Here is a 57,671-nt window from a genome sequence, read left to right as displayed (position 1 = left end):
TTTCCTTTAGATAAGCTATCGTGTTATTTTTTCTTTGCTCCCCTTCTTCTGATGACACCTCTTGTCCCATTACTTTGTGTGTACACGCTTGAGGTCTGAAATTGGACGGTCCTGATTGCCCTTCAGGATAAACAATAACGGCCCCTTCATCGTCTAACAAAGTGCCATTCGGTAAAAAGCCAATCCCCCCTATTTTTGATAGCAAGTCCGTAAATAACAGCAACTGGTCTTCATTTATTTCTTTTTCTGATTCGATCGCAATCACTGTATTTAAAACGGATATTTGAGTCAACACTAATTCTTTTAACGGATCATCTTCAAAAGGAATGTTATTGTAATACCCCATCATCCCAGGAATATTATTAACGAAGTAGTCTGGATTCGTATCTTCAGACATGACTCTAATGATTAATTTATGTTTTTTAAACAGCGCCTTGGACTTTAAAAAATACTCGTTTTCATTTTTACCAATAGCAAAACCTTTTGCAAAAACATCTGAAATTTTAAACTCAATATCATCAATGTTGTTCTTAGATGCAAATATTGTGAAATAGTTCATTCTTCTTTCCCCTTTTATTCACCAACTATTTTTTGTACCTAGAGTGCATACTACTGATCAACAACCCTTTTTAATTTCTATCATAATTTTCGTTACATAATCCTCTTCACGATTTTTAATAACGGCGTCATAAATATATTCCTCATATACGTATTTCCCTAGTTCAAAGCCCCTTTCTCGCATGACCTTAAATAATCGCTCATATGATTCACCCAATGTAGTGGACGTCCCTACATGGTATCCAACAATAAAATCCCCTTCAATCGCTTCGAAATAAGGATGGCCTTCTCGTGGATTCGGTTGCTCTATATACAAGTAACTATAGTTATCATAATTTCCGGCTAATATTTGCTCTCTTCTTGTAATCCCTCCAATGGGATAGCCTGTGTCTAATTGCGAGCGATCTAGTTCATCAATAAAGTCTGAAACAGCCTTCGTAAACTGTTCTTCCGTCGAGTCCTCGATATTTTTGCTTAAATACAACGTTGCCTCTGGCAGATGTTCAATCGTAATGCTATCAAAATCAAGGTGTAAGGCTTCTTTTGTTAAATCGATTTTGACATCAATAATGCTTTCAATCATCTCCAGCTCCCGGCGTTTTTTCGCTACAATTTCCTTTTGCTGATACATTAAGTCTAAAAAATTTTCAGGTGATTTTTCTGCCATATATTTTTGAATATCTTTTAAAGACATGCCGACCGCCTTTAATAGCTCGATCACACTAAAAAATTCATATTGCGCAACAGAATAATAACGGTAGTCTTTACCATCTTTCATAATTGGTGATAATAAGCCAATTTGGTCGTAGTAAATTAACGTTTGTTTATTGACCTTACAAATTTTAGCAAACTCACCAGTTGTAAAATATTTTACATTTTTATTAAACATTTTTAAGTTTCCCTCCTTGACTATATAGTAACTATATACATTAGATTGTAGCTATTCACAATTAATTATGCCACTGCATAATTGAGTCCGGAGTCGGTTTGTGATTGCATAAGGATCCCTTTCCGATTTCCGTGACATCTGCTGAAAGAAATTAAAAATAGAAAGGTTTTGACATTATGTTCACGGAAATTCGTGACATTACAGCTTTAAACAAAGAGGAAGTATTAGCATTACGCATTGCTGATAATCAGCAAGATTTTATTGAAAGTACACAACAATGCTTAGCGGAGGCAAAAACAGATAAACGCTTTATCCCCGTAGGATTATATAAGGAAAATAATGCAGTCGGCTTCGCTATGTATGGCGTGTTCCCAGAAAAGGACAATTCACAACGGGTTTGGTTAGATCGCTATTTCATTGATGAGCGCTACCAACACAAAGGATTGGGAAAATACTTTATACAGCAGCTTATTCAATATTTAGTAGCTAAATACAGCTGTCAAAATATATATTTAAGCGTTTATGACAACAATACAGTAGCTATTCAGTTATATAAAAAGTTTGGCTTCGTCTTTAACGGTGAGCTAGATACTAAAGGAAAAAAGGTGATGGTAAAGGAGGTACATGCTGATGACTACCATTAATCCAATTGAAACAAGGCCACTTAGGCCCTTGTTTTTATCATATTTATTCCCGGCTATGATTGGTATGTTGCTGATGTCAGTCAATATTTTAGTGGATGGTATTTTCGTTAGTCACGGAGTGGGACCAGCCGCTTTAGCAGGAGTAAATATCGCCGTACCAATTTTCTCGATTTTACTATCCATTTCCCTTTGGATTGGTATGGGTGGAGCAACACTATTTTCAATTTCCCTCGGTGAGGGTAATAAAAAACGAGCGCATCAGCTCTTTACATTAGCATTTACAACAATGATCGTTGTCGTCATGACACTGATTCTAATCCTTTTATTAAATTTAAAGGAAATCTCCTATATATTCGGGGCAAGTGACGCTACTTTCCCTTATGTTCAAGAGTATCTACATGTTATTTTGATTTTCGGTGTGTTCTATACAATTGAAAACTTACTAAGTATTTTTATTCGAAATGATGGCAATCCAAAGCTTGCGATGATGGGCTTAGTCACTACATCTGTGTTAAACATTATTTTAAACTACATCTTTATTTTCGTACTCAATTACGGCGTAACTGGCTGTGCCCTAGCTACAGCAATCTCCACAATAATCGGTATGTCGGTGCTATGCCTACACTTCTTCCGAAAGCAATCCGAATTAAAATTTGTCCGTACATTTTTCAGCATATCTGATTTAAAGAAAATATTCGCTATTGGGCTACCAAGCTTTATCGTTGAAGCCTCCGTCGCTGTAATGGTTATTTTATACAATGTTACATTTTTACATTATTTAGGCTCAGACGGCGTTACTGCTTATGCTATGGTTAACTATATTCATACTGTACTGTTAACAGTATTCCTTGGCATCGGTATGGCCCTACAACCACTAGTTAGTTATCACCACGGTGCGAAGTTGATTGACAGATTAACAGCATTATTGAAAATAGGTATTGCCACTGCAATTATTATAGGTTTAACGACTGTCATTATTGCTACGTTATTCCCTTCTCAGCTAATTGCATTATTTGGTGATAGCACATTTGACATTCGCAATATGGCTACACAAGGCTTTGTACATTTTGCAATTGGGTATGTATTCCTTGGAGTGAACATGGTATTTGCAGAATTCTTCCAGTCAATTGAAAAAATACGTCTTGCAACAACCATCATGTTACTTCGTAGTATTCTATTATTTATCCCTGCTCTCGTACTATTGCCTAAACTCCTTGGCCCACAAGCTATTTGGTGGACATTCCCTGTCGCAGAAGGTATTACCGCATTGCTAATTTTTATATTTATGAAGAAAAAAAGGCATACCATTTTTTCAGAAGCAAGTTCCTTAAAGGCACAATAAATGAAGTTAACCCCCTTTCAATCGATAGGGGGTTAGCTTTTTAATGTTTCTCTTTCACTTTAATGAGGACAAATTCAAAAGGGACCTTGAATTGTTCCCTTTTCTTTATTATTCATGTAAATATTTGATGACAGCCATTTCTTTACCAAAGCGATCACCATAATCTTTAAATCCTAAACTTGAATATAAATAATGCGCACCTTTATTTTCTGGGTGGTAACCTACTATAACTTTTTGCGCCTTTGGTAATTTAGCTATTTTTGAAATCATTAGCTTAGTAGCCGCTTTCCCTATACCCTTACCTTGAAAATGCTTATCTATCATAATTCGATAAATCCAATAGCCATCAAGCTCTTCTTTAACAGAATTAAACATTAAAAAACCAACTACTTTCTCTTCAAAATAAATAACGTATGGTTTTAATGTTAGCTCAAACTTTGATTGCACTATTGAAATAGCGTTTGGTTCAATATAATTTCTTTGCTCTTTTGATATCTCTAATAGACAACACTCATACCAATTCTCGGCATTAACTTTTACAATCTTCACTGAATTCTTATTCATATTTTTCCCCTTCCGAAATCAGGGGAAACGCTTTATATCTTTATTAAGTTAGCGTTATCCCCCAGTATTTAAAGATAAAAAAAGTTTTATTCGTCATAATGACCGCCCCCTTTAACAAAGATTTATTTTTATATCACATCACATTTTACTATTTACTGTCACAGTTACCATAATGTGTGGTTAATGTCTGTTCCGACTGAGCGCTTTCCTGGGAACGCTGCGCGCGATACCACTAAAGCAAGGATCAAGACTAATAGCTCTTTTTTAATTCCATATATTCATCACGTAAAATACTCATAATAATTTCATCTGAATACTTACCGTTCATATATAAGGATTGCCTTAAAGTTCCTTCCTTTTTGAAGCCTACCTTTTCGTACGATTTTATTCCCCGAATATTATGGGAATATACTTGTAACTCTAAACGATTAAGCTGAAGCTCCTCGAACGAAAATTGTTGAACAAGCTGAACCGCTTCAGCCCCATATCCCTTACCGCAATCCCCTATCCTATGTAAAGCTATGCGAAATATTGCCTTTTTATCGTCTAAGTCTATTTCCATAATAGCTAAATCACCAACAACTCGGCTATTTTCTACTAAGCAAATAGCAAAATCACAGCGTGTAGAATCTTCGCTAAATCGACTCAAAGCCTCTCTAATCTGATCCTTCGTTAAAATGTTACGTGCACCTGTCATATACATAATCTCTTCATCTTGAAAACACTCGTAGATACTATCTACATCTTCTTCAGTAATTGGTCTTAAAAATACACTTTGCCCTGTAATCATAAATTAACCTCCCCCTTTAACTATATTGAACAAGATCTCTAGCGGAAAGAATATGCCTAGTTCGATTAAGAAACGTACAAGACATACAAAAAGCACTAGCAAATCAGGTGCTAGTGCTTAAACAAATTACTTTGTATATATAATTTTTTTAATCGTTTCTACAGCTAAATGATATTCCTTAGATAATTGTTCAATAGAAGCTCCATTTGTAAACGCTTCTTTTATAGACTTATTCCTATTCTCAATATATTTCTTTGAGCCTGAACGAGCACCCCACTCTAAATACGTGTTTTCTATTTTAGGAATATAAATCGTTTCACCTTGAACATATTTTTGGATTTCTATTAAAAGCTCTTTCGGTAATATAGCTGAAGCCTTCTTATAAGCCATTTATGCCAACCCCTCAATTTTATTTTGAAATGAATAAAATAAGGTAGCAAAGCTAATTTTATAAGAAATACTTCAAGGCAAATATTGAAATCTACCCCATGCAAAGTATTGCCATATCAAAATTAGGCTTTGCATGGGCTGCTTCCGTATCTAGCAACTTAACATAATTACTCACATCTATCCCCCCAAATTGTGTCATAGTTCATTTTATCATATGTATATATTTTCAATTAATAAAACAAAAAGGAATCAGACACACTGATTCCTTTTTGAACGAAACTTTATTCAATTTATTTGTCCACTTGTGCTTCCATTACTTTTTGCCGTATCCTCTGAGGACGTAACGCCCAGAATATCGAGAAGGAACATGAATAATGGAATACCAATAATTAATCCCCATACACCAAAGAAATGCTCTGAGAAGAGAATGACGATGAATGTATAGAAAATTGGAAGATTTGTCTTGGCAGACATCAGCTTTGGATTTAAGAAGTATGCCTCCATAGCATGTAGTACCATAACGATCACCAAAATATAAACAATGTACATTGGTCCACCGATACTATATGCAATTATAGTGAGAGGAATCAAGGACATGATGACCCCTGCAACTGGCACTAATCCTAATATAAAGAGCATAATCCCCAATGCAATTAAATGCGGGAAGCCCATAATGTATAAAGCAATAACAGATAAAACACAGTTGACAGCGGCAATAATGAACTGCGCCTCAATAACTTTACCGAATGAACGAATGAAGATCCTCGAGAAATAATGTAGTTCATCGTATAGATGGCTCATTTTACTATCTTTAAATTTCGCTGTAAAATCTATAATCCGCTTCTTCTCAAGTAAAATAAACAAGCTTAAAATTAGTGCGATGAATATGTGCAAAATAACTTTACCAATATTCGTAAGATTTTTTAGCGTGAGGTCTACACCCTGCTCTAAATATTTACCCAGTTCAATCTTCTCAAAGGTTGGAGCTAAATACCTTGCAATCTCGTTATCATCTGGATCGAGACTAAAACTAGCAATGAGGTCAAAGAGCTGTGTAATTTGTTGGGTTACGACAGGCAAATACTTGTAGATAATTGCAACAATACCTGCGACAAGTAAAAGATAAAGGGTAACTGTCACAGCCTTTTCGTTCATTGGTGTGTATTTTCTAATCATTTTTGTTGTCTTCGTAGTCAGTTGATTCATCAAGTACGTAATAATGAACGTGAGAAGAATAAGATTGATCATACTTCGCATCAAATATAGTGCAATAGCGATCCCAACAAGAATTATAAAACGTTTAAATCCGGGGCTTCGAAAGAAATTACTCATGTATTCACTCCTTCTACAAAACGGCTTCGCTGCCTTTACTGCCTGGGTTTCGCTATCAAATGAACATAAGCAATTAATAAATTGATGTAAAACATTTCGTATCATCCTTATGTATATGCCCCCTTCTTTGGATTATTATTCCCATCATCACTTAGAAAAAGACTTACTTGCATGCCGCTTTATAAGTCTTATAAGAAATAAATAAATCCATGGAGCGAAAAGAATTATATGTCTTATCAAATTGTAAATTAATGATCATACTTTTGTACTTTATTGAAAGCTGTATCAGCGTTATAAGCCTTAATTCTATTATTCTATTATAACCCTTTGAACACCATCATAGCTAATGTAACTACTTTTATGAAGAGAATCAATTATGCTCTGGCATAATTGCGTTCATTCCTATTAATCAAGAACAGATTTTGGTATTGCTCCTTAGTTTCAGTATGATATTCTTATTAAAATTTTAAACTGAAAATAATAGAAAAGATGGATTTTGTGAAAGTTCCATAAACCTCGAAGGATATTCATAACCAATTGCTCCTTATGAACATCAAGTTGCAGTATCGAGTCCCTAAAATATGTGGACAAGATGGGACTGTATCTGAAGAGCCATTAGCTCAAATGGAGTTAGCATAGAAATATCCGGAAGAGTCTTGAAAGTGCATATATGGAACTTCAAGATTTAACGAAGATAGTCTTTTTATTTGTTTGGGGAAATTAATACGGCACAAGAAAAGCAAAAAATTATAAATGGCTTTCTTGGCTATGCCTTCTGCGAAATCGAAGCCTGGGCATATAAGGGAGTTTAACTTATACTATGTTGTGATTCACAAGGATGTGCGCCAGATCTGCATTAAATTTAGTTTTTAAAAAACACCTCTTTAGAACTAAAGAGGTGTTTATCTCATTTATAGATTTTCATTATCAGAGCCCATTTTAGCATGCTTATATCCATAGCCTATGTAAATAACTAAACCTATCGCTAACCAAATCATAAAGCGCACTATAGTAAATAACGGTAGACTAAATATTAATACAATACATCCTCCAACCCCTACAGTTGCTACAAGCCATAACGCAGGTACTTTGAATATACGCGGTTGATCTGGTCGTGTATAACGAAGAACAACGACACTAACTGTTGTTAAAGCAAAAGCAGTTAAACCTCCGATGTTCGCAAATTCTGCTAATTCTCCGATTGATAAAAATCCTGATAAGAGAATACCTGTTCCAACTACAATTATAGTTGATAATACAGGTACTCCTGTTTTTTTATTTGTTTGTGCAATACGTTCTGGCAGGAGCCCATCACGACTCATTGCAAACAACACGCGCGTCGCACTAGTTGTATTTGCAATCATCGTAGCAAGCAATCCAAAAATAACCGATACTGCGATGATAGCACCTCCCCATTGAATACCAACAGATTGTAGTGCATACACTGTAGGATTTGGAACATCCAATTCAGGGAATGGTACGATACCTGTTAATACTAGCGCAACTAATGCATAAATAAGCGTTAATACACTCAGACCACCAATTAAAGCTTTTGGTATTGTTTTTTGTGGATTTTTTACTTCTTCCATAACAGTTGTTACACCATCAAATCCAGTAAAGGCAAAGAACACTAACGCCGCTCCCGCCATTACACCTGACCAGCCAAACGGTGTAAATGGTGTCCAGTTTATAGGGTTAACGTGAAAAGCCCCGATAGCAAGGAATAAAACAATCGCGCCGACTTTTGCCATTGTAAATAACATATTTGATCGACCAACATTTTTAATCCCGCTCATAGCAATCCAAGCTACAATAAGCCAACCAACCACAGCTGGTAGATTGACCACCCCACCATGAGCAATATCTTTTGTTAAGGCTCCCGGTAAGTGGATACCGACAGATTGTAAAAATGAATCGACGTAGCCACTCCAACCAACTGCGACCGTGCTAGAAATAACGATGAATTCCAGTAATAAGTCCCAACCGATCATCCAGGCAATAATTTCTCCTAGCGCTATATAAGAATAGGTATAAGCGCTACCTGCAACGGGCGCCATCGCAGCGAATTCGACATAGGCTAATCCAACTGCAATTGTTACAAGACCCCCAATTAAAAAAGAAACAACGACACCTGGGCCTGCATGAAGAGCAGCTGTAGTTCCTGGTAGTACAAAAATTCCAGCTCCTATTGTAGCCCCTAGTACATACAGCAGTAACTGCAACGACCCTAATTCACGCTTTAGTTTAAAACGTTCAACTTCAGTTATTTTATTGGCTTGCTCAATTGACTTCCTTCGAAAAAAATTCGCCATAATAACCACTCCATTTCCAATAAACAGCTAACAAATATCATTTTTATGCATTTTTACTAATAATCAGTATATTATATATATTTTTAAATCGAGTCAACAATTAGATTATTATAACAATTTATCTTTTACTAGAGAATGAGGTTGATCGACACATTCTTTTATATCAAACTTTTGTAATACTATTTTACTGGAATTGTGACGTTAGCAGATGTCTCAACTTCCATATACGGTGTCTCTAAAATATGAATAATTGGTTTTCCCACATTCGTCTGATAGGATACTAGAAATTTATTTGGTCCAATTGCATGAGCATACTCTATGATTAGGCTTTCACCCGATTCCGACTTAACATCAAGAGATATTAGATTATTATTATAAGGGAAATCACTATCGACATAGAAAGACAGCGTAGCTTTCTGACCCTTATTTGTCACTTCTGTGATAACAAGATCCCCCATCTCACCTTGTGAAATTCGTTGCGGTAATGTATCAGCAAGTGGGACAATTAAATCTTTACGTTCCATATCAAACGAGGAGAAATAATAAGCTATCTTTATATCAGTAATATTTTTATTTAAAGGTTCTGTTAAGTACGTATAAGTTGTACTTTTGTCACCCCCACTTCCTGATTGGTGCAATACTTTCAGTGGAGCTCCGTTTTGGTCCATTATAGTAGCATTTAAAACCCCAGCCTCTTCGGAGAACAATTTATCCGAGGTAGCATCAAATTTCACCTTTATCTTTGTCGATGTTGCTGAAGCCTCCACACTTTCTACATCAAATGAGATGCCATTAACTTTCCCTGATTGACCAGCTACTAATTTATGACTATCATTTTTTACTTTTTTTATAGGTGTAGAGAATACCCATTCCCCTTTTGTTGATCCTACTTGTAAAAATTTTAACGTTAAATCAAATTCATCGGGTAATTCTTCGTCGATAGGAAATTCCCATAAACCGCGAAATCCATCCTGATCTTCTAAAACCCGTAAACTTTCACCTGTATTGAGTTCTCTCCCATTAACATACAAAAAGCCTGGTGCGATATCCATATATTTTGGCATTGAAAAAATCACATTCAAACGTGCGCCATCATATACGATCTCCTCTACTGTAATGGCTATACCGTTACTAGTTACCGTTTTATTTAACTTCACCTTATTGTCATCAGAAAGCGCCGTTTGTAGCCCTTCATCCTGTTCTACGATATTATACATAAAGCCAATAAGCGGCATATCTGCTAGCACATTTGCCATTTGAGGAGAGATAAAACCAGAACCTAAAATCAAAACTACACTTGCTACAACAGAAACAATTGCAGTTCTCCAACCTTTTTTGCTTTTTTTCATTTCTGAGCGCATTCCTTTTTCAATAGCTTGATCAAGTTTCTCTAATGGTACGTCAATGTTATTTATAGCTTCTTTAATATTGCTCTCCATAAAGTTCACCCTCCTTGTTTAAAATTTTTTTTAGCTGCTGAATGCCTCTATGCACATTTGTTTTGACTGTCCCCTCTGGACAACCTAATAAATCTGCAATTTCTTTTATTTGCAAATCTCGATAGTATCTCAATAAGATAACGGTTTTATATTTTTCCTCTAATTGTTCAATGGCTTGCAATAAATCTAGCTTTTCATCGTTAGTTAAACTTTGCTCGTGCTCCGGCTGTTGTTCAAGCAACGGAACAATCTTTTCATTTTTTCGTAGCATCTCTAATGCTGTATTAATTAAAATTCTCATTAGCCAAGTGGCAAAATACTGCTCTTCTTTCACTGTATGGATATTGGCATACGCCCTTGTTATTGTCTCCTGCACTACATCTAATGCATCGTTTTCATTTTTCATATAAATATAGGCCATCTTATATAGCTTTAATTTTTCTTCCTGTAACAGCTCTATAAACGTTTGGTCATTCCCCTTTTTCGCCTTTGACAATAATGACTTCACTTTCAATTTTTTCACCAACCTTTCGTGTTTCTATATGTTAGATGTTGTAAATATGTAAATCGTTTCAATAAAATAAAAAACATGGGCACAAAAATTCTCCTCTAGTAAGCATATCTAAAGGAGGATTAAGATAACTGCAGTCATTTCCCAACCTAGTAAATCAATAGTAAAGATGATATTGTACAAGCTATCTAGAAGCAAGGAGAGGACAAAATGGATTCCTATGAAGTATCAACATTAAAAAAGGGCCTTTTGATTTTAGATATATTACGTCAGAAGCATTCTCTTACATTAACTGAAATTATGGAAGAATTATCAATGAATAAGACGTCTGTTTTTCGCATGCTTTATACGCTAGAAAAAATGAATTATGTTCTTAAATATAATAAGTATTATCAATTAAATCCTCATATTTTTAGGGATGAGCACTTATATTGGCACAAAGATATCCAATGGGCGTCTCTCGTAGCGCCATACCAATTAGCCCGCCAAGAAGAAATAACTACTTATATTGGTATTTTGGAAGATTGCGAGATGGTAATAAAAAATGTGATTAGTGAGCCTTTTGAACAGCCTGCTTTTCATGCGATTGATACTCGGACACCTATGCATTCAAGCGCTCTAGGAAAAGTAGTATTAGCTCATCTGTCACCTAAAAAACAACAGGAACTATTAAATAGTATTGAACTTAACACCTTTACAACAAAAACCTTCTATGATTATGGTCTTTTGATTCCTCATTTACAGGTCATTAAAACTCAAGGATATGCTGTTGATAATGAAGAAACGAATGAAGGTAAATGTTGTATCGCCGTTCCCATTTATGTGAATGAAGAAGTCATCGGGGCAATTGCTTTCCACGGTTCAACGAATCAAATTAAGAAGACTGCCATTCGGTCGTATGCAAAAAAGTTAAGCGATGCAAGTCTGCAATTGACCGAAGAAATTCATTATCTTTTAGCATAATGTTAAGACCTTTAGTTGGTCATTTTTGCAATTAAAATGCACTTGTTTCTATATATGAAACGACAACGATGCATATTGGTTAAATATTCTTTTTTACTCTATTCTGATTACAGAACAACGAGGAGGTAGGACTATGAAACTTCATACTTTGAAAAAAACAAATATCAAGATTTCCGAAATTGGTCTTGGGACGAATGCTGTAGGTGGGCATAACTTATTTGAAAACTTAAATGAACAAGATGGGAAGGAACTAGTTTCAGCTGCACTTGACTTAGGGATAACTTTTATTGATACAGCAGACATTTACGGAAAAGGGCGTTCAGAAGAACTTGTTGGCGAAGTATTAAAAAATCACTCTAGGGATGAGTTCGTTTTAGCAACAAAAGGAGGTAGACATTGGTTTGAGGATGGTTCAGTAAAAACAGATAATCATCCGCAATATCTACGTGGGGCATTTGAAAATAGTTTGAAACGGCTACAAATGGATTACGTAGATCTATACTACCTACACTTCCCGGATAACGAAACTCCTCTTGCGGAGTCGATTGGTGAATTGTCACGTTTAAAAGAAGAAGGAAAGATCCGAGCAATAGGCATTTCAAACGTAACATTAGAACAGCTTATAGAAGCAAATGTGCATAATGATATTTCTGTCCTACAATCTCCTTACAATATGTTAAATCGTTCAGGAGAGCAGGATTTATTGCCATACTGTATAAAAAATGAAATTTCATTTATTCCTTACGGTCCACTTGCATATGGCCTACTTGGCGGAAAGTATACAAAAGACTTTAAGCTAGGTAAAGGTGACTGGCGAACTTCAGACCCTTTATTCCAAGGCGAATTATTTGAACAAACATTAGTAAAAGTAGAAGCATTAAAAGGAATTGCAGAGGAAAAGCAAACGACATTACCAAATTTAGCACTTGCTTGGTTATTAGTTCAAGATGGCGTTGATGCAGTTATCCCAGGCGGGAAACATAAAAAACAAGTGGCTAACAATGTGAAAGCAACGGATGTCCTATTAACAAACGAAGATTTAGTGAATATAGAGCGTATTTTAAAATAATTTTAGAACGAAAAAATGCGAAAATGCTGTTATACCAACATTTTCGCATTTTATTTTAATCAGGACGTTCTATCTCAAATATATCTCCAATTTTTGCGTAATTTAAGCCGGCAAGTCTGCTAACTGCTTTTAGTTTTCTTGGATCAATTCTTCCTTCATTATAAATGGTCTCATCTATATGAAATTTTACGACTTCACCAATAAACAAATCACCTGTCTGTTCGTCTCCATTCATTAAAGGGATCGACTGTACTAAACGACATTCCATTCGAACTTTCGCCTCTTGAATACCTGGTATAGATATCAATTGGCTATCGATTAATGTAAATTGCGCTCGATCAATCTCACTTTCAGTCACAGGTAAGGACGCGGCTGTTTCATTCACCTGCTTAACATTATCCTCATCTACAATATGCACAACAAATTGTTGCTGATGATGAATATGGCGAGCAGTATCTTTTAAGCGCCCATTTGGTCTTTGAACAGCTAGAGAAATCATCGGCGGATTGGAAGACACGATATTAAAAAAACTAAAAGGCGCGCCATTGATGACCCCTTGCTCTGACTTCGTCGTAACAAAGGCAATAGGTCTCGGAATAATACTGCCAATCAATAACTTATAATTCTCGCGCTCTGTATTTTTCTTAGGATCAATTGAAATCAAACGTCCCATCTCCTTTAATCAAGTGCACGCACTTCGATTGGAATTAATGTTCTTTCCAATTGTTCACGATGCTGTTCGTATTGAGATGGTAACATTAATTGGCTACCCATTGTCTCAGGTGTCTCATCATGAGCGAATCCTGGTGGATCTGTCGCAATTTCAAATAAAATCTCACCGGGTTCACGGAAATAAATCGCATTAAAATAATTACGATCTTTCACTTCGGTTACATGTTGTCCATGATTCATTACGTGCTCTTGCCATTCTAGGTGATCCACATTATCCTGTGCTCTCCAGGCAATATGATGAACTGTTCCAACACCCATTTGACCGCGCATACCAGGAACAACTTTTAAATCCACTGTATTGCCAATATCTGCGCTGGATTTGTAACGAGTATACTCGCCTTCTGTTGCTACTTTTTCAAGACCCATAACTTCAGTTAATACTTTTGCTGTCTCTTCTGGGTGACTTGAATACAGTGTTGCACCGCCAAATCCTTTAATGGCAACCTCAGGAGTTACTTCACCAAATGTCCATTCATTCAATTCGCCTTCTGCACGTGCCACTAATTCAATATGAAGTCCGTGTGGATCATCAAATTGTAATACTTGTTCACCAAAGCGTTCAGCTTTTTGGAATGGAATAGTGAATTTCGCAAGACGATTAACCCAAAATGGTAGTGCTCCTTCTGGTACAACATAAGTAGTTACACCAACTTGGCCATCACCAATACGTCCTTGATAAGCATTTGCCCATGGAAAGAATGTAATAATTGTACCAGGTTTACCACCTTTGTTACCGAAGTAAAGATGGTATGTGCCAGGATCATCGAAGTTTACTGTTTGTTTAACTAAACGCAAGCCTAGTACACCGGCATAAAAATCAATATTTTCTTGTGGATGCCCTACAATAGCTGTGATATGGTGAATACCCGCAGTATGTTTTTTCATGTTAACAAGCCCCTTCATGACTAAATGTATTTTCTCACCTATACTTTACCCAATACCGTTCTACCTCAATCTTTGAACAAAAATCAATTATGCCTTGGCATAATTGCGTCTGGAATCGGCTTTGTGCTTGCACAAAGAACTCCTTTCCGATTCCATGACATCCGCCGGAGGCTTTAACTTCTTTCAGCGGGCGTTTGGACACCCGCTGAAAAACAGCTTATATTTGCATTCATTTCACCACCTATAGAGGTGGGAGACTTCTGCTGAAAGAAGTTAACGAATTGTATATAAAGCTTTTGACCAAGGAATTAATTGATCTAACATTTGGTTAACAGAATCTGTTTGCACTTCTTTTGGTTTAAAATCAGTACCATTTTCAAAGTCTGTGAATAGTGACAATGCTGGGTGTACACGTACATCTGCAATTAAAAGTTCACCCATAATACCACGTAAATGTTCAGCTGCTCGTGCACCACCTACAGAGCCATAAGAAACAATACCTGCAGCTTTGTTGTTCCATTCTTCACGTAAATAATCTAGTGCATTTTTTAGAGCACCTGTAATAGAGTGATTGTACTCTTGTACGATGAATACAAATCCATCTTGTTTTGCAATAATTTCTGACCAAGCTTGAGCACCTGAAGCATCTTGCCCTGGCTCACCTAGTAAAGGTAATTTGTAATCTGCAATATCAATAACTGTATAATTAGCATCTCCTCGTTGATCTGCGATTTCTTTTACCCATTGTGCTACTTGCGGACTTACACGACCTTCACGTGTTGATCCGATAATAATTCCGATATTTAATTCTGCCATTGTTTTTTCCTCCTCTTTTTTTGAAGCAAATAATTTATTTAAAAAACCCATTATGATTACCTCCTTATGCTGTAAAACGTTAAATTTTACTTTTTACACGGATTAAAAGGTTCGAATTCGTTTATCTTGAATTAAGTTATCTTGAATTCGAGATAATAATAACACGATAGTTTAATTTACGTCAACATGTTTGTATATAAAAAAAGCTAAGGAATAAATCTAGAATAATGCGTATCAATAAGCAAAGGTTGATTTTCACTCCGAGTTGGCGCTTTCCGCCCAAGCTCATCCCGCAGGAGTCGCCACTCTCCGTGAAAAATCAACAGCTCCTCACGAATAGACAAGCTGACCTAAAATAGTAATATAGCTATAATTAACATGATAAGAATATCATCCTTTTCAACCTATACTTTATTTTAAAAAGGTACATCATCCATCTTAATAGGAGTTGTTCTACCTAAAATCCAATCATCTTTTATTGCACCATATAGGATACTATCAGTTATAGTCCCGTCTGCATTTTCCCAGGCATTTCTTAAATAGCCCTCTTTCACAAAGCCAGCTTTCGTAAAGCATTTTCTCATACTGATATTATCGACTCTCGTATATCCTTCGATACGAATCTTACCTTTTTCTCCAAACAGATAGTCTTGTAACCAAAGGAGTGTTTTTACTCCGTATCCTTTTCCTCTATAACGTGTACTTAAACGGATATCGAATAAAGGGATTGTATCTCTTATGTCATGAATTATAATAATCCCGACCTTTTCTTCATTATCAATGATCCAATACGTCTCGCGATCGCTGTAATAGTATCCTTCTGCATACCCTTTTCGAACGGATTCCTCTTTCACATTTTGTTCAGTATGATAAATCCACTTGTTTTGAGTTAATAACTCCACTAAATCTTCAATTTCATCTTCGAATAGTTTATATTCCATTCATACCATCCTCCAATGAATAAAATAGGGCTCATTTCTATAACGTGGGGGTAGATTAAGTAATGTACAATGATACGTTGCTTTTAAATTCTATGTTTTTCGAATAGTATTCACAACAAATATCATATACTTTAAAGAAGTGTATTTTTTTGGTTACTCACCAAAAGACAGGGACGACATTTGTTAAAATGTTTATCATGTATATAAGTTGATTGGAGTGGAGACTGGGCGACTCCTCGGGGATCAGCGTCACAGATGAGACCCTGGAGCGCAGCGAAACGGCTCATCGGACGCCCCCAGGAAAGCGCCCAGTCGGAACGGAAATCAACCACACGCTTTGGTGATGGGCTATATTTTTGTTAAATTTACTTCATGGATTAAAGTTCATGACTATGAAATTATGAAGGGAAAACTTATAAAGGAAATAGGTGAAAACGACATTGAAAACAACCCCCATATATAAAGCTATATTAGTATGTTTATTATTAATTCCGTTTAATCTATTTCTATCAGTCTCACAAATCTCCGCCGCAGAACAAGACATGAAAAGTACTATAGATAATTATGTTGAAAATTTTTTAGAAGAGCAGCGAATTCCAGGGGCATCTATTGCTATTGTTCATAAAAATAATATCTTTTACTCCAAATCATGGGGCGTAACAGGAGAATCCGAAGAAAAAATAACTGCTGAAACTCCATTTGTAACCGGCTCTATTAGTAAGTCGTTAACTGGCTTAGCCTTCATGAGATTGGTTGATGCAGGCACCATTCAATTAGATGATCCCGTTCAAAAGTATATGCCCTGGTTTACACTTAAAGATAAAAAGGCCGCTTCCCAAATAACGATTAAACATTTGCTTACCCAAACAAGTGGGATAAGCACTTATTCTGGCTTATCTATATCGGACAAAGAATCTAATGATTTGAGTGCTATAAAGGAAAATGTAGAAAGTTTATCGAATGTTAAACTGACTGCTGCACCTGGAGAAAAGCATCAGTATAGTAATGCTAACTTTTCTATTCTTGGCGCTCTCATCGAAGAAGTGACTAATCAAACATTTTCTGAATATATGGAGGAACAAGTTTTTTCTCCATTAGGGATGAAAAATGCAGCCGCTAATAGTAGCATGGCCTATGAAAATGGATACTTATCTGGTTATCAATCATGGCTTGGTCACCCTGTCAAAAGTGCAGTCACCTATGATAATGGAGGTGCACCGTATGGATATATAACGGCAAGTGCAACAGACATGGTGCAGTATATTAGACTTCTTAGTCAACATAAGCAAAACAATTTTTTAAGTAAAAATGCGATGAACCTATATATATCACCGTTTGTTCGAACTAGTAAATCTCGATATTACGGCCTTGGTGTACGAATCTCCTATCCTGAATCTAAAGAAGAAATGATATGGCATTCTGGTTCAAATCCTGACGCACGCTCAGAAGTATTTTATCTACCAGAAACCGATTGGGGCGGTGTGATTCTCACTAACAAAAGTCATATATTAGAGGAAAAGTCCCTTCTTTACTTAAAACAAGGGATTATCAATATTTTAAATGGGAAAGAGCCTGTTGACGCACCTAAATATAAACCCACATTACAAATCATAGCAATTGCTATAATCTGTTTACTTTTTGTGATGTTTCTGTATCTTTTAATAAAGGTTAAAGCTAAAAAAGTGAATAAAAGAGGCGTGGTGGGTATATTCGGTTTCATACTTTTAGTTTTAGCCATGATTTCAATTCCATTATTAAGCTATAGTATAGAAACACCTTGGCATACGATTAGATATTTTGCTCCTGATATTGCATTTTTGACTATAATGATGGTTACTCTTTTAACTTTGAACGGCTTATTTTCTATATATATTTCATTTAAACGACGACAAAAAAGACAACTTCTTTAAATAGGAGTTGTCTTTTGTAGTTATACTTGTATGATCGAGGAAAAAGCTACCTATCTAAAATTGATTATTCATCGCCATGTCCATATCCTGCTTCCGAGGCCTCAGCATCTGCTTTCGTAACATGTACCGTACCAAACGGATGGTTAGGAGGAGCGTATATCGAATAAAGCTTTAGTGGCACATTCCCTGTATTTGTGAGGTTATGCCATGTTCCAGCAGGTACTACTATGGCATAATTTTCATGTACCCTTCTTTCGTAGTTTAAATTGCTTTTACTAGGGCCCATTTGAGCAAGTCCCTCACCCTGTTCAATATATAAAAATTGCTCAACATTTGGGTGTACTTCCAAACCAATATTATCACCAACATTAATACTCATTAAAGTAATCTGTAAGTTCTCTCCCGTCCACAAAGCCGTACGATACGTATCGTTTTGCTTTGTCGCATTTTCAAGATCGATGACAAGTGGCTGAGCTCCATAATCTTTAAATTCAATACTTCCACCATTGGAAAAACGAGAAGGTTCAGCGCTGTTCGCATACCCTACCTGATAAGGAGGTGTCCAATAAACTAGGTGATCTCCATAGTTATACATAGGCATGTTTCCGTAATAAGGAATGTAGTACATTTTCTCAATCCCCTCACACATTATAAGAACATCCTATGCAACTTGCTAAGGAAATGTACTCCATTTAACATTATCGTTAGACATAACACTTTGAACTACTGATAGCTTTAAGGAGTCCACTTGTTTTCAACGGGTCTATACATCAAAATTCTCTTAATGAATTAACGATGCTCTTAAAGTAGTTATTCCGTTTTCTAAATAGCCCTTTAAGCAAGTTAATGTATACACCCAGCCTTCTTTTTGTTCCATCATTTTTGCTATTACGTCCGGGTTTTCTTCCTTAAGTCCTGATTCAACTACTTTAATAACTGTATTTGAATCCTCCCCCGCAAGTGTAATTGTAACCCTCGTTCCGTTCCCCTGTTCTTCTCCCCAAGTAAACGCAATAGTCCTATTTATCTCGATATCAAGCACAGTAATAACAACCTCTGCTTTATACTCATCATATTTTAAAGTAAGCTTTTTTCCCTTTTCCCATCTCTCTGAACTACTTGAGAACCAAAAGCCCCCGATTTTATCTGGAGATACAATAGCTTCAAATACTTCACTTGCAGGCTTATGGATTTTTAATTTGGTAATTACGTCAGTATTCATTATTAATCATCATCCTTTTATCAATTATGCTCGGCACAAAAACATTTGCTGAAAGTAGTTAAACTCTTTCTAAAATTCCCCCATTTCCTTCTTTACTATTCCCACACAGTTCTTAATTCACCATTTGTAAGGTTATATTTTGAAAATGTAGTGTAAAGAAAGTAAGATTCTCCAAAATGAAGAAAAGCACTTCGAGAGGTATGTTTAATACTAGCCTTGTAAACAATCTCTCCAATTCGATATTTCCCCTGATAAAGGACATACTATCAATTATAGATTTATCAAAAATGAACATTCCAAAAAGTATATAATTTGACTAGAACTTGATATAGTATGTATTTAGGAATAATCAATTTGTTTGGTGGTGTATATATGAAGAAGTTCAGTATGGATTTTTTAATGATTACGGTCGGAGCGTTGCTTTTTGCACTAGCTGTAAACTTATTTGTTATACCTAATGATTTAGGTGAAGGTGGCGTAACAGGTGTAACAATCATTGCTTATTATTTGTTCGGATGGTCGCCTAGTATTGTGAGCCTTGTGTTAAACGCAGCTTTATTAGCAGTTGGTTATAAATTTTTAAGTAGACAAACGACTATTTATACGATTATTGCAGTATCCCTTCATTCACTCTTTTTACATTTAACAGAATCGTGGTCAATTTCTTCAAATGAAATTATCGTGAATACTATTTTTGGCGGAGTGTTCGCTGGAGTTGGCATAGGCTTAATTATAAGAGTTGGTGGAACAACAGCAGGTTCAACAATCTTAGCTAGAATGACCAATAAATATTTAGGCTGGAGTATTAGTTATGGTTTATTGTTTTTTGATTTAATCGTTGCTTTTTCATCTTATTTTATTATTGGGGCAGAGGCATTAATGCTTACTATTATTATGCTTTATGTCGGTACTAAGGTGATGGAGTTTGTTATTGAAGGTGTGAATCCAAAAAAAGCTGTTACGATCATTTCGAAAAAACCAGAAGAGATTGCCAGTCATGTAAATGGTTTTATGAATCGAGGCGTGACAGTCCTATCAGGTCATGGCTATTATACGAAGGAGCAAAAAGAAATTCTGTATATTGTCATTAGTAAACAAGAAGTTGTAAAACTGAAGAAAATCGTCAAAGAAATAGACAAGGATGCCTTTATTGCCATTCATGATGTACGAGATGTCTTTGGACATGGATTTATTGAATTATCAAAGGCTTAATAAGACAACTGAGAAAACACCTTTTGTTGAAAATGGGTTCAATCCCCTATCAACATTAAAGGTGTTTTTTAGCCATCCATACTTCACTGAACCCTTTATTCTCTAACCTGTAAGGAAGTTTCAATAATCGTATCTAAAAGTTGTGTATAAGACATTCCTGCCGAAGATGCGCTTTTTGGCAGTAAGCTGTTTTTTGTCATTCCTGGCAATGTGTTTACCTCCATGACATATGGAATTCCATCCTTGAGCATCATATCAATTCTGGCATAAACACTACATTTTAATGCGTCATAACTGGCCTTTGCAGCTTTAGCAACTCGGTCATGTATGGCTGGCGGAAGTTCTACAACCTCCTCTATCGTTGCAGCATCTTCGTATTTCGCCTTGTAATCAAAAAATGTTGCTGTATGGCGAATCGAAATAATCGGTAAAAGCTTATCATCTATAATAGAGCATGTTATTTCTTCACCCTTTATATATTTCTCAATAATGATCTCAGCATCCCAATTGAATACTTCCTCAACCGAAGTGAGTAAAGAATCTTTATCATAAACTATTTTTACCCCTACACTGGAGCCACCCGAATTAGGCTTTACTACTAACGGATATCCCATTTTGTCTAATTCATCCCACTTAAGCTCCTCAATATTCGAAAGATGAAGCCAATTTGGAGTTTCAATTCCTTCATAACGTAGGATTTTTTTCGATATATTTTTATCCATACAAATACCGCTAGATAGCATCCCACTTCCGGTATATGGAACACCCAACGTTTCTAGCACACCTTGAATCGTTCCATCTTCTCCAAATTTTCCGTGAAGCGCTAGCAGGGCTATATCGAGGTTTTTCACCTTTTCTATAAGCTCTTTTTTATCATGTAATTCAATTGGTACAACTTCATATTTACTCTTATCTAAATGAGCAATCATTTCTTCCCCTGTCATAATCGAGACCTGCTTTTCAGAGGAAACGCCCCCCATTATCACGCCAACCTTCATATTTTCAACTCCCCATTTCATTTTTCAAGGTATCTCCAATAATCTTAATACCACGCACAATATCCTCTTCTGTTAGCCGAGAAAATCCTAAGCGAAATGTGTTACTTCCTTCGCCATTGCTGTAAAAAACATCTCCAGGATAATAAACAACTCCCCTTTGATAGCACTTTTCCAATAATATACGAGCATTCATACATTTTTCTAGCTCAATAAAGAGATGCAATCCACCATCTCCTGTCATTCTCTTAAAGGGAATGTATTGATGGCATGCTTGACGGGCTAGTTCATATTTTTTCTTATATACGAACTTAGCCTTTTTTAAGTATTTTTCAAAATAGCCATCCTGTAAATATTGATAAAGTACAGCCTGATCCAGTGTCGATGTATGAATAGTACGGGCTCTTTTCATACTTTCCAGACAATTGATGAGCTCCTTATCTGCTAATATCCAACCAACACGTAAGCCAGGAAAAAGAATTTTAGAAAAGCTACTGATATAAATAACATTGTTGCCCTCACCGATAAAAGTCATTAACGGTGCTAAATGCGAACCTGAAAAACGTAATTCTTCATTAAAGCCATCCTCTACAATCGGAATTTGATATTGTGAAAAAAGCTTAATAATTCCAGCTCTTTTTTCAGAGGATGTAACAATGCCTGTCGGGTTATGATAAGACGGGATTAAGTAGGCAAAATCAAATTCCTTTTCCGACAAGCTTCTCTCAACTTGTTCAATATCGATACCATCATCCTTCATGTCGATTCCGTGGATGTCAAATCCATGTAAGCGAAAAAGCTTTAATGCCGCATGATGAGTAGGATTTTCGCAAATAACACGTCCATATTTTTTCGCTAAGGAAGATAATAAAATATCCAATCCCTCGGTGAAGCCATTCGTAATCAAAATATCCTTATTGGAAATATCTACGCCCTTCATTTCCATATAGTGAAGAAGGTACTCGATTAACGGTTTATAGCCCTTTGCGTATCCATAATTCAAAACGATATCTCCTTCAAGGGACATCCGAGTCAGAAAGGCTCTTTTAAAATTTTCGACATCAAAAAGCTTTTCTTCGGGGGCAACGCTATTAAAGGAAATCATGCCTTTTTCCCAGTGAATATCTTGCTTCATTTAATCTAATTCATCAGCTAATAAGGTAGCTTTATTAAGCCTTTCCTTCCATTTAAGCTCGATGGAAGGTGCTTTCAATGTTGCGACCTTCCCTACAAAGTTTCCTTTTCCTTTTATCGCATAGATAATGCCCTCTTGCTCTAAATCTGCATATGCATTCAAGACCGTATTTCTACTGACCAATAATAATTTACTTAGTTCACGGGTTGATGGAAGCTTCTGATGCTCCAACAAGTGTCCCTTCATAATCTTTTCTTTCAAATAATTTTTTAACTGAATATAAACCGGACGATCATCGATAAGCTTAAAATCATTAAACATTTCCTTGACCCCCTTGCTTTATTTTTACATAACTTTAACTAACCCTAAAAGGTCCACAGTGTATGTATTTTTCCTTCATAGTGGTATGGTTTCTAGCTCACAAAAAATGCAACCCTTCAGAATGAAGAATTGCATCTATTATAGGCTAATTAGAATTACGTTTATTTGAATAACGCTAATTTAATTTCTAATGCAGCATATTTATTTGCTGCTTGGGAATGTAATCTAAGTTAATCACAGAAAAATAATTATCCAGTCACTGTTTATATTCGAAAAGTTGAACCTTAATCTTCCCAATCAGCTTCGCTCCTCATTAATCCTCCTTTTTAAATAAACCTACTAGAAATCCTTCTAAACCGAAAAATTGTTCTTCATCAGACTTGGCGATCATGTTCCGTATTTCAATTTCTTCAAATGATTGAAACACTTCTTTTAGTTGTTTTTCTGTATAACCTAATCCACCTTCTAAGCTACGTTTAATATAAACTTCTTCATCTGTGATGGCAGAACCACCATATGCACCATGTTCCTCAAATGAGCATAAAGCGAAGTAACCATTAGGTTTTAATAATTTACGAATCAATTCAATATACGTCACACGACGATGAGGGGCGATATGGTGAAAACAACCTGAATCATAAATAAAATCAAAGCTTTCTTCTTGTAAATTCAGTTCAAAAATATTAGCACAAATGAAATCCACATTTACGTCTGCTTCATCAACCCTTTTTTGCGCCCATTGCAATGCATGATCCGATACATCAACACCAACAACTGAGCAACCTTGCTTTGCTAAGTAAATGGCATTTCGACCTGCACCACAACCTAACTCTAAAACTTTATTTGGACGGATCATCTTTTTTTCTAAATAGCTTACTAAGTTCTCATCAGGTTTATTAATAAAAAAGGGGATTTTTTCAAATGTTTGATCATAAAATTCATTCCAGAACCCTTGCGGTTCACGTAATAAATTATCTAATACTCCTAACAATTGTTCATTTGATTTGATTAGCATTTTACGCCTCCCGTTTGCACCTATCGTATTTTCAAAAAAACCGAATATTCTATCTCTTTATTATAAAACAAAGTTGGACGATGCTGAAAATGAATCATTCTCAATTCATTAAAGGTATATTTATACATTTCTAAATATAATATTATAATTATGGATATTTTCTCTAAATCAATTACACTAAACATAAGATACAGTGAAAAAACCGAAAGGAGTTGCAACATGGAAGAAATCTTAACGATTACAAATTTGACGAAAAGGTATGGTAGCAAGGAAATATTAAAAGGAATCGACTTGCACGTCTCGCGGGGTGAAATCATTGGCTATATCGGCCCGAACGGTGCTGGTAAAAGTACGACTGTCAAAATCATTTTAGGAATTGAAGGCGATTACGGTGGAGAAATTAAGCTGTTCGGAGAGAATATCGGCAAAGACAGCCTTGCTTATAAACGAAGAATTGGCTATGTACCGGAGATAGCAGACGTTTATGATAATTTAACGGGGTATGAGTATTTAACCTTCATCGGGCAGCTTTATGGTCTTGAATTAGAGGTTGCTGCAGATAAATCAAAATCCTTAATGGAATTGTTCGGTGTTGGAGAAGCGTATCATTCCAGAATATCTTCTTATTCAAAAGGGATGCGGCAAAAGCTATTAATTATCGCTAGCCTTATACATAATCCCGACTTGTTATTTTTAGATGAGCCAATCAATGGGTTAGATGCGAATAGTGTGATGATTTTCAAAGAAATTTTGACTCAACTGGCTGCTCAAGGTAAAACAATATTTTATTCCTCTCATATCATGGATGTTGTCGAAAAAATCAGTAGTCGTATCATCCTGTTGAATGATGGGAAAATTGCTGCCGACGGGACATTTGCCCAACTACAGGCAGACAATACTGAAGGAACTCTCGAAAGAATTTTCAACCAATTGACAGGCTTCCATGATCATCAGGAAATTGGCGAGAAATTCGTTTCTATTGTACAAGAGGTATGATCATGAAAGATTTCAAAATCCTACAATTGCTTGATAAAATTCAATTTATCTTTGTGAAAATGGGCGTCGATTACGACATCATGCGCAAGATCCTCCATATTAAACTAACAATGGATGAGCGCAAAGTACCGACACTATTTAACCAAGCATCAAATAAAAACAAAGAAGATCAAAAATACGGCTACATCAAATCTTTATGGATTTATGTTTTATTTGGGCTTATGTTAATTCCTTTTATGGGATTTGGTCAAAACTATCTTTCCCAGATGAGTATTGCTTATGCCATGATTATTTTTATCATCATGACAACATTGATTTCTGATTTTTCTTCCGTACTTTTGGATGTACGGGACAGAAGCATTCTCTCGACCAAGCCTATCTCTGCTAGAACGATCAATGCAGCCAAGTTTATGCATATTTTCATCTACTTGACGTATTTAACGATTGCTTTTACTGCCATCTCCCTAGTCGTTGGCCTATTCAGCCAAGGAATTGTATTCTTTATTTTAACGTTGCTCTTACTAGTTTTAATTAATATTTTTATTGTCGTATTAACTGCTGTTTTATATATTGCTATTTTAAGATTCTTTGATGGAGAAAAGCTGAAAGATATCATCAATTATGTACAAATCGGCTTATCCTTAATGCTGATGATTGGCTATCAAGTTCTTATTAGATCCTTTGAATTCGTCAATTTCGATATGGTCGTAACATTTCATTGGTGGAGTGTTTTTCTCATTCCTATGTGGTTTGCCGCTCCTTATGAGTTACTGCTAAACGGTGACATCTCTTTATTTACGGTGATATTTAGTATTTTAGCTGTCGTCATGCCAATCATCTCGATATGGCTTTACCTAAAGCTAATTCCAACCTTTGAACGTAATCTACAAAAACTATTAAACACAAGCAAATCGAAAAAAGAAAAGAACAATCGACTTAAGACGCTTTTGTTAACAATCATTTGTAGAACGAATGAAGAAAGAGCTTTTTACCGCTTCGCCTCCCTTATGATGAAGCAGGAGCGAGAGTTTAAACTAAAAGTATATCCATCTTTAGGGTTTTCCTTTGTCATTCCATTTATTTTTATGTTTTCTTTTTCAAGGTACGAAGCTATTGATTATTCCGTTAGCATGGGCTATTTAAATATTTATTTCAGCATGCTAATTATTCCGACAGCTGTGCTTTTGCTCGGGCATTCAGGAAAATATAAAGCAGCTTGGATCTATAAAGTCTTTCCAATGAAAGATTATACAAACTTAAAAAAAGGTAGCTTAAAAGCTTTTTTGATTAAGTTGTATATTCCATTGTATATTGTTCTGAGCATCATTTTCTGCTTCATTTATGGTACGAGAATTATCCCTGATTTACTGGCGGTTTTAGTAGCAAGCTGCATGTACACAGTCATTTGTTACCTCGGAATGGGAAGCAAGATTCCTTTCACAAAGCCTTATAATGAAGTTGGCGATGCCCAGAGCTGGAAAACGTTTATATTGCTTCTCCCTTTAGGTGTTCTAGCGGGACTGCATTACGTCATGGTAGCTCATATTTCTTATGGTGCAATCATCTACTTACTCGTGCTTGTCATCACAAATTTTATACTATGGAAACTTGCGTTTAAGCATACAAAAACGGCATGAGTCTAGGCTCATGCCGTTTTTCTTCTGAGAACTTTTTCAAAAAAATTTTTAAAATGCTTTTCTCTCATATATACGAATAGAAAGTAGCCACGACCCAATATACAATATAACAATTGTAAAGATAGCTATTAAATACATTTGCGTTTCTTGTAAAGTCATGAACTTTTGTATTAACGCTCTTAATTTATTATTAAAATCAGGAATAAAGGTATTAATTATTAACATATAGATACCAAATAAAGCACCTGAAGCAATCATAAAAAATTGCGATTTAAATTTATATGCAATTGGTAACAAAAATGAAATAGCGATCATAACAAGACCAAAAATAAGCAACATTTCCTTCCATATAAACAACACTTCTTTTCCATTCAAGAGGAAATTACCGACATAAACGATGAATATAAATATTGTTGCAAATATTAGTGAACCTATATATTTTGAACTGACAATTTCCTTTCTCGTATACGGTAGCGAATTAAGCAGAATGTTCGCGTTATCTTTTTCATCATAAGAAAAAGCACTCATTATAAATACTACACTATAAACAAACCCTATTAATATTAGGGATGAAATATCTGCCACTAAATAAAGTATGATAGTTGCAATGTAAAATAGAATCAATTTCTTTTGTATTAAAATATCCTTAAATATAAGGTTAAACATACAGTTACCATCCTTTCTTCGTATAATACATAATATCTTCAAGCGTTGGTTTTTCCACAATAACAGAGTCCCCAAATATGTTTGCCACACGATTTTTATCAGCTGTTAATGCTTCAAAGCCTGTATTCGTTTTTCTGATTGAAATAAACTCTTGTTCCGTTTCTTTATCCAATAAATCTAACTTCCCTTTAACAATGGCATATTCCTCTTCAATTTTATAAAACTCTTTCGTAAAAATATGTTCTCCTTTATGAATAAAGGTAATATAATCCGCAATACGATCTAAATCTGTTGTAATATGTGTCGAAAAGAAAATTGTTTTTTCCCCATCCTGCATTAACTCATGTAAAATGTTTAGTAACTCTCTACGAAATATCGGATCGAGCCCAGCAGTCGGCTCATCCATAATAATTAGTTCTGCATGATGAGCTAGAGCAATAGCTAACGAAGCTTTCATCTTCATTCCCTTCGAATAAGTCTTCATATTTTTATTTAATGGTAGTTCGAATTTTTCAACATAATATTGAAAAGTGTTATCATCCCAGTTTTTATAGGCCGGTTTAATAATCTTTTTCATATCCTTTAACGTAACATTTTCATAAAAGACATTTTCATCATAGACAAACCCAATACGTTCTTTTATTTCTTTTTCATGTCCCTTATATTTCATACCAAATAATGAAACAGTACCACTATCTTGTTGTAATAAGTTCATAATCAACTTGATCGTTGTTGATTTACCTGCACCATTTCCCCCAATAAATCCAGTTACATAGCCCTTTTTAACGTTAATAGAAAAATCTTTTACCTGAAATCCTTTAAAAGATTTATGAATATTCTGTAATTCAATGACATTTTCCATCATCCATCCTCCGTATACAATAATGTAAGGCATTTTATTGAGTATCCGTTTCTTTCGCGAAATGAACGAACTTATTCCAGCAAATATAATAAGTCCGTATTTCTTGAAATCCCCATAAAAATAATGTGTATATACTCTATATACAATATATACATATTGGATTTATTTTGCAAGTAATAAATTATTATTGAGCTCAAAAAAACATGAGACTGTTAAATCACAATCTCATGTTTTCAATTCTGAGTTATTTAGTTGATAAAGCTGCCACTGATGACCTTAATTAGCTAGGAAACTATTTAATCGGAGCATTATTAATTGTTGATAATACTTCATTCACTTCGAAGATTTTCCCACGAATATTGGTAATACCGAAACTTGTTAATCGTTCTGAATGCATAGCTAAATATTTTTCAGCATCTGTTTTGGTTTCAAATAAATAGATCCCGCCAGATTCTTTATCCGCGGCATTCTCAGTCCAAATTTTCCAAATCATACCCGGCTCTTCGTTAATACTTTTTGCTAAATCAACGAATGCCGTAGACATTTCTTCGCCGAATGGGCCGTCCATTGTAAAATCAACCTGTAATAAATATTTCATGATTAAAACTCCCTTATTGATTTTTTATAACAATTAGTTTTATACAAAAATGACTTTTTTATTTATTTACAAAATAAGTTTCACCAAGTATTTCTTTCGCATCATAATCAGTTGGTGAAAGCTCGTTCTCCACAAATTTGTGAATGCCCTTTTGCTCAATATCATACATAACTTCAATCTCTTTCGAAAAAAGAAGCTTTTCTTTCTCAAGTAAACTAAAAAGTGTTGGTTGTGATTTTGGCTGTAGTTCATCTAAATGAAGAACTTGTTTTAGTCCAGCAATATAGGATTCTAACGTTCGGCTACCGACAATTTTCACAACTTTATTTTCTTCGTTCAACATGATAATCGTTGGAAATCCTCTAACGCCTAGTTTTGAAGCTAGCTCAAAATCTTCATTTAATAATTGCTGTCCAATCGAAAGTTCAGCTTCTTTTACAACTTTTTCTCCATTAAGTCCAAGATTATTCACGATTTCAATTAATACCGATTTCTCTGCAATATTTTGATTAAATACGAATACAGCTTCTCTTGCACGGCGCAAAAACACATTTGCTAAATCCCAACCTTGCTTTTGAATCACTTTAAAGACTCTAGAAGGAGGATAAGATGATTGAATGGGATTTTCAAACCAAAGCGTACCATCAATCGGCATACGACTATGATCGCCAACCTCTCGCCAGTGTCCAGCCACATCTGATGGACTTGATATACCATTAGATACATCAGCAAAGCCATTCCATTTTTCTAGCAAACCACCCATTAAAGTATGGAAATTGACATAATGACCATACTGCTCTACAAAACGACGAAGAACTGGCTCTAAAGCCCAACAATGCGAGCAGATTGGATCTGTCACATAATATAAATCAATCGATTTCCTTTTTTGATTGAAATCAACCACCTGCATTTCATCATCTCCCAAAACACCACATACACCAGTTTCTAAATCGCAAATTAAATTATTATTATTCGTCATCATATTCACCACTTTCATTTTAATATCTTTCTAAATAGGAATACTTTGATGTATCGTTTTCTAAATAAGCATATTTGCTTATAATCGTATTTTAGTAAATACTGAAGATCATCTGTACCAATAGTTCTTTAGATTTGTCGTATATACAACACATCAAAGAAATTGTTTAAAAAGTAGGGAGGATACAAAAAATGACTCAATCAAAGACTGACCCTCGTTTTCTTCGTACTCGCAAATTAATTATGGATTCTTTTATTGAACTTTCAGGTCAAAAAGAATTTAAGGATATTACTGTGAAAGATATTACGACAGAGGCTATGATTAATCGCGCAACATTCTATTATCACTTTCAGGATATATATGATCTATTGGAAAAAGTATTATCAGAAGTATTATTAGTTGATTTAAATAATAGTATTTTCGAAAAAAGTAATCTTAATGAAGAATCAATTATTCGTATTTTTACAGCCATAACAAACTTTCAGAAATCTTTATCTAATCGTTGCCATAGAGGATACGAAGATACTATTTCCCGTATTATTAGGGAGCATCTTGAAATCGTATTTTACAAGATGTTATTAAAACAACATAATATGAAAGAGGATGCGGCACTAAAAACTACCGCTGTCATACTAAGCTGGGGAATTTACGGTGCTTCTGTGGAATGGAGAAAAAATAGTATGGATACATCCCCGGAGGATTTTATTAAATTGTCAATTTCTTATTTATTATCTGGGATTACATTAGATTTTAAAAACTAGGAGTTTCCATATCACATAAAAGCAGAGCATGTTTTGAAAGGATTGTTCAAAACATGCTCTGAAGATTTAACGATTTAAACTCTCTATATATTTTTCTGATTCGTCCGCTATTCGCTTAAATTCAATATCATGAATATAGTGTGAGCAATCTAATTTTATTAATGTGCCGTCTTTATGCTTATTGATGAACTCCTTTTGAAATTCATTCCACTCATCTTCATTCCAACCTGTCCCTTGACCGTTTGATGAGAATAAAAGCATAGGAACATTTGGGATCCCAGCCGCTCCTACCTTTTCAGCATTTCCTTTAATACGCTGAACTTCATTTACCATATTTTTAGTTGCCGTTCTGCGGTAAAAAATCACTTTATACAATTCTTTTTCCTCATCCGTTAAAGTCCCATATTTTATAGCATCACTTTCAGACAGACCGGAAATCCATCTAGTAAAACCAATATTTGCAGCAAAGGCACTTAAATGAACTAGAGGCATATTTATATCATATTCTTTATATGCAGCAGGAACGGCCATATCCAATCCTATAATTGCCTTTACTTCATTCGGGTAGTCCTGTGCCCAATACAATGCTTCAATACCGGACATAGAATGAGGAAATAAAATATACGGTCCTTTAACGCCTGATTTTAATAGAGCTTCTCTTGTTTCTTGTAATATAATATTCATATCACGGTCAGTATCTGAAATGTCACTAAATCCATAGCCTGCCTTTTCAACGACAACAATTTTATATTTATCGCTTAACAATGAATATAGTGATTTAAAATCTAAAACAGGTGAGCTAGTGCCTCCTCCAGACATAAATACAAGCGTATCTTCTCCATCTCCTTCTATGTACACATGCATCTTATGACCATTCACTTCTACCATTTTCCCTGTTGGCGTAAATAATTGATCTTCCTTTGATAATTGTTTTTGATGAATAATATAACTTGTCGCAATGATCACCAAAAGTATCACTGTAATGATTGAAAAAAGTATAAAGATTCGTTTAAACACTGTCTTTCAGCCACCCCTCACAAAATTTTTACTATTCATCAAAAACAAATTAATAATTTCCGCCAACAACATTTGTATAGCTTTTAGAGTTCCAACAAGTAATCGATAAACCGTTCCTTTTTGCCATTCATTTCGAACTCATCACCACTTATACACACTTGTTTAAAACCGTTTTTTTCAAGAACCTTTTGAGATGCAATATTATTTGTTAAGGCTTTTGCCCCTATCCCCTTCCCGCCATATTCTTCACCTACTCTATAACCAACCTCTGCTATTTTGTTCGCTGTATCAATATCTACTAAATTAATTCTTCCAACAATATTGCCTGAGTTATCCCTTATTAAGTAGAATTTCGATTTCTCTTCTTCTTGTTCAGCTAAAAGTTCTCTATGCTTTATTTTAAACGCTTCAAACCTATAATAATCTTCTCCACGACTAGGTACCATTTGTTCAAAAAATAGTCTATTATCCGTTTCAAACTGAAATAATTTTTCTGCATCACGTTCTTTTAAGCTATTAATTGATATTTCCAAGATAACTACCCCCTTAGTTCTTAAAAACTACCATATAACTTATATATTCTTCTTCGAAAACTCTGTATTCAACAAACTATAAATCAACATATCTTTGCATTCTCCTGTAACGCTATGGCATTCAAACTGTCTTAAGCAGCCTTCTTCTTTAAAGTTGAATTTCGACAATAAATTCTTTGATGCTATATTTTCTTCCGTGACAATTGCCTGTATTCTGACTAAACCTAACTGATTAAATCCTATTGATAATACTTCTTTAACAGCTTCAGACATAATACCACGATGCCAATATTCTTCAGATAATTCATAGCCCATTTCAGCTCGTTTGCCTGCAAATTCACTCAAAAAAATGGTGCCAATAACTTCATCCGTTTCTTTGTTAGCAATAGCAAAACGAATAATCCAACCTTTATCATAGCCTTCGTTCCAAAAATGGATTACTTCATAACTTCTTTCTAAAGTCTCTGGTCCGTTCCAATCAAGATAACGATATACATTTTGATTGGAATAATAATTGAATAACGCAGGAGCATCCTCCAACTTCAACTTTCTTAATTTTATGCGTTCAGTTTGTACTGTTGGAAAAGAGGTTCCTAATAATTCGGTAAAGTTCATTTTTTTCTCCCCTTTGTTTGAATGAATATCAAAATAAACTAAAGATGAAAGTTCTAAAGAAGCTAATTAAATTATACCCTACCTACATTTCCTAAAAAAACCATATATGTATTTCCTAAAAGAAAATAAGCCAATGTGGTCAAAAACCACACTGGCTAATTCTTTTCTAGTCTATTCTTCTTCTTTTCTCTTTTAGTACAATTCTTTAAATACTCTTTGAAGACAAATAATATTTTTCACCTAAAGTAACCGTGTCCGATTCCGCGACAGCCGCCGGAGGCTTTGGGCCAACATGATGTATATTTTATTATTCTAACTGTTCACTCTCTAAAATAGGTATTTTCGATCTGTTCAAAGCTTCATAAAATTGTCGAAAATCCAAAGGACTTTTATACCTCACTTTGTTAAAAACTAAGTAGCAAGTCTCGAAATCTATTATTGACATTCCTGTTTTATTACATAATACTATACTTAAAATTTGAGTTTTTTTAGGTATAAAGTTCCGAAAACTCAGAGGGGGAACTATATGAAAAACAAAAGCATTAAGCGACGATTATTGTTTTTTACATTAGGTTTGTTGTTATTGTCATCTGTCATTAATTCCGTATTAGGTGTATGGATTGTTGGCAAAAACAGTAAAGAAGTTTTAATTGAGAAAGCTAATGAACAGGTCTATGAAATCGCCAAGCAAGCTGAAACTATATTAAATTCCGAGAATGACCCCATCCAATCTTTACAGGATTTTGTGGAGTTAAAAGCACAACAAGAGAATGTGACTTATGCTATCGTCATTGATTCCAATGTAAAAGCAGTGGCGCATAGTGATAAAGAGAAATTAGGAAAAACTTATGAGGATGCATACACAATCGATGGTGCTAAGCACGGAAAAAAGCAATTTACGAGATGGTATGCTGAAGTTCAAGATATTTGGACATATGACATCATGGAGCCTATCTATAAAGATGGCGAGCTTTATGGAGTAATTGATATCGGGGTGCCTGAAAGCGGTATTCAATCTATTACAAACTCTGTACTAAGCTATCAGATTATTACAGGCATAGCGAGTTTTATCATAATAGGTGCTTTAATGTGGTGGATTATCGGTCGCATTGTTACCTCCATTAAGAACCTTGAAAATATCATTCATCAAACTACTAGCCTAGACTTTACCGAAAATCAAAAATTAGAGAAGCTATTAAATCATCAAGATGAAATTGGTCTTATGGCAAAAGGCATCTCTGGCATGCGCTCTGCATTAAAGGATGTTACCGTCAATATACATAAAACTAGCTCCGAGCTATCAGATTCTTCAAAGATTCTTATTCAAATAGCTGAAGATACGGTACGTACGACTGATGAAATTAGTTCAGCCATTAATGAAATGGCAAAAGCTACAGAGGAGCAGGCTCATGATACAGAAAAAAGTGCAGAACAATTAAATCAACTATCCGGAAATATTGATCGTGTTATTGAGCACACAGAGAAGATTGCTTCCATGACAGAGGATATTGATCATTTAAGTAATGAAGGTGTAGAAACTGTTAACCAACTCTCTATTTGGTCAGAGAAGAATCGTGAATCTTCACAACAGGTAAGTAACATCGTTCAAGAAGTAGATAAAACTTCATCTGATATATCAAGTATCGTTAATACAATCACAGATATTGCAACTCAAACTAATTTATTAGCTCTAAACGCATCCATAGAGTCAGCTCGCGTTGGTGAAGCAGGTAAAGGTTTCGCAGTTGTTGCTGATGAAATTCGAAAGTTATCGGAACAGACATCTAATGCTACTGAAGATATTAAGAATAAAATCTCTGCAATTCAGGATATTTCTAAAAGTGCTGTGCAGGAAATTAATACGAGCCTTAGCATTGTCGAACAAAATGCAAAAGCTACAAAGGATACTAGTGAGATCTTTAATACAATAAAGACGGCTCTAGATCAAACGAATGAAGTGGCACAAGAGGTGAAACATTTATCTCATGAGATGGATGAACGCAAGGAGCAAATCATTAGTGCCGTACAAAGCATATCTGCTTCTGCCGTAGAAACCTCTGCTGGAACAGAACAAGTTTCCGCTTCCGCAAATGAACAGCTTAAAAGCATCGAGACCGTTTCAGAAAAAGCTAAAGATCTAAATGCTATTGCTGATGCTTTAAGAGATGAAATGAAAAAATTCACTATTTAATGTAAAAAAAGCTGATTCATAATTGAATCAGCTTTTTTAGCATATATTTTTATATCAATTTACTGTCTTTAAGTAAATCATAGATGATCGTGTCTTTTACTTTATGAATACCAAATTTACCTATTTGTTTTAACATAAACGGCGCATCTACATCTGTTAACTTTTTACCATCTAGTAAGCGAGCAGTTGAAGCTAACAAAGTACGAATATCATAAGTAGATCCAAATACTTCTGGAACGCCTCGATCAATATCTAACAATTGATAAACAGCTTCCATCGCTGTTCTTACTGAATATTCAGTTGTGAATACAGTGTCTCTTTCTGTTTCACTAAAGTTACCAATGAAGGCTAAGTTAGTAGATCCTTTAGGGACAACTAAAGGACGATCTCCCATTGCTCTAGGCATGAAGTAAGATGTTATATAAGGCATGTAACACGGAATTGTATTACAAGAATTTTGCGCTAAATCCGGTATTTCGTCTACAGGTACACCCATATGATACAACCACTCTTGCGCTATCTCACTTCCAGAACATTCAGTGATACTCTTTTTAATAAAATCACCTGGTTTATTAGATAGTAAACCATAAATCCATACTACTAATTGATCTTTTGGTTGATTTTTAAAATGAGGTTGTCGGTTTAATGTATAGCTTAGCATCCAATTAGAATCTGTAGCAGTTACGATACCACCAGTTACTACCTTGCCTGCATATGGATCTCTTTTACTTATCTTTTCAATATATGGAGCAACTTTAGCATCCAATGTAGTTAGTGTTGCTGAAACAAACCAACTTTCTTCTGGAAGATCATCACAGAATTTTTCCGGTCTACCAAACTCAGAATCTTGAGAAGCGATGTTTTTCCAAAGTGACCAGCTTCCGCCTAAATCAGTGCTTATAGGAGCTGGCGTATTATTGTCACCATAAGTTGTACTCTCCGTAATACTGCCATTTGTAACAAACACTAATTCATTTTCTGTTAACTCAATATTCTTTTTCACACCATTTTGTTTTAACACTAAAGTATGAGCTACTTTTTTGTCTCCCACTTTATCAACTAAAACATTCTCTACAACAGTATTAAATTGGAAATCAACATTATGGCTTTCTAAATACTTAATCATAGGCAGTACTAACGATTCGTACTGGTTATATTTTGTAAATTTTAAAGCAGATAAATCAGGTAGACCCCCAACATGGTGAATGAAACGCATAATATAACGACGCATTTCCATTGCTGAATGCCATTTTTCAAAAGCAAACATCGTTGACCAATATAGCCAGAAGTTTGATTCAAAGAACTCTTCAGAGAAAACATCTGTAATTTTTACATCCTCTAACTTCTCTTCAGGAGTAAAGAATAATTTAATCATTTCTTCAGAAGATTTATCAGATAATGTAAACTTGCCATCATCCTCAAGTCTTTGCCCTCTATTTTCAATCAATCTACATTTAGAATAGTTAGGATCCTCTTTGTTTAACCAATAAAATTCATCTAAAACAGAAGCGTTTTCTACTTCTAAAGATGGGATTGAACGGAATAAATCCCATAAGCACTCAAAATGATCTTCCATTTCCCGACCACCACGGATAATAAAACCTCTTGTCGGATTTAGAATACCATCAAGGCTACCTCCTGAGATATCTAGCTCTTCGAGAATATGAATATTCTCTCCCTTCATTTGACCATCACGAATTAAAAAACATGCGGCTGACAGTGAAGCTAGCCCCGAACCAACAAGATACGCTGACTTCTCATCAACACCCTCAGGTTTTTTAGGACGTGCGAAAGCCTCATAATTACCTTTACTGTAATACATAATACCGCCTCCATAAACTATTATCGTGATATAGCATACCATCAATCCACATGATATTGGTAAAATGAGAGAGAAATTAACAAAAAATTCAATTTTGATGTTAAACATTACATATACATATACCCTATTATTTGACATAACAATTCATTGCATTTTTATAAATTGTTTATCAATGTCTTTTAAATAAAGGATTTTATGCAACACCTAAAATTAGATTGTCATTGTAGCGGTTCAACTTTAAGGAACTTAGATTTATTGAATGATCTCCTTCTATACTACTAACCATAAGACTGTCCTAAGTAGTTAAAGTACACAACCTTTCAATTGCCGCCTCTTATAATTACTATAGTAAGAAAACAAAAAAATAGTAATTCAACTTTTTAATTCAATCCGTTTTATTCAAATTTGTAAAATCTACCTTTTATAAAACTATTTAAACTTCTATGCGAATTTATTATTCTTAGAATAATTTTATAGCCTCCACTCTTTTTGATAAACCACTTAATGTAAGCGCTGTAAACGAATTTTTAAACGTATAAAAATAAACAAAATTAATATATTTTAAAAAATAATGTTTGACACCTAAAAGGACGGTATGTAGAATAGAACGAGTGATTATGAGAATCATTATCAATTAAGATGAAAACTATATTTTTTTATTACTGATTGAGAATAAATCTCATTCAAAAGAATATATGTTGTTAGTTAGGATGGTTAACGAATGGAAGCAAGCGTAAGGAGCATAGACCAACAAGAAAAGAATATGAAAAAGATTAAGAGCAGACCGCTTATTGCTTCTATTATTTTAATAGCAGGTACAATTTTATTAGCTTTAAGTATGAGCACGTCCATTTCATTTGGAGCAGCAGATATTAGCTTAAAGACTGTCTGGCAAGCTGTTTTTCAGTTTGATGATTCAAATACACATCATAATGTCATTTGGGAGCTTCGCATTCCAAGAGCAATTGGAGGAGTGGTCGCTGGTGCGTTTCTAGCGGTATCTGGAGCAATTATGCAAGGTATGACACGTAACCCTCTTGCCTCACCTTCTTTAATGGGGATTACAGATGGTGCGGTATTTGGAATTGCCATTACATATGCTTTTTTCCCTAATTCCCCATACATAATGTTTGTTATTGCTTCATTTATTGGTGCTGCATTTGGCGCAAGTATTGTATATGGTGTGGGTTCGTTCTCACCAGGAGGGCTAACACCTGTTAAATTAGCGTTAGCTGGTGCAGCTATTAGTGCACTGCTTGGAGCCATTTCGTCTAGTATCGCACTTTATTTCAATCTTGCTCAAGAAGTAAGCATGTGGAATGCAGGAGGCGTTTCAGGTGTGAAATGGGTAAGTATTGAAATGCTCCTACCAATTGGACTACTTTGTCTTGTTATTGCAATTTTATTGTCAAGATACATTACTATTTTAAGTTTCGGTGAAGAAATTGCAATTGGACTTGGGCAAAATACAACTTTCATTAAATTTATTGGTACTGTACTTGTGCTTGTTTTAACGGGATCAGCTGTATCTATGGCAGGCTCTGTCGGATTTGTTGGACTTGTTATCCCACATCTGACGCGTTTTCTTGTCGGATCCGATTATAGATGGGTCATTCCATGTTCAGCAGTACTAGGTGGATTATTAATAGAATGTGCAGATATGTTATCGAGGGTGATCAACCCTCCATTTGAAACGCCAATTGGTGCAATTACTGCTTTAATTGGTGTTCCATTCTTCCTTTATTTAGCTCGTAATGAAGGGAGAGGGAAAATATGAGGCAACGTATCTTAACAACAAAGAATATTTCAGTTTTAGCTATTTTAGCTTGCCTAATTGTATCGGTATTTTTAATTAGCTTAAATACAGGAACATTTAAAATACCACCAATAGATGTATTGAAATCGTTAATTGGGTTAGGGGCCGAAGATCAATCTGTCATTTTATTCGAGTTTCGTATGCCTCGAATGGTTATCGCGATTTTAGTTGGTTCAGCGCTAGCGATATCAGGGGCTATCATGCAAGGTTTATCTCGAAATCCACTTGCTGACCCAGGAATCATCGGTATAAATGCGGGTGCCGGATTAACAGTTGTAGTTTTCGTCTATTTTTTCTTCGGGAAAGTTGGAACCGGTACGCTACTATCTGTATTCATTCTTCCGTTATTTGCGTTAGTTGGTGCATTATTAGCAGCGGTTATTATTTATACTCTAGCTTGGAAGAACGGTGTTTCGTCCACTCGTTTAATTCTTGTCGGTATTGCAGTGGCAGCAGGATTCGGTGCTGTTAGTTTAATCTTCTCGATGAAAATGACTTCAAATGATTTTCGTTTTGCAACTATTTGGTTGGCAGGGAGTTTATGGGGAACGGATTGGAAATTTGTATTAAGTGCACTTCCTTGGATGCTCATATTTATACCATTTGCATTTTGCAAGGCACATGTATTGAATGTCATGAATTTAGGAGATGCAGCAGCGGTTGGCCTTGGTCTAAATGTAGAGAAAGAAAGACGTAAGTTATTATTTATCGCTGTTTGCTTGGCCGGTGCATCGGTAGCTGTTGCTGGTGGAATTGGATTTATCGGATTAATGGCACCCCATTTGGCAAGACGCCTTGTTGGGGGGAAACATCAAATTATGTTACCGACAGCAGCATTAATCGGCACGCTTCTATTACTATTTGCAGATTTAATTTCAAGAAGTGTACTAACAACCTCAGAGATACCAGTCGGTTTTGTTATTTCTATTATTGGTGCACCCTATTTTATTTATTTACTTATGAGGACAAAATAAAAGGAGTCTTTTTTAATGGTAACTTTAGCAGTTGATTCGATATCCGTTGGCTATAATGAAGGATTAATTATAGATGGACTATCAGTGGAGATCCCCGAAGGAAAGATTACAACGATTATTGGACCAAATGGATGTGGGAAATCTACATTGTTAAAAGCAGCTTCTCGCATTTTAAAGGCAAAACGCGGGTCTGTTTATCTTGATGGAAAAGCAATTGAGAAACAGTCAACGAAAGAAATTGCAAAGAAAATGGCAATTTTACCGCAGACTGCAGAAGTGCCGACAGGTCTTACTGTGTTTGAGCTTGTTTCATATGGTCGTTTTCCACACCAAAATGGATTTGGAACGCTGAAGGAAGAAGATTATCGCTATATTCACTGGGCACTTGAAGTGACAGGGATGACAGAATTTGCAAACCGTTCAGCAGAAGCTTTATCAGGTGGCCAACGCCAACGAGTTTGGATTGCGATGGCGCTTGCCCAAGGAACGGACTTACTTGTTTTAGATGAGCCGACAACTTACTTAGATATGGCTCACCAGTTAGAAATATTAAAGTTATTGAAAAAATTAAATCAGGAAGAAGGCCGTACAATCGTTATGGTCATTCATGATTTAAACCATGCTTCTCGTTTTTCTGATCATATGGTTGCTTTAAAAGCTGGTAAACTGATGCATCAAGGAACTCCAGATGAAGTAATGACAAGTGAAACACTTCGAAATGTGTTTGAAATTGAAGCACTAATCGTTTCATGTCCTGTAAACAGTAAGCCAATTTGTTTAACTTACGATTTAACGTTAGTTAATAATCTAGAACAAGAAAAAGCATAATAGGAAATCCCTCTTTCTCTCTTAAATAGATAGAGAGGAAGCATTCTAATGGGTGCTGAGCTCCTCACTTAGCCTGAGAGGCTGAACACCCATTAGAATGAAATGGGTCGTAGACAAATTATCCGGGAGGAACAAAAATATGAAGAAATTTAAACTATCGTTACTAGCAATGGTATTAGTTGTTACATCTATACTATTTGCAGCTTGTTCTTCAGATAAGAAAGAAGAAGAAAAGACCGACGCAAAAGCAGAAGAGCGTACGGTAGAACACGCTAAAGGGGAAATTAAAATCCCTGCTAATCCAAAGAAAATTGCTGACCTTAGTGGTTCAACAGAAGAATTATTAATCTTTGGCATGAAACCAATCATTACTGCAAATACGTCTCAAGAAGAGATTGATCCACATATTGCAGATCAATTAAAAGATGTAAAACCAGTCGGCTCAGCATGGGGTGACAAAATTAATATCGAAGCAGTGGCTGCTGCAAAACCAGATTTAATTCTTATCAATGATCGTCAAGAAAAAATCTATGATCAACTATCTAAAATTGCACCGACTGTTATGTTAAAAACTCCATTAGATCAATGGCGTCCGAAGTTCGAGGAGTTAGGCAAAATCTTCGATAAAGAAAAAGAGACAGAAGAATGGTTCAAACAGTATGACGAAAAAGCAAGCAAGTTACACGACAAAATCGTTGCTAAAACTGGTGATGCAAAATTCATGAAAATGGCTGCATATCCAAATGCATTCCGTGTATACGGTGACTATGGTTACGGTAGCGTACTCTTTAAAGATTTAAAATTACCAGCAGTTCCAGGTACACCAATGGATGAAGCATTAGTACAAGTACAAAAAGAAGCTTTAATTGACTACAATCCAGATTACCTATTCGTATTTACAACAGGTGACGGTTCTGAACGTTTGAAAGAATTCCAAGAAGAAACAATTTGGAAAAACATGAACGCTGTTAAGAACAACCACGTATTTATTATTAAAAATGATGCAGTCAATAAAGGATACTTCCCTCTTGGTAAAGAAATGATTTTAGATGAAATTGCTGAATTTGTTTTAGGGAAATAATAAAAATGAGAATCACCTTCGTAATATAGAAGGTGATTTTTTTAATAACAACTTTGCTTAAGGATAAAGAAATAGTCGTTTAGTTATCGATTGTCGAATAGTTCAACTTAGTCCCTTATTTTATAAATCGTATTAATCTTTTCTTCCCAATTTGCAAAATCTCATCATTCATTAATATTATATCAGTATCATCTTCTTCTAGTTTTTCCCCATTTAAAGAAACACCCTTTTGTTTCATTAATCGCATAAATTCACTTTTACTTTTAATATATCCTTCAGCAATCAATGCTGGAATAATATCTAGTACCGATTCTTTCCCTATCTCAATTAACAGTGTGGGGATGTTAGTAGGCATAACCTCTCCTTCATTAACGATCCTCCCTTCACCATTTTCAATCATCTCTAATTGTTCTTCCAGTTTTAAAAACATACAATACAACTCCTTCAATATTGAATTAATATTGCAAGTTCTATAAGAGTAAAAATCAATTTCGCCTTGGCGTAATTGTAGCTGACGCTTTGCTTTCGCTACAGATAAATTCTTATATTGGATCCCTCTATATAGGCGTTAGGACACCTACTGAAAAGGAATCACATCGCATTCATCTAACCACCCGCTTCTGCTGAATGAAGATAAAAAAAACGCCCTTTAGGAATATACCTAAAGGACGTGTTATGAACGTGTTACCACCTTAATTTAAGAGCTACTCACATAACTCTTCTCAATAGGTACGGCTAAATGCGATACCTTTGCATTGATTACGGATGCAAACCCGTCGTAGCCTACTAAAGTTCGGTACGCAGCTCCAAGATGAATTCATTTTAACTTTCCTTGCGCCTCTCATCGACCGGCTACTTTCTGTAAGTTCCATTAAAACTACTAGTTCTCTTCAACACTTTTACTCTTATACTCCAAATTGTTAACAACAATTTTTCGTTATGCAAACCTTGATAATTATTATAGAGTTTTTATTTGAATTGTCAATAAATTAAATTGATATTATTTTTGCAAGCTTTTAATTCACATAGTCCCTCAGCAATGACCATAAGAACACTAAATTATGTTGTTTCTATACATTACCTTACTAACATTATGCCTTACGGTCTTATGGCCAGCTTTAGTACCTTTACCAATGGCTATAAGCATAACATCTAAATACCTTTCAGAAATATTTAAGATATCTTTTAATTCCTTAGAATCATAGCCTGACATAAAAAGAGGACAAGCTTGTCCTCTTTTTTTATTGCTCCCTAGTTTGTATGGTTGGCTTTAATAAGAACCAAACAATTACTAAAGTTCCTAGTGCTAATATAAAAGTTCCCATATAAATAAAATGTACACTTGAAGCTAATGCTTCTTGCGATTCGGTTACTACGTTTGCTGTAGTTCCTTCATGTCCACCAGAAGTTACAAGATCAAGATTTTTAATACCATGTGCATGAATCATCGTATTGAACATCGCCCCGAAAACTGCGGCTCCTAATGTTTGGCTAAACGTATTGATAAATGTATTTAAGCCAATTGCCGTCCCGCGCGTATGATTTGGAACAGTTGCTTGAATTGTTACCATATAGATAGGTGTGATGAGTCCCATCCCTAAGCCGAATAGTCCAACTGCAACATAAATTAAGAATGCTGGTGAATCTGTCGACAATGTAAATAATGAAAAGGCAGCAACCGAAAGAACGCTAGCTCCAAGTAGAATGATTTGTTTCGTATTTAAGCTACCAACTAATTTACCTGAAAGAATAGTGCCAAATGTCCACATTACAGGTAGTGGCATTAAAATGAGTCCGGCGTCTGTCGCGTTTTTTCCTAATACACCTTGGCTCCAAATCGGAAGATACATTGTAATACTAATAATCATTGCACCCGAAATAAGTGTTAGTACATTAATAATAGATAATGTACGGTTAGAGAAAAGTGCTAGCGGAATTAATGGTTCCGGAGATTTTTTCTCAATGAATAAGAAAATAACGAATGAAACAGCTGCAAAGATTAAGAGACCAACAATAGTCATGTCCCCCCAGTTTTGCTGACTGCTACCTGTTAATAACGCGTATAGTAGAGCGACTGTACTTAAAGAGAAGACTGTTGCACCAAGATAGTCGATATGATGCTTAGCAGGCTTAATAGATTCTTTATAATAGATGACAATCATTATGCAAGCGATAATTCCAAATGGAACGTTTAAGAAAAAGATATAGCGCCAAGAAAGGGAATCGACTAAAAATCCGCCAACTAATGGTCCGATCACACCAGAGATACCCCAAACAGCACTAATCCACCCCTGTGCTTTTGCACGGTCTTTCACTTCGCTATATAAGTCACCAATGATTGTCATTGTTATTGGCATAATAGCGCCTGCACCTAGACCTTGAAGGGCACGAAAGACGATGAGCTGTTCCATCGATGTAACGATACCGCAAAGTGCAGAGCCAACTAAAAATATTGTAGCTCCGATCAGTAAAACTTTTTTACGACCAAATAAATCAGCCAGTTTCCCGTAGATTGGAGTCGAAACAGCTGTGGCAAGCATATAAATTGCATAAACCCAACTAACAAGTTCGACACCTGACAAATCATTCGTTATACGGGGGATTGCTGTACTAATAATTGTTCCTTCTACAGCAGAAAGAAATGTCATTAACATTAATGATAAAATCACTTTTTTTTTCATATTTTTCCCTTTCACTTCCGTCTAGTTAAATAACCTCATATATAGCTAAGTTTTTTTATTATATATCAACTAAACTATGTATCTTCTAAAACGTCAATTTGAATATCTCCACCATTGAAACGGATATCAATAAAACAATTATCGTTAGACCCCGTTAATTTCTCCCTCATCAACATTATGTACTTCAACTAATCTGCCCCGGTTAGCACGAAGGCGATCAATCTAATCGAACAATCGCCCTCGTTAATAAAAATGAAAAGTTATTTATTAACCTTCTTGATAATTGCTCATTCTATAATTCACGAGACAACCATCAATTTTAACACAAATATCCATAAAAAAACCACCTCAAAGAAAATCTAAAGAGGTGATCGATGTGCAGAGATAATAAAGTTGTAAATTGAGAAAGTAGAATAAAGGAGCGTTATAGTTAATCTCATTTAAAAGAGATTTTTATTTTAATTAAAAGACCCAACTTCTCTGCAAATTAATTATAGAGAAGTTGGGTTTTTACGTTACTTCATTTAGTTATATGAATAGGACTATCTATAGTAGGGGTTAGATTTTCAATTAAAAATATATCTCTTTAAGTTCTGTTAAATTCCCGCTGGGCATTCTGATATTCATAATGCAGGTCATTTTCCAGACTTAAGTGGAATACGAAGCTCTTCGTTTGGCTTATTGATTCCATAACTATAAATGAAAATATCTAGCTCTTTCTTGTCGAAATTTTCATAAACGTGCATAGGTTTATTACTTTCATCATAAGATTCCGGTTCCCCTAAGATCTGTTCTTTACCGTCCAAATAATAAGTTCGATCGACTCCCTCAAACGTCGGATCTGAGCTCAAGGTTTCCACATAGAGGTTATTGTCCTTCAAATAATAAGTCCATGAGATTGGATACCCCGCAATGCTAGAAGTTGTAGTTTGATGTTTTTCTGATATGTCAGTCAAACGGATTGGTTTGTCGTTCTCGTCTCCGTAAAAACCATCGATACGGTGCTTCGCGACGAGGGTTATAGGCTGATTAGCCAGAGAAGCTACATCTAGCCCTTTCACTTCAAAGCGTAGATCTTGTCCTTTACCCATAGAATACCCTTTTAACAGAGTTCCACCTACATCTAGCTGATACTCTCTAAAAGGAAGAGTATAGTAGTCTTCTTGAGTAATTTTCAAACGAACTTGGGTTGGTGTAACCTTCATTTCATGGATTTTCGTGTTAGGAACATCGCCCATAGGGATATCTAGCACTTGCTTAAATGACGCATTTTCCAACTGTTTTTTGGAAAGATTCATATTTATGTTCCAAGTACTTTCTTTTGTTTCTAGTATGTGATCATAAGAAAGCTGGAATTTAGTTCCTTCTTCACGTAAGGTGTCAGACTTGAATATTTGACTTATGTTCGCTCCTCCGTCACGGTATGAAAAAGATGTACCTGTCACTTGTTTAACAGATTCACCCACATTATTGATTGCCTCGAATTCTACCCCTCTGTACGGCATTTCAGTATCCGTAAACGTAACGTCTGATTTTAGGAGAACTTTACCTTCAGCCTGTTCAAAAGACTGTAAGGTCACGCTACCCACCCCATCCTTTTGAATTGGGAACACTTGCGTAGTAGAGTCATTAGGATTATAGTTGATGGACTGCTTCTTATTGTCGATGAATTGAATATTCTCCATTATAAACTCAATATCAGTCATCTGCCCTTCGGCAACCCAGTCCGTCTCAAAATACCCCTGGAATACACCAAGCTTCTCGTCCCACTTGTGTTGTCCATAATTTCCTTCAATAAAGTTGCCCTTCGAATCTTTTAGTCCAATCACTTCAAAATCTATGTCCTTTACATCCTTGAATGTTTCAGGTTTCAAACTATATAGCAGGAAAGTTCTGTTCTCGTCTACAAAGGCCGTATGTACGGTTAACGTAACACCATCCTTTGTAACGGATTGCTCAATCGTTTGACCTAAGCCCTGCTCTAATGCGGACTGAATACCTTCCCTATGTGAAAGCATGCTGGACCAGTCATAATTCAGTGCTGCATAAACTGGTGTAGCCATCAAAGCTACAGATAGCCCTGCCACCAATGCAAAGCGCTTTCGTTTTCGAGGACGGAGCACAACTGGTTCACCTCCAGCAACCTTTAGCTCGTCCTGCTGGATACTGCTCCACATCTGATCAAAGTTAGGGTAATCGATGTTATTTGAAGCCTTCATTTGGTTTTTAACCTTGTTTTCAATGCGTTCCAAATTGGTTCTCTCCCTTCAACCATAAGTTGTTTTTGTGTTCAAGCTTTTTGCGCATGATTTTCAATGCTTTATGGAGTCTCGACTTCACTGTACCTACAGGAATCTGCAGGGTTTCAGCGATCTCTGCCATGGATAGCTCACCGATATAGCGAAGGGTAACAACTGCCATTAATTTGTCTGGTAGTTGCTTCAGTAGTTCCTCCCATTCTTCCTGAGCTGTTTTTTCTACTACAATGGTGTCTACGGATTTAATTGAAAATGTTGCCTGCTCATGAAGCCATTGAACCTGACCCTGTTTATCCCTCTGAGTCTGATTCCGTTTTAGCAAGTTTAAACAATGGTTCATTGCGATGCGCATAATCCAGGCACGCGTATGCTCAACGTTTTGCCAATCCTGACGAAAAACGTTGATAAATACGTCATGGCAGAGATCTTCCGCATCTTGTGCGTTTCGCAACATGTAATAACATGTGCGGTATACATCCTTATTATAAGAATCGAATAATTCACGCTCTGTCAATCCAAGGCACCCCTTTCTTTGCGTTATACTTTATAAACAAATGACTATTGGAAAAGGTTCATCTTTTTTAGTAATATTATTCTTTAATTATACTTAATTACTTTTTCATACTTTATTATTCATTACTATGACAGCTACAACAGAAGAGAAAGCTTTATCCTATAGAAACCCCATCTTGTGCGTTCCACAGAGCATGTAATAACATGTACGGTATACATCCTTGTTATAAGAATCATAGTTCACGCTCTATCAATCCAAGGCACTCCTTTCTTTGCGTTATACTTTATAAACAAATGACCCATGGGAAAGGTTCATCTTTTTTAGTAATAGTATTCTTTAATTATATTTAATTCCTTTTTGTATACTTTGTTATTCACTACTAAGATAGCTGCAATAGAAGGGAAAGTTGTTTTCCTAAAGAAAAACCCCACATTTTGAAACAATGACAAAGCGCGGGGTTCAAATTTTAGCTATTTTAAATATGATAAATCAGATGTTAGCCTACATATATGTATTTTTTCTGACATACTAATCCACTAAATATTTTTAGCTACATAACTAATGTGGTAATCTTCTTCCGAAAAGTCCCCAGAGCCCATTCCTTGTATAAGCTCTTTTAATACGTAAATCCACAATAGAAGAAGTCATCCAATTTGTGTTGAAATCCATGTTCTAAAAAGGGATATAATAAGTCATTTACAACCTCATAATAAAAGCAGACGGTGATATAGAGGTCCATTATAGAACTTCTAAACCATCTGCTTTTATTAGGAAGTACTTTCAAGTTGGAGAAAAGGTAGTTCTTCTTTCTAAGTTTCCAATTCTACACTTCTCCTTTTTTACGTGCTGCCATTTCATCTTGCATTTCTTCTTTTAATGCTTCAATTGACTTTTGACGTCGCTTATTTTTTTCTTTAATCATTTCACTTTGCATAGGGTCTGCAAATTCCAAACTAATCTCCGCTTCATGGAGTTTTTCTTCAGTGTTCTTAACGATATCACGAATTCGTTCCACGTTATTGGATCTATCATCTGGTTTTGAGTGTCTAGAATTAGCCATGGTAACCTCCTAAAATTTTTACAATCAATATACCTCGGCATACTTGTTGCTGACGCTTCGCTTTCGCACAGATAAACAATGCGTCCAGAATCGGCTCTGTGTTAGCACAAAGAACACCTTTCCGATTCCATTACATCCGCCGGAAGCTTTAACTTCTTGCAGCAAGTATTTGGACCATCCATTGCAAGAAGTTAAAATTAGTTTGTATTTTTTTTATGTTTATATGTACACTAATTTTTACTAAGAAAAGTGCTTTTGTCCTTTTAGCACGACAAGCACTGGAGAAAGGCTTACAGTTTCTTGCTATGTGAGGAGACAAAAAGCCCTTAAGGAAATAGATCCCTTAAAGGCTTTTTAACTAAATTAAGGTACTACTTTCCCTTAATCCCCATGCTCTTTGGTTTTTCTTTATTGATAAAATGGCTTCACTTTGTACCCGTCTTTCTCCAAATGATAGCGAATGCTTTTCTCACCTAAAAAGTGACCTGAACCAACAACAACAAAATACGTACCTTTTTTCTCTTCAAGTACATTCATAATTTTCTTTGCCATTTGTTCATCTCGTACACCAAATAGCATTTCATTGTACTCTGACGTCCCGCCTTCCATCGATTGGAAGCTTTTTGCAAATTCTTCAACGTTACCCTGCTTCCAGCTTGTAAACCACTCTTGGAGAACTTTAGATTGATTTTCTTCAGATGGATTGATTATGCTATCCAACACAGCGACTAAAGACTGCTCCTGTGCTTCTGGTGATAACGCGTCAAACATATCAACTTGTGCTTTCATACCCTCTAATTCAATTACTGGCTTTTTCTGCAGATCTGCATTTAATAAAAAGTACATATCAATACCGTGCATCGCCATTTCTTGTGGCGTCATACCAAATGAATTATCTGTTGACAGCATTGCTAAGGTGCTTGACAGCGTCCAAGGCTTTTGCAATGTCAGTTGTTCCATCGGGAGATTATATAGCTTTGCAACTTTTTCAAGCTTCGCATATGTTTCTGGCGCAACAGCATCTTTCAGTGTTGTGCCATCTGAATACATTGCCTTTTTCGCATAATAATCAAGCCCTTTCGTATCCAGAATATTTGCCTCTACTAATAGCGCATCCGCTTTATCGAACGCCTTCACTAGTTTTTGATCGAATGGATATAAGTCAGGTGTACCTAGGTGAATGGAGCCTAGTAAATACACAGTCGTATCCTCATCCTCTACTACCCAGGCTACCCCCTTCGCTCCTTGCTCTGCAAGTTCATAGGTAATCTTAATCAATCGAGAAGCTAGTAGAACAGCCTGTTGCGTCGTTGCCTTTTGCTCTAAGTGCAGTTCGTTTGAATAACCTTGTAATATGTTATGATCTTTCATAAATTTAATGGCATCCGTGCCGACAGGTAAATCATAGCGTGCGACGATATTATACAAGCGATTCACAATATCACCGCGTGTGTTATCGTTCTTCACGTTCACTGGCTTATACTTTTTATTTTCCGCTAAGCCCAGTGAGGCAATTTTCTTTTCTGTTAATGCCAGCAGTTCATTTACCTTGTCCACAGAAATTTCTTTATGGAAGTCTTTATCATACCATGTAGTTGGATAAATTCCGTATTTTTCACCTTCGACTAAGGTTTCAATAACCGGATTACTTATCGATGGTGATAGGGGCGGTGACTGCTCCTTCGCATGGATCACTGGCACCACCGTTGTTAGCATCAATGAAGCGCCAAGCAAAGCAGCACTCGTACGCTTCAGTATTTTTTTCATCATATTATCTTCTCTCCCTTGGTACTTATTCTATAAATATATTACCATATAATTGTTAACTATTTTATGTTAAATATGAGAATAATTATAATTTATATTAATCTACTTTCTAACCTCAAATACAAAAAAACCGTCCTAATTTTTTGGACGGGATTAAAATAAAGTTGTTTAATTTTTGATGTAAAATAATATAATCGTTTAATTCTAAGTGTTGTTTTACAATCGGGCTCTTAGTGAAATAGCACAACATTTAAGAATGTTGATCCATTTCACCACCTGACTTTTTCAAAGCTCTTTGAAGTTGATAAATTTTCATCATACTAATTAATCCAACTAATAGGGCTCCCAATAAGACTGACCCAATAATAACGAGGATCAATGGCCACTCAGCTTTACCAAATAAATAATTTACCGTTACCTTGTCAACATTTATAACTGAAAATACCGCGATAATTAAGACTACAAATATTGCTAATATTAAGTTCCACTGCTTTTTCATATGCCACCTCTTTCATTGCTATCTACATTCTATAATTACTATTATAAAATCTGGAATAGCTTGGGACAATCACTATTTCACGGTAGGGGTATAGCCTTAACAACTCTGTCTTTATTACCATGAAACATCCAAAATAAAAAACATCCGCTCACTTCTTTTATTACAAGCGAACGGATGCGAATTGCACGGATATTTAAATAATTACTTTAAATGATTTTATTATATGCTAACAAGAAGTGTACAGGGACAATAAAGTTGTATACTGAAAAACTCGTTAAACCGCATTAAACCGTTCACTTTTAAAAAATTAGTGACAATAAAGTCGTAGACTAACATGTACTTAAATCATACATTACTAGTTTACATCCAACCAAAGAGTAACAATAATGATGTATACTTTAATAACTTACCAAAAATTAAGACACTTACTTATTACATTCACACCTAAATTATCAAGTTCAATACTTTATTATTCAGTTAACAGCTTTATTATTTAAACATCTTGTGTAGAGATAATAAAGTTGTTAACTGAATAGAGAAATGTTTTATTTATATTAATAATTCAAATTATGTTCATTTATCAATTGTTCTATGTACAGTTTAATTTCTTCCCCTCCTTTTCTAATAAATGTTCTAAGATGTGCTGCTTCTGCTACCTTACTAAAAGAAACTTCCTCATTTTTAAATTTTTCTTCCATAACACTTCTTACTTTACGCTTTCTAAATTCTTCTTTGGATTCTTCTATTAAATCTATATAATCAGCAGTTAATGGATATCTTTTTCTAGTATATTGATAATCACTTCCTAAACCTAATAAATTTTGTATTCTAGATTTCGATTTTCTCACTAACTTACTTTGATTTTTTTCAATGTCTGACCATGTTGAAATGATTTTTTGTGCTTTATCTAAAAAAACATAATCTGCTTCTAAAGAATATACCTTCTTTTTAACTTTATATTCTTTTTTAATCTCTGGAGAATTGGCTTCCAGCCATTCCTTATCATACTTTCTAAGCCAAACATATACTGCTCTATTTGCGCTGTGTAATTCATGACGATAATATTCAGGGTATTTTGCTCGTAAATCTAACCATATCTCCTTATACTTCTCAGTTTTTTCATCTATCTTTTTATACTTTTCTAATTGCTTTAAATCTCTATCATTGAACTTTTCTCGATCACGTAGTATTTTTCTAATTGTTGGTCTAGACATATTAGTGCGATGGGCAATTTCATTTATTGTTAACCGCTGTTTAATTAAATCATTAAACTTTTGTTCCCATATAGGGCCTTTCTCCATTATTCTATTACTAAAATACTCTATATCTAATGGTGATTTTTCCCATACTCTTATTCGATAAACAAATCCACAACTACATTTCATATCACCTTGAATATCTCCATTCCCATTATGAATGCTGACATCCACTTTCTTTACAACCTTCTCTAGATAATGATCTGCGAATGGATTCATACAAATCCAAGGACCAGTTCCAAACGGTTTATATTCATATTCATTTTCAAAGAATTCACGCGCAGAACCACATAATAGCCTCATTAATAATAGATGCCTTATTGGATGTAAAGTAGTAACTCTACTTTTACCTTTAAATTTAGGTAACCATGAAGTACTTGGAGAAAAAGAAGAATTCAGCATTTCAAGAAATTCATGTGGAAAATGATCTAGCATTAAAATCTTTAACCTTTGTTCCCTTTTCAGCATAGGATAAGCTATTCCTTTAATCTCAAGAAGGGTTACATATTTTTCATAAAAATAATTTTCAGGAAATACATCAAAATTTTTTTCTAACAGGTATTCTATATCTTCTGACAAATTCAACAATGACTCTAATACATCACTTTTATATTTTCTCTGCTCTCTCTTAGTATCTTCAAACCTTGGTAAAGCAAATTCAACACCTTGAATATTATGTATATTTACTGGATGCTTTATTAAGGCTATCCGATGATTAGTACATACAAATATACCCGGAACTTGATGAATCCTATTCCAATATCCTTCACCATACTTCTCAAACTGTTCCTTTAAACACTCAGGGCAATAGTATAAATGTTCTTTTGATTTTATATCATTTTCTTTATAACCAAAAAAATCAAACCGTAATCCCTCAAAATTTTCCTCTTTCAATTTTCGGGTCCACTCTATCTTCTTAAAAGGCCTTACAATAGGAATTATCGTATGATTATTTATAAAGAAATCTCTAGAATAGGTACTTGAAAATACTTTTGCTTTAGTTACTAAATTATCTATTCCCATCGGTACCTCAAAGTTAATATTACGTGTTCTTCCTGTCAGTTCTTTTAAGGTATATGAAGCTAGAATATCTCCACTGTAATAATGGTATCTAGCTAATATACTGTAATACAATTCATTATTATAAGGTTCCGGAAAGTAAACAATCATTTTATAACCCCTTTTACTTTAAGGCTGTTTTCTCAAAGATTGTTGCTAATGGATTGTCTATCTTATTCAACTAAAGCACCCGTTAGTTGAATAAGATTTATCTGTATTGGTCTAAGTAATATTGCCACAATTAATTGAATAAGTCTTTCGGTTTTTATTACAGTTTTTTGTATCGTTCATTATCCTTACTACTCTAAAAAGTTTAAAACTAATTGATCAATAGATATATACCTTCCGGAAACAGGAGTATATTTTAGTCGGTTAGTGAAAAATCCTTTTTGATTTGTTCAATGCTCCTATTTGTTATTTCTGCAATATATTTCAATAAATCATCATATTTTTCTCGATTATTTAGTTTTTTAAATTTCTCAACAAGACCCTCAAAACCTTTAAAATATTCACTATGATAACTTGGGTTGTTATAAATTTTAATAAATTCAAGATAATCTTTTGTATACCTTTTATCTTTAATTTGAATAAGAATATCATTCCAACTTTTAATTCTTTTTTTATGAATAGGCTTTTTTACTCCCAATTCCTTATTTTCTTCATTTTTTATCTGTTGAATAAATTGTTCTACTTCAAGTATATATTGAAAAAGCTCATTTCTGTTTTGGCTATCCAATTCCATCAGTATGTTAATTTTATAATGATCATAACGCTCTTTCCTATGATGCAATTTTCCTTCAGTTTTGTTTGATTCTTTTTTCTTAACAGTAATTTCTTTTATTACCTTTCCTCCAGCACTCAATAAACTTAATACTGCCGTAATTTCTTTGCGGTTTTCTTTAATTATTTTTCCTGCCTTTTTTCCACCTTCAATAATTGGTCCAATTGGAATTCTACCCATATGCCCCACCTTAATTTAAGAGTTCGTTTTTATGTAATTAAATTCGACGTTGTAAAGACCGTTTCCTTCTTAAATTAACCTGTGCCGTTAGTTGAAGAAGAAAAAGATGGGATCTTTGTGGAATCTCATCTTTAAGTAAAGCCCCCGTTAGTTTAATAAGAACAGCGACGCTTCTTCCACAATCGCGCCCGATTGTGGAATAGTAAATGCGAATAAAAATGAAAAAATCACTTCTGATATTTTATTAAAACATTAAATCATTTCTTCTAACAATTCTCGTATAATTTCCTCGTTAGGCTGTTCGCCCGATGCTACATACTTGGTGGATATTCCATAAATAGTCCAACTTAACTTAATGCTATGTAGCTCAACTTTTTCATATGGCCAATCTTCATGTTTCTTCTTTAAAAAATCCCGCATCACACGTGCAAGTTCCTCTTTTATAATCATTTCAATTTTTGGTGTGAAAGCTTCGTAACTGCGCATACATTGGTTCGCTAAGCTTCGATGAAATTGTAATAGACTATTAAAAATCGTTTGCATTATATCTACGGTCAAAGCTTTTTCTGTTTCTACATGAGACAGTACCCCTTGTAGCACATCCTCTGCTAATACTTTTTCTAATAAATCGTGTTTATCAAAAAAGTGATAATAAAATGTTGCTCGGTTTACCGTTGCACGGGACGTAATGTCCTTAATCGTAATTTCTTTAAAATCCTTTTCCATTGCTAATTGTAAAAAGGCATCCATAATTAAGCGACGCGTTCGTAAAAAACGTGGATCTAGTGTTTTTTCCATTGTAAAACTCCTTATTTTTTCGACATTTTGAAGCAAATGTCGTATATACGATATTTGCTTGCGATTTGTTGGTGGTCAAGTTTTGATTCTAATTTTAATATATTTATACAACATATGTTGGATATACAAAAGCTGTTGAATGGAAGTGAATTGAATTGAATATTACAGTCTTTGGGGCGAATGGTCAAATTGGACGCCAACTCATTACCATTGCATTGCAAAATGGTGATGTTGTAAAAGCAGTTGTCCGTCGTGATGGTGCATTAGATATGACACATCCGAATCTAGAAACAATCGTTGTTGATTATAACAATCATGAACAAATGACCAATGTAATTGCTGGTCAAGATGCTGTTGTTAGTACACTTGGACCGAGTTTATCGATGAGTCGTAAAGTATTAGGTTTACCCATTACAAAGGCTCATGACATGATTTTGCGTGTGATGGAGGAACATGGAGTTAAGCGTTTGATTACACTTGCCACACCTACACTTAAATCAAAAGATGATAAAAAAAATGCAGTTACAATCATGCCTAGTATTATGGCAAAAATCCTTTTCCCGATTGGGTACGCAGAAATGAAAGCAATTGAAAAACTCATCCATAAGAGTAATGTCGATTGGACAGTTGTACGAATCATTAATCCAAATGTTAATAAGGATGGAAATGGCTATGCCATTTCATTTGGCGATACACCTGGGAAAACAAATGTTTCCCGTAAAAATGTGGCAGCTTGTATGTTTGAGGCATTACGAAAAGATGAATGGATTGGCAAAATGCCAATTGTTTATAACAAATAAAGGAGGAAATGAGTATGACTATTTTAGCGTGGATTTTACAAGGAATTTTAGCATTAATGTTTTTGATGGCTGGTACAGGAAAAACATTCGGCTCAAAAATGCATATTGAAGGATTTAAGCATTGGCAACTACCACAATGGTTCCGAGTTGTCACAGGAATTATAGAATTAGGTGCTGCAATTCTTCTAATTATTGGTTACTGGAACAATACAGTTGCCATTATTGGTGCAGCCATTTTAGTAGCAGTAGGAGTTGGCGGTGTTATTACGCACGTTCGTGTAAAAGATCCAATGAAAGCAACAGCAACAATTTTAGTATTAGGAGTTTTAGCGCTTATTTTACTACTAATCTTAGTTTAAGCAGGTGAACATATGAATTTTGAATTTGGTGTGTATTCATTAGGTGAACGCCACCCTAATGCAAGCGGAAATACCCGTTCAGCACAGCAACGCATTGAAGATATCATTCAAATGGCAAAATGGGCGGACGAAGCAGACCTGGACGTATTCGGTGTAGGTGAACATCATCGATTAGACTTTGTCACATCAAGCTATGAATTGATTCTCGCAGCGATTGCACGCTTAACGAAAAACATTAAATTAACGAGTACATTATCCGTTATTAGTACGGCTGATCCGGTACGTGTTTATGAAGATTTTGCCACTCTAGATTTATTAAGTGGTGGTCGTACAGAAATTATTATGGGGCGAGGTTTATTTTTAGAGAGCTTTGAATTATTTGGTGAGAGTCTAGATGATTACGACCGATTATTTGAAGAAAAGCTGCTTCTATTTATGAAGTTGCAAGAAAATGAAATCGTAAATTGGCAAGGTGAATTCCGCACACCATTACGTGATGCACAAATTTCCCCTCGCCCTTTGCAATCGAAAATTCCAATGTGGGTTGGCGTTGGAGGGACTCCTGGCAGTGCCATTCGTGCTGGGAAGCTAGGTTTAAATATGGCTCTTGGTCTTTTAGCAGATGAGCCAGAACGTATACAATATTTGACCAATCTTTATTGGCAGGCAGCGAATCAAGCTGGTCATGATTTATCTAAATTAAAAGTATCTGTAACAGGTCATAGTTACTTAGCCGAATCAGGTGAACAAGCAATTCGTGAATTTAATCCTTGTTACAACGAGTATATGGCATACGGTTTAAAAGACCGTGGTATGCCATTCCATCCGATTTCAGTTGAACAAATGATGTCACAACGTGCAGCCAATCAAATCCTAGCGGTTGGCAGCCCCGAAGAATTAGCCGAGAAGATTTTATATCAGCATGAATTATTTGGACACTTACGTTTTATGGGGCAATTTGATATGGGGAATCAATCGATGGCACGTGTTGAAAAAGCAATTGATTTACTTGCAAATAAAGTCGCGCCGATTGTTCGTCGTGCTTTAAATAAATAATATAAAAATTATCACTAGTTTTTGCTTAAATGGAGGAATCAACATGGAAATTTTAATTACAGGTGCTACAGGTCAATTAGGTGGCAAAATCGTCGAATATTTAGCAAAGAAAATGGAAGCAACAAATACAAATATCATTGCAGGGACAACAAATACTGAATCTGAAAAAGCACAAGCTATCGCAGCAAAAGGTATTGAAGTACGTAAAACTGATTTTGAAAATCAAGCGTCATTAGTAGAAGCCTTCAAAGGTGTTGATAAAGTGTACATCGTTTCAACACTTCCAGATGTTGAGCTTGCAGTGCGCCAGCAAACAAATATCGTTGAAGCTGCAAAACAAACAGGTGTCCAACACATCGTTTATTCAAGTGCGCCTAAAGCTGATACAAGTGCATTCGTATTAGCTGCACCTCATCGCGAACGCGAAAATATTTTAAAACAATCCGAAATTCCATATACAATTGTACGTAACAATTGGTATGTTGAAAATGAATTAGCTAGCATTCAACAATCATTAAATGGTGCGCCATGGCTAACTTCAGCCGGCGAAGGTAAAGTTGGCTGGGCATTACGTGATGAATTAGCAGAAGCAACAGCGAATGTATTAGCAAAGGATGGTCATGAAAACAAAGTCTATGAATTAGGCGGTGTACCATATACACAAGCGCAATTTGTCGCTACAGTAAATGAAATCACTGGTAAAAACATTCAAGTGATGAACGCAGATAGCAAGACATATGGTGATGTTTTAAAACAAGCAAACTTACCAGAACCAATGATTGGCATGTTATCGGCTATTCAAGAAGGCATTAAAACAGGTGGATTAGATAATAGCCATTCTGATTTAGAAATGCTATTAGGTCGCAAACCAGCCGCTTTGAAAGAAGCACTTCAACAAATATTAGCTGAACCAAGAAAGTAATATAGTCATTACTGACAAAATAACCAGATGGAAAGCATGTTAATTATGCCTTCCATCTGGTTTTTGTGTTGGATGCTATTATATGAGATTTCTCTGTTCACTCTAGGATTTTTCTTTAAGTAGCCAAAGCCGTTTGAAAATATTTCTCAAAAGAATCTTATTCAACAATATGGCCCGTTTGTTGAACACCAAGTTAAACAACACTCTTCAACTAAACTGCCCCTTCGTATTATAAGGTCAGCCAGATATTTCTGGTTGAACATTTTTCAAATGGTTTTATTATAGCAGTAGCCAGGGTAGAACGTAACTGCTCGTGGG

General features: G+C 35.2%; 53 protein-coding genes, 1 pseudogene and 1 other annotated feature (1 of these 55 running past the window's edge). Of the genes and pseudogenes, 18 read left to right on the top strand and 36 right to left on the bottom strand.

The window, feature by feature from the left end; translation table 11 throughout:
* Positions 1-559, bottom strand: the 5' portion of a protein-coding gene (locus ACFTQ7_RS10690) for a DUF4272 domain-containing protein (protein WP_386828620.1). The gene continues 617 nt to the left of window position 1, outside the view; only the first 559 of its 1,176 coding nucleotides appear in the window; it begins with the start codon at positions 557-559; its stop codon lies off the left edge, out of view.
* A gap of 57 nt (positions 560-616) precedes the next feature.
* Positions 617-1,447 carry a MerR family transcriptional regulator gene (locus ACFTQ7_RS10685; RefSeq protein ID WP_386828618.1) on the bottom strand — a complete coding sequence of 277 codons (831 nt, stop codon included), beginning with the start codon at positions 1,445-1,447 and terminating at the stop codon, positions 617-619.
* Between the two features lie 176 nt (positions 1,448-1,623).
* On the opposite strand from ACFTQ7_RS10685, the gene ACFTQ7_RS10680 reads away from it, so the two are divergent.
* Complete coding sequence (locus ACFTQ7_RS10680) at positions 1,624-2,091, top strand: GNAT family N-acetyltransferase (RefSeq protein ID WP_386828616.1); 468 nt, start codon at positions 1,624-1,626, stop codon at positions 2,089-2,091.
* A complete protein-coding gene (locus tag ACFTQ7_RS10675) occupies positions 2,078-3,433 on the top strand; it encodes an MATE family efflux transporter (RefSeq protein WP_386828614.1) in 1,356 nt (451 codons plus the stop codon). The genes ACFTQ7_RS10680 and ACFTQ7_RS10675 overlap by 14 nt, the downstream gene beginning before the upstream one ends.
* A gap of 108 nt (positions 3,434-3,541) precedes the next feature.
* Here the strand turns inward: ACFTQ7_RS10675 and ACFTQ7_RS10670 are convergent, their stop codons facing one another.
* From ACFTQ7_RS10670 to ACFTQ7_RS10640, 7 genes are all read right to left on the bottom strand, one after another.
* Positions 3,542-3,997, bottom strand: a complete 456-nt coding sequence (locus tag ACFTQ7_RS10670; RefSeq protein ID WP_386828612.1) for a GNAT family N-acetyltransferase — start codon at positions 3,995-3,997, stop codon at positions 3,542-3,544.
* A 250-nt stretch (positions 3,998-4,247) separates the two neighbouring features.
* On the bottom strand, positions 4,248-4,787 hold the full coding sequence (locus ACFTQ7_RS10665; protein WP_386828610.1) for a GNAT family N-acetyltransferase: 540 nt from the start codon (positions 4,785-4,787) through the stop codon (positions 4,248-4,250).
* 126 nt (positions 4,788-4,913) lie between these two features.
* Positions 4,914-5,177 carry a CD3324 family protein gene (locus tag ACFTQ7_RS10660; RefSeq protein ID WP_386828608.1) on the bottom strand — a complete coding sequence of 88 codons (264 nt, stop codon included), beginning with the start codon at positions 5,175-5,177 and terminating at the stop codon, positions 4,914-4,916.
* 285 nt (positions 5,178-5,462) lie between these two features.
* Complete coding sequence (locus ACFTQ7_RS10655) at positions 5,463-6,509, bottom strand: AI-2E family transporter (protein ID WP_386828605.1); 1,047 nt, start codon at positions 6,507-6,509, stop codon at positions 5,463-5,465.
* Between the two features lie 911 nt (positions 6,510-7,420).
* Positions 7,421-8,821 carry an amino acid permease gene (locus ACFTQ7_RS10650; RefSeq protein ID WP_386828603.1) on the bottom strand — a complete coding sequence of 467 codons (1,401 nt, stop codon included), beginning with the start codon at positions 8,819-8,821 and terminating at the stop codon, positions 7,421-7,423.
* 179 nt (positions 8,822-9,000) lie between these two features.
* Positions 9,001-10,260, bottom strand: coding sequence for a DUF4179 domain-containing protein (locus tag ACFTQ7_RS10645; protein WP_386828601.1), 1,260 nt, complete (start codon positions 10,258-10,260; stop codon positions 9,001-9,003).
* Positions 10,244-10,768: a sigma-70 family RNA polymerase sigma factor gene (locus ACFTQ7_RS10640; protein WP_386828822.1), complete on the bottom strand. Its 525-nt coding sequence runs from the start codon at positions 10,766-10,768 to the stop codon at positions 10,244-10,246. The genes ACFTQ7_RS10645 and ACFTQ7_RS10640 overlap by 17 nt, the downstream gene beginning before the upstream one ends.
* Before the next feature lie 213 nt (positions 10,769-10,981).
* On the opposite strand from ACFTQ7_RS10640, the gene ACFTQ7_RS10635 reads away from it, so the two are divergent.
* Positions 10,982-11,734, top strand: a complete 753-nt coding sequence (locus ACFTQ7_RS10635; protein WP_349659458.1) for an IclR family transcriptional regulator — start codon at positions 10,982-10,984, stop codon at positions 11,732-11,734.
* Between the two features lie 133 nt (positions 11,735-11,867).
* The gene (locus tag ACFTQ7_RS10630) at positions 11,868-12,803 is read left to right on the top strand and encodes an aldo/keto reductase (protein WP_386828599.1); all 936 of its coding nucleotides are present in this window, start codon (positions 11,868-11,870) and stop codon (positions 12,801-12,803) included.
* Positions 12,804-12,858: 55 nt separating this feature from the next.
* Here the strand turns inward: ACFTQ7_RS10630 and ACFTQ7_RS10625 are convergent, their stop codons facing one another.
* The 4 genes from ACFTQ7_RS10625 to ACFTQ7_RS10610 form a co-directional block, all read right to left on the bottom strand.
* Positions 12,859-13,467: a flavin reductase family protein gene (locus ACFTQ7_RS10625; protein ID WP_386828597.1), complete on the bottom strand. Its 609-nt coding sequence runs from the start codon at positions 13,465-13,467 to the stop codon at positions 12,859-12,861.
* Positions 13,468-13,481: 14 nt separating this feature from the next.
* Positions 13,482-14,420, bottom strand: coding sequence for a ring-cleaving dioxygenase (locus ACFTQ7_RS10620; protein ID WP_349659461.1), 939 nt, complete (start codon positions 14,418-14,420; stop codon positions 13,482-13,484).
* Positions 14,421-14,693: 273 nt separating this feature from the next.
* Positions 14,694-15,287, bottom strand: a complete 594-nt coding sequence (locus tag ACFTQ7_RS10615; RefSeq protein ID WP_386828594.1) for an NADPH-dependent FMN reductase — start codon at positions 15,285-15,287, stop codon at positions 14,694-14,696.
* Between the two features lie 365 nt (positions 15,288-15,652).
* On the bottom strand, positions 15,653-16,177 hold the full coding sequence (locus ACFTQ7_RS10610) for a GNAT family N-acetyltransferase (protein ID WP_386828592.1): 525 nt from the start codon (positions 16,175-16,177) through the stop codon (positions 15,653-15,655).
* A gap of 440 nt (positions 16,178-16,617) precedes the next feature.
* Here ACFTQ7_RS10610 and ACFTQ7_RS10605 point away from each other — a divergent pair, with 440 nt between their 5' ends.
* Positions 16,618-18,087, top strand: coding sequence for a serine hydrolase domain-containing protein (locus ACFTQ7_RS10605; RefSeq protein WP_386828590.1), 1,470 nt, complete (start codon positions 16,618-16,620; stop codon positions 18,085-18,087).
* Between the two features lie 64 nt (positions 18,088-18,151).
* Here ACFTQ7_RS10605 and ACFTQ7_RS10600 read toward each other — a convergent pair whose 3' ends face one another.
* Complete coding sequence (locus ACFTQ7_RS10600) at positions 18,152-18,736, bottom strand: cupin domain-containing protein (protein ID WP_386828588.1); 585 nt, start codon at positions 18,734-18,736, stop codon at positions 18,152-18,154.
* A gap of 132 nt (positions 18,737-18,868) precedes the next feature.
* The gene (locus ACFTQ7_RS10595) at positions 18,869-19,309 is read right to left on the bottom strand and encodes an SRPBCC domain-containing protein (protein WP_386828586.1); all 441 of its coding nucleotides are present in this window, start codon (positions 19,307-19,309) and stop codon (positions 18,869-18,871) included.
* A gap of 372 nt (positions 19,310-19,681) precedes the next feature.
* Between ACFTQ7_RS10595 and ACFTQ7_RS10590 the strand changes: the two genes are divergently transcribed.
* Positions 19,682-20,521, top strand: coding sequence for a YitT family protein (locus ACFTQ7_RS10590; protein ID WP_349659466.1), 840 nt, complete (start codon positions 19,682-19,684; stop codon positions 20,519-20,521).
* A 95-nt stretch (positions 20,522-20,616) separates the two neighbouring features.
* Here ACFTQ7_RS10590 and ACFTQ7_RS10585 read toward each other — a convergent pair whose 3' ends face one another.
* The 3 genes and pseudogenes from ACFTQ7_RS10585 to ACFTQ7_RS10575 all read right to left on the bottom strand — a co-directional run bounded on the left by ACFTQ7_RS10585 (position 20,617) and on the right by ACFTQ7_RS10575 (position 23,987).
* Entirely contained in the window at positions 20,617-21,519 is a 903-nt protein-coding gene (locus ACFTQ7_RS10585) for a D-alanine--D-alanine ligase (protein WP_386828583.1), read from the bottom strand.
* Positions 21,520-21,523: 4 nt separating this feature from the next.
* Positions 21,524-22,972, bottom strand: a pseudogene (gene pdxR / locus ACFTQ7_RS10580) (MocR-like pyridoxine biosynthesis transcription factor PdxR).
* Positions 22,973-23,285: 313 nt separating this feature from the next.
* Complete coding sequence (locus ACFTQ7_RS10575) at positions 23,286-23,987, bottom strand: class I SAM-dependent methyltransferase (RefSeq protein WP_386828581.1); 702 nt, start codon at positions 23,985-23,987, stop codon at positions 23,286-23,288.
* A gap of 219 nt (positions 23,988-24,206) precedes the next feature.
* Here ACFTQ7_RS10575 and ACFTQ7_RS10570 point away from each other — a divergent pair, with 219 nt between their 5' ends.
* Positions 24,207-24,983, top strand: coding sequence for an ABC transporter ATP-binding protein (locus ACFTQ7_RS10570; protein WP_386828579.1), 777 nt, complete (start codon positions 24,207-24,209; stop codon positions 24,981-24,983).
* 2 nt (positions 24,984-24,985) lie between these two features.
* Positions 24,986-26,620 (top strand): hypothetical protein, encoded by a 1,635-nt coding sequence (locus ACFTQ7_RS10565; protein WP_386828577.1) that lies wholly within the window; start codon positions 24,986-24,988, stop codon positions 26,618-26,620.
* Between the two features lie 48 nt (positions 26,621-26,668).
* Here ACFTQ7_RS10565 and ACFTQ7_RS10560 read toward each other — a convergent pair whose 3' ends face one another.
* The 4 genes from ACFTQ7_RS10560 to ACFTQ7_RS10545 all read right to left on the bottom strand — a co-directional run bounded on the left by ACFTQ7_RS10560 (position 26,669) and on the right by ACFTQ7_RS10545 (position 29,743).
* Positions 26,669-27,286: an ABC-2 transporter permease gene (locus ACFTQ7_RS10560; RefSeq protein WP_386828575.1), complete on the bottom strand. Its 618-nt coding sequence runs from the start codon at positions 27,284-27,286 to the stop codon at positions 26,669-26,671.
* A 4-nt stretch (positions 27,287-27,290) separates the two neighbouring features.
* A complete protein-coding gene (locus ACFTQ7_RS10555) occupies positions 27,291-28,148 on the bottom strand; it encodes an ABC transporter ATP-binding protein (protein WP_386828573.1) in 858 nt (285 codons plus the stop codon).
* Positions 28,149-28,440: 292 nt separating this feature from the next.
* A complete protein-coding gene (locus ACFTQ7_RS10550; protein ID WP_386828571.1) occupies positions 28,441-28,746 on the bottom strand; it encodes a monooxygenase in 306 nt (101 codons plus the stop codon).
* Positions 28,747-28,804: 58 nt separating this feature from the next.
* Positions 28,805-29,743: a DsbA family protein gene (locus tag ACFTQ7_RS10545; RefSeq protein WP_386828569.1), complete on the bottom strand. Its 939-nt coding sequence runs from the start codon at positions 29,741-29,743 to the stop codon at positions 28,805-28,807.
* Positions 29,744-29,916: 173 nt separating this feature from the next.
* Here ACFTQ7_RS10545 and ACFTQ7_RS10540 point away from each other — a divergent pair, with 173 nt between their 5' ends.
* Positions 29,917-30,486 carry a TetR/AcrR family transcriptional regulator gene (locus ACFTQ7_RS10540; protein WP_386828567.1) on the top strand — a complete coding sequence of 190 codons (570 nt, stop codon included), beginning with the start codon at positions 29,917-29,919 and terminating at the stop codon, positions 30,484-30,486.
* A 66-nt stretch (positions 30,487-30,552) separates the two neighbouring features.
* Here ACFTQ7_RS10540 and ACFTQ7_RS10535 read toward each other — a convergent pair whose 3' ends face one another.
* From ACFTQ7_RS10535 to ACFTQ7_RS10525, 3 genes are all read right to left on the bottom strand, one after another.
* Positions 30,553-31,503 (bottom strand): alpha/beta hydrolase, encoded by a 951-nt coding sequence (locus tag ACFTQ7_RS10535; RefSeq protein WP_386828565.1) that lies wholly within the window; start codon positions 31,501-31,503, stop codon positions 30,553-30,555.
* Positions 31,504-31,586: 83 nt separating this feature from the next.
* Positions 31,587-32,036 carry a GNAT family N-acetyltransferase gene (locus ACFTQ7_RS10530; protein ID WP_386828563.1) on the bottom strand — a complete coding sequence of 150 codons (450 nt, stop codon included), beginning with the start codon at positions 32,034-32,036 and terminating at the stop codon, positions 31,587-31,589.
* Positions 32,037-32,075: 39 nt separating this feature from the next.
* A complete protein-coding gene (locus ACFTQ7_RS10525; protein WP_386828561.1) occupies positions 32,076-32,651 on the bottom strand; it encodes a GNAT family N-acetyltransferase in 576 nt (191 codons plus the stop codon).
* A 526-nt stretch (positions 32,652-33,177) separates the two neighbouring features.
* On the opposite strand from ACFTQ7_RS10525, the gene ACFTQ7_RS10520 reads away from it, so the two are divergent.
* On the top strand, positions 33,178-34,842 hold the full coding sequence (locus ACFTQ7_RS10520) for a methyl-accepting chemotaxis protein (protein ID WP_386828559.1): 1,665 nt from the start codon (positions 33,178-33,180) through the stop codon (positions 34,840-34,842).
* Positions 34,843-34,891: 49 nt separating this feature from the next.
* Here the strand turns inward: ACFTQ7_RS10520 and ACFTQ7_RS10515 are convergent, their stop codons facing one another.
* A complete protein-coding gene (locus ACFTQ7_RS10515) occupies positions 34,892-36,664 on the bottom strand; it encodes an oleate hydratase (protein ID WP_386828557.1) in 1,773 nt (590 codons plus the stop codon).
* A 721-nt stretch (positions 36,665-37,385) separates the two neighbouring features.
* On the opposite strand from ACFTQ7_RS10515, the gene ACFTQ7_RS10510 reads away from it, so the two are divergent.
* From ACFTQ7_RS10510 to ACFTQ7_RS10495, 4 genes are all read left to right on the top strand, one after another.
* Positions 37,386-38,441, top strand: coding sequence for a FecCD family ABC transporter permease (locus tag ACFTQ7_RS10510; protein WP_386828555.1), 1,056 nt, complete (start codon positions 37,386-37,388; stop codon positions 38,439-38,441).
* Positions 38,438-39,454: a FecCD family ABC transporter permease gene (locus ACFTQ7_RS10505; protein ID WP_386828553.1), complete on the top strand. Its 1,017-nt coding sequence runs from the start codon at positions 38,438-38,440 to the stop codon at positions 39,452-39,454. Before ACFTQ7_RS10510 ends, ACFTQ7_RS10505 begins: the two co-directional genes overlap by 4 nt.
* A 15-nt stretch (positions 39,455-39,469) precedes the next feature.
* Positions 39,470-40,282 carry an ABC transporter ATP-binding protein gene (locus tag ACFTQ7_RS10500; RefSeq protein WP_386828551.1) on the top strand — a complete coding sequence of 271 codons (813 nt, stop codon included), beginning with the start codon at positions 39,470-39,472 and terminating at the stop codon, positions 40,280-40,282.
* Positions 40,283-40,421: 139 nt separating this feature from the next.
* Complete coding sequence (locus tag ACFTQ7_RS10495) at positions 40,422-41,363, top strand: ABC transporter substrate-binding protein (RefSeq protein WP_349659483.1); 942 nt, start codon at positions 40,422-40,424, stop codon at positions 41,361-41,363.
* A gap of 115 nt (positions 41,364-41,478) precedes the next feature.
* Here ACFTQ7_RS10495 and ACFTQ7_RS10490 read toward each other — a convergent pair whose 3' ends face one another.
* The 10 genes from ACFTQ7_RS10490 to ACFTQ7_RS10445 all read right to left on the bottom strand — a co-directional run bounded on the left by ACFTQ7_RS10490 (position 41,479) and on the right by ACFTQ7_RS10445 (position 54,216).
* Positions 41,479-41,793: a tyrosine--tRNA ligase gene (locus ACFTQ7_RS10490; RefSeq protein WP_386828548.1), complete on the bottom strand. Its 315-nt coding sequence runs from the start codon at positions 41,791-41,793 to the stop codon at positions 41,479-41,481.
* Positions 41,794-42,024: 231 nt separating this feature from the next.
* Positions 42,025-42,266 (bottom strand) — a binding site (T-box leader).
* Positions 42,267-42,604: 338 nt separating this feature from the next.
* Positions 42,605-44,044, bottom strand: a complete 1,440-nt coding sequence (locus ACFTQ7_RS10485) for an MDR family MFS transporter (protein ID WP_386828546.1) — start codon at positions 44,042-44,044, stop codon at positions 42,605-42,607.
* 635 nt (positions 44,045-44,679) lie between these two features.
* Positions 44,680-46,296 carry a DUF4179 domain-containing protein gene (locus ACFTQ7_RS10480; RefSeq protein ID WP_386828544.1) on the bottom strand — a complete coding sequence of 539 codons (1,617 nt, stop codon included), beginning with the start codon at positions 46,294-46,296 and terminating at the stop codon, positions 44,680-44,682.
* Positions 46,283-46,816, bottom strand: coding sequence for an RNA polymerase sigma factor (locus tag ACFTQ7_RS10475; RefSeq protein ID WP_386828543.1), 534 nt, complete (start codon positions 46,814-46,816; stop codon positions 46,283-46,285). The genes ACFTQ7_RS10480 and ACFTQ7_RS10475 overlap by 14 nt, the downstream gene beginning before the upstream one ends.
* An 823-nt stretch (positions 46,817-47,639) precedes the next feature.
* Entirely contained in the window at positions 47,640-47,876 is a 237-nt protein-coding gene (locus tag ACFTQ7_RS10470; protein ID WP_349659490.1) for a small acid-soluble spore protein Tlp, read from the bottom strand.
* A gap of 408 nt (positions 47,877-48,284) precedes the next feature.
* Complete coding sequence (locus ACFTQ7_RS10465; protein WP_349659491.1) at positions 48,285-49,646, bottom strand: TraB/GumN family protein; 1,362 nt, start codon at positions 49,644-49,646, stop codon at positions 48,285-48,287.
* 247 nt (positions 49,647-49,893) lie between these two features.
* Positions 49,894-50,142 (bottom strand): LapA family protein, encoded by a 249-nt coding sequence (locus ACFTQ7_RS10460; protein ID WP_386828541.1) that lies wholly within the window; start codon positions 50,140-50,142, stop codon positions 49,894-49,896.
* 554 nt (positions 50,143-50,696) lie between these two features.
* On the bottom strand, positions 50,697-52,568 hold the full coding sequence (locus tag ACFTQ7_RS10455) for a TnsD family Tn7-like transposition protein (RefSeq protein ID WP_386828540.1): 1,872 nt from the start codon (positions 52,566-52,568) through the stop codon (positions 50,697-50,699).
* 253 nt (positions 52,569-52,821) lie between these two features.
* Complete coding sequence (locus tag ACFTQ7_RS10450; RefSeq protein WP_386828538.1) at positions 52,822-53,418, bottom strand: hypothetical protein; 597 nt, start codon at positions 53,416-53,418, stop codon at positions 52,822-52,824.
* A gap of 252 nt (positions 53,419-53,670) precedes the next feature.
* Positions 53,671-54,216 (bottom strand): TetR/AcrR family transcriptional regulator, encoded by a 546-nt coding sequence (locus ACFTQ7_RS10445; RefSeq protein ID WP_386828536.1) that lies wholly within the window; start codon positions 54,214-54,216, stop codon positions 53,671-53,673.
* A 155-nt stretch (positions 54,217-54,371) separates the two neighbouring features.
* On the opposite strand from ACFTQ7_RS10445, the gene ACFTQ7_RS10440 reads away from it, so the two are divergent.
* Genes ACFTQ7_RS10440 through ACFTQ7_RS10425 form a run of 4 tightly spaced genes read left to right on the top strand, consistent with a single transcriptional unit; the run spans position 54,372 to position 57,353 of the window.
* Positions 54,372-55,016 (top strand): NAD(P)-dependent oxidoreductase, encoded by a 645-nt coding sequence (locus tag ACFTQ7_RS10440; protein WP_386828535.1) that lies wholly within the window; start codon positions 54,372-54,374, stop codon positions 55,014-55,016.
* Between the two features lie 14 nt (positions 55,017-55,030).
* On the top strand, positions 55,031-55,375 hold the full coding sequence (locus tag ACFTQ7_RS10435; protein ID WP_386828533.1) for a DoxX family protein: 345 nt from the start codon (positions 55,031-55,033) through the stop codon (positions 55,373-55,375).
* Positions 55,376-55,387: 12 nt separating this feature from the next.
* Positions 55,388-56,431 (top strand): LLM class flavin-dependent oxidoreductase, encoded by a 1,044-nt coding sequence (locus tag ACFTQ7_RS10430; protein ID WP_386828531.1) that lies wholly within the window; start codon positions 55,388-55,390, stop codon positions 56,429-56,431.
* A gap of 43 nt (positions 56,432-56,474) precedes the next feature.
* A complete protein-coding gene (locus ACFTQ7_RS10425; RefSeq protein WP_386828529.1) occupies positions 56,475-57,353 on the top strand; it encodes an SDR family oxidoreductase in 879 nt (292 codons plus the stop codon).
* The last annotated feature ends 318 nt before the right edge of the window (positions 57,354-57,671 follow it).

The sequence above is a fragment of the Lysinibacillus sp. NPDC056959 genome (assembly GCF_042674095.1).
Taxonomy (GTDB): Bacteria; Bacillota; Bacilli; order Bacillales_A; family Planococcaceae; genus Lysinibacillus; species Lysinibacillus zambalensis.
The sequence above is the reverse complement of the archived record's forward strand: the minus strand, read 5'-3'. Positions and strand labels throughout refer to the sequence as shown.

Coding starts and splice junctions, on each gene's coding strand:
- ACFTQ7_RS10685 (WP_386828618.1), bottom strand. CDS start 1,447: ATGTTTAATAAAAATGTAAAATATTTTACAACTGGTGAGTTTGCTAAA.
- ACFTQ7_RS10680 (WP_386828616.1), top strand. CDS start 1,624: ATGTTCACGGAAATTCGTGACATTACAGCTTTAAACAAAGAGGAAGTA.
- ACFTQ7_RS10675 (WP_386828614.1), top strand. CDS start 2,078: ATGACTACCATTAATCCAATTGAAACAAGGCCACTTAGGCCCTTGTTT.
- ACFTQ7_RS10670 (WP_386828612.1), bottom strand. CDS start 3,997: ATGAATAAGAATTCAGTGAAGATTGTAAAAGTTAATGCCGAGAATTGG.
- ACFTQ7_RS10665 (WP_386828610.1), bottom strand. CDS start 4,787: ATGATTACAGGGCAAAGTGTATTTTTAAGACCAATTACTGAAGAAGAT.
- ACFTQ7_RS10660 (WP_386828608.1), bottom strand. CDS start 5,177: ATGGCTTATAAGAAGGCTTCAGCTATATTACCGAAAGAGCTTTTAATA.
- ACFTQ7_RS10655 (WP_386828605.1), bottom strand. CDS start 6,509: ATGAGTAATTTCTTTCGAAGCCCCGGATTTAAACGTTTTATAATTCTT.
- ACFTQ7_RS10650 (WP_386828603.1), bottom strand. CDS start 8,821: ATGGCGAATTTTTTTCGAAGGAAGTCAATTGAGCAAGCCAATAAAATA.
- ACFTQ7_RS10645 (WP_386828601.1), bottom strand. CDS start 10,260: ATGGAGAGCAATATTAAAGAAGCTATAAATAACATTGACGTACCATTA.
- ACFTQ7_RS10635 (WP_349659458.1), top strand. CDS start 10,982: ATGGATTCCTATGAAGTATCAACATTAAAAAAGGGCCTTTTGATTTTA.
- ACFTQ7_RS10630 (WP_386828599.1), top strand. CDS start 11,868: ATGAAACTTCATACTTTGAAAAAAACAAATATCAAGATTTCCGAAATT.
- ACFTQ7_RS10620 (WP_349659461.1), bottom strand. CDS start 14,420: ATGAAAAAACATACTGCGGGTATTCACCATATCACAGCTATTGTAGGG.
- ACFTQ7_RS10615 (WP_386828594.1), bottom strand. CDS start 15,287: ATGGGTTTTTTAAATAAATTATTTGCTTCAAAAAAAGAGGAGGAAAAA.
- ACFTQ7_RS10610 (WP_386828592.1), bottom strand. CDS start 16,177: ATGGAATATAAACTATTCGAAGATGAAATTGAAGATTTAGTGGAGTTA.
- ACFTQ7_RS10600 (WP_386828588.1), bottom strand. CDS start 18,736: ATGTGTGAGGGGATTGAGAAAATGTACTACATTCCTTATTACGGAAAC.
- ACFTQ7_RS10595 (WP_386828586.1), bottom strand. CDS start 19,309: ATGAATACTGACGTAATTACCAAATTAAAAATCCATAAGCCTGCAAGT.
- ACFTQ7_RS10590 (WP_349659466.1), top strand. CDS start 19,682: ATGAAGAAGTTCAGTATGGATTTTTTAATGATTACGGTCGGAGCGTTG.
- ACFTQ7_RS10585 (WP_386828583.1), bottom strand. CDS start 21,519: ATGAAGGTTGGCGTGATAATGGGGGGCGTTTCCTCTGAAAAGCAGGTC.
- ACFTQ7_RS10575 (WP_386828581.1), bottom strand. CDS start 23,987: ATGCTAATCAAATCAAATGAACAATTGTTAGGAGTATTAGATAATTTA.
- ACFTQ7_RS10570 (WP_386828579.1), top strand. CDS start 24,207: ATGGAAGAAATCTTAACGATTACAAATTTGACGAAAAGGTATGGTAGC.
- ACFTQ7_RS10565 (WP_386828577.1), top strand. CDS start 24,986: ATGAAAGATTTCAAAATCCTACAATTGCTTGATAAAATTCAATTTATC.
- ACFTQ7_RS10560 (WP_386828575.1), bottom strand. CDS start 27,286: ATGTTTAACCTTATATTTAAGGATATTTTAATACAAAAGAAATTGATT.
- ACFTQ7_RS10555 (WP_386828573.1), bottom strand. CDS start 28,148: ATGGAAAATGTCATTGAATTACAGAATATTCATAAATCTTTTAAAGGA.
- ACFTQ7_RS10550 (WP_386828571.1), bottom strand. CDS start 28,746: ATGAAATATTTATTACAGGTTGATTTTACAATGGACGGCCCATTCGGC.
- ACFTQ7_RS10545 (WP_386828569.1), bottom strand. CDS start 29,743: ATGAAAGTGGTGAATATGATGACGAATAATAATAATTTAATTTGCGAT.
- ACFTQ7_RS10540 (WP_386828567.1), top strand. CDS start 29,917: ATGACTCAATCAAAGACTGACCCTCGTTTTCTTCGTACTCGCAAATTA.
- ACFTQ7_RS10525 (WP_386828561.1), bottom strand. CDS start 32,651: ATGAACTTTACCGAATTATTAGGAACCTCTTTTCCAACAGTACAAACT.
- ACFTQ7_RS10520 (WP_386828559.1), top strand. CDS start 33,178: ATGAAAAACAAAAGCATTAAGCGACGATTATTGTTTTTTACATTAGGT.
- ACFTQ7_RS10515 (WP_386828557.1), bottom strand. CDS start 36,664: ATGTATTACAGTAAAGGTAATTATGAGGCTTTCGCACGTCCTAAAAAA.
- ACFTQ7_RS10510 (WP_386828555.1), top strand. CDS start 37,386: ATGGAAGCAAGCGTAAGGAGCATAGACCAACAAGAAAAGAATATGAAA.
- ACFTQ7_RS10505 (WP_386828553.1), top strand. CDS start 38,438: ATGAGGCAACGTATCTTAACAACAAAGAATATTTCAGTTTTAGCTATT.
- ACFTQ7_RS10500 (WP_386828551.1), top strand. CDS start 39,470: ATGGTAACTTTAGCAGTTGATTCGATATCCGTTGGCTATAATGAAGGA.
- ACFTQ7_RS10495 (WP_349659483.1), top strand. CDS start 40,422: ATGAAGAAATTTAAACTATCGTTACTAGCAATGGTATTAGTTGTTACA.
- ACFTQ7_RS10490 (WP_386828548.1), bottom strand. CDS start 41,793: ATGTTTTTAAAACTGGAAGAACAATTAGAGATGATTGAAAATGGTGAA.
- ACFTQ7_RS10485 (WP_386828546.1), bottom strand. CDS start 44,044: ATGAAAAAAAAAGTGATTTTATCATTAATGTTAATGACATTTCTTTCT.
- ACFTQ7_RS10470 (WP_349659490.1), bottom strand. CDS start 47,876: ATGGCTAATTCTAGACACTCAAAACCAGATGATAGATCCAATAACGTG.
- ACFTQ7_RS10465 (WP_349659491.1), bottom strand. CDS start 49,646: ATGATGAAAAAAATACTGAAGCGTACGAGTGCTGCTTTGCTTGGCGCT.
- ACFTQ7_RS10460 (WP_386828541.1), bottom strand. CDS start 50,142: ATGAAAAAGCAGTGGAACTTAATATTAGCAATATTTGTAGTCTTAATT.
- ACFTQ7_RS10455 (WP_386828540.1), bottom strand. CDS start 52,568: ATGATTGTTTACTTTCCGGAACCTTATAATAATGAATTGTATTACAGT.
- ACFTQ7_RS10450 (WP_386828538.1), bottom strand. CDS start 53,418: ATGGGTAGAATTCCAATTGGACCAATTATTGAAGGTGGAAAAAAGGCA.
- ACFTQ7_RS10445 (WP_386828536.1), bottom strand. CDS start 54,216: ATGGAAAAAACACTAGATCCACGTTTTTTACGAACGCGTCGCTTAATT.
- ACFTQ7_RS10435 (WP_386828533.1), top strand. CDS start 55,031: ATGACTATTTTAGCGTGGATTTTACAAGGAATTTTAGCATTAATGTTT.
- ACFTQ7_RS10430 (WP_386828531.1), top strand. CDS start 55,388: ATGAATTTTGAATTTGGTGTGTATTCATTAGGTGAACGCCACCCTAAT.
- ACFTQ7_RS10425 (WP_386828529.1), top strand. CDS start 56,475: ATGGAAATTTTAATTACAGGTGCTACAGGTCAATTAGGTGGCAAAATC.